A 46,728-nucleotide genomic window follows, 5' to 3' on the forward strand; every position below is an offset into this window, starting at 1 on the left:
TATTACGCTTTCCTCTTTCAGAGTCAACCCTCATTTTCAGGTTTTTCTCTTCAACCGAACTGGCTGTTTGCGTGAAGTGATTCACATCCGCCGTGTCGATGGAGGCGCATTATAGGGATCCCATTTTTTAGCACAAGTATTTTTTGGATCTTTTTTGCTGAATGCTTGTTTTTCACCCCTTTCGCTATATTGCCGTCAATATTTCCTGCATCACATCCCGGAAAAAGAAGAAACCAACATTGAATTCTCTTTTCTATATAGAAAGAAAATAACGAATGCCCGTTTTCTACTACATATATAAGAAGGGATGGCGGCGGGAGCGCCCGGCCCCCCCCTACTACCTTTGAATTACGTACCTCATCAGGCGATAATACCCGTACAAATAGTGATTCCAGGACTGCGATGAGACACCCTCTGCAACGAACGGCTATACGCAAACGCCCGATGAAACTCGGCACAACCGTGATCCTCATGGTCAGCGCTGTCCTCTTTTCTGTGCTGCTCGTCGTTCATTTGATTTACTTCTCGCAAATCAGCAACACGACACGTGATGCATTAGCAGACAAAGCGCTTGCGGTAGCGCGAACGTTGGCAAACTCTCCTGAGATCCGCGAAGGGCTCAAGAAAAAGCCTGAGGACAGCGGTATCCAGGCAATTGCTCAGGCAGTAAATAAGCGCAACGATTTTTTGTTTATCGTCGTCACGGATATGAAAAGCATTCGTTATTCGCACCCTGAAGCACAACGCATCGGCCAACCGTTTAAAGGCGACGACATCCTGTTGGCGTTACAGGGCAAAGAGAACGTTGCCATTAATCGCGGCTTTCTGGCTAAAGCGCTACGCGTTTTCACCCCCATTTATGACGAACATCACCAGCAGATTGGGGTTGTGTCGATTGGTCTCGAGCTAAGCAGGGTCACTGAACAGATCAATAACAGCCGCGGCAGTATCTTTTGGTCCATCTTATTTGGCGTGCTGGTTGGGTTACTCGGTACCTGGGTATTGGTGAAGGTTCTCAAACGCATCCTGTTTGGTCTGGAGCCCTATGAAATATCCAACCTGTTCGAACAGCGCCAGGCGATGTTGCACTCTATAAAGGAGGGGGTCATTGCCGTTGATGATAGTGGTGAGGTCACGCTAATAAACCAGGCCGCTCAGGAGCTGCTGGATTACCGTAAGTCGCAGGATGATGCCCAGCTTTCCACGCTCAGCCATGCGTGGTCTCAGGTAGTTGATCTTTCGCAGGTGCTACGTGATGGAACGCCACGCCGTGATGAGGAGATCACGGTGAAGGACCGGCTGCTTTTAATCAACACCGTTCCAGTACTCAGCAATGGCAAAATCATCGGGGCAATTTCAACGTTCAGAGACAAGACCGAAGTCCGTAAACTCATGCAACGTCTGGATGGTATGGTCAACTATGCCGATGCACTTCGTGAACGATCCCACGAATTCATGAACAAGTTACACGTGATTCTGGGATTATTGCACCTGAAAAGTTATAAGCAGTTGGAAAATTACATCATTAAGACGGCCAACAATTATCAGGAAGAGATTGGCTCACTGTTAGGCAAAATAAAATCACCGGTGATCGCAGGCTTTTTACTCAGTAAGATTAATCGCACATCTGATTCAGGTCATAGCCTGATCATTAGTAATGAAAGCCAGTTGCCGGAAAACAGTAATGAAGATCAGGTGGCGGTGTTGATCACCGTACTGGGTAATTTGATTGAGAACGCCCTGGAGGCGCTAGGTCAAGAACCGGGGGGTGAGATCAGCGTATCCTTACATTATCGACACGGCTGGTTGCATTGCGAAGTGAATGACGATGGTCCGGGGATCGCCCCCGAACACATCGACCACATCTTTGAGAAGGGCGTCTCGTCAAAAGGAACCGAGCGAGGCGTCGGTTTAGCACTTGTGAAACAGCAGGTTGAAAACGTTGGCGGTAATATTTCCGTCGAATCCGAACCTGGGGTCTTCACCCAATTTTTTGTACAGTTACCGTGGAATGGTGAGAGGGCCAGCAGATGATCAATGTCTTAATTGTCGATGACGATGCAATGGTAGCGGAGTTGAACCGCCGTTATGTCGCGCAGCTGTCTGGTTTTCATTGCTGCGGAACGGCCTCTACTCTCGAAAAAGCCAAAGAGATCATCTTTCATGGCGAACATCATATTGACCTGATTCTACTGGATATTTATATGCAGAAAGAAAACGGTCTGGACCTGTTGCCCATTCTGCACAGCGAAGGCTGTAAATGTGATGTCATCGTCATCTCCTCCGCCGCCGATGCGACAACCATCAAAGACTCACTCCACTACGGTGTCGTTGACTATCTGATCAAACCGTTTCAGGCCTCACGCTTTGAAGAAGCCTTAACCAACTGGCTGCAGAAGAAAACGGATATGGAGAAGCACCAGTACTATGAACAGTCAGAGCTTGATCAGCTGATTCATGGTAGCGCGTCCAGCGAGCAGGAAACGCGGCGCTTACCCAAAGGGCTGACACCACAAACGTTACGTACACTGTGCCAGTGGATTGATGAGCACCAGGATCAGGAGTTCTCCACGGATGAACTGGCGAACGAGGTCAATATCTCCCGGGTCTCGTGCCGTAAATACCTTATCTGGCTCGTCAATTGTCATATCTTATTTACCAGTATCCACTATGGTGTTACTGGCCGACCGGTTTACCGCTACCGCGTTCAGGCTGAGCATTACTCATTACTGAAACAATACTGCCAATAAAATTCTCCCAGGGATTATTCGTTATATAAAAGTAACAATTATTAAAATAATGAAAAATCCCTTTTCACCCCTCAAAAACAGATAAATAGTGAATTTGCGTTAGATCAAATATATTTGTATCAGACATGTTAAATTTATTATTTTGTTATCGATAAATATCACACTGTTTTTAATTTCAAAATCGCTAACAAAAGTTAATTAAGTATTAACTAACTCACAGAGTGTGTATTTTTACTCCTAAAGGATTAGTCTGAATTTAATCAGACATAAAAATCTAAGCTGGTAGCAATGGAGACCATGCTACGTACTATGGACACCGTACATTTTTGTGAGCAAATAAACGTATCCGTACGCCAGACTCATTACCACATGACATGGCGTGACCGCGATCACATAAAGAATACTCTCACCTGGTATACCGGTGTTTCACGTAATAGCGGACAACGTAGAACCGACGGTCAGCACCCGGAAAACCGGTGTAAGCCAGCCAAACTACAGCGTCAGCCGCAGCGCTTCATAACCAGCTCTACTTCCCATCGCCTGAGGATCCTCTCCTCTGATCAATGCCATAGAAAAAAGCTAAATATTTCCAAAAATTTATAAAAACATTCTGGCCAGATATTTAAACATTAATCGCAAATACGGACATATCGAATACTGACCATTTTTTGATGCTTATTCCGGCAAAAAAGAATGTGCCACAGATCCATTTTTCAAAAAATTGACTGGGTTTTTCGCGAGGGTAAATAAAATGTTATTTAGTATACAACTTCTCATAATATTAATATGTTTGTTTTATGGCGCCAGAAAGGGCGGTATCGCGCTGGGTTTGTTAGGCGGTATCGGCCTGGTTATTCTGGTTTTCGTGTTCCATCTCCAGCCGGGTAAACCCCCTGTTGATGTAATGCTGGTTATTATTGCCGTGGTGGCCGCATCTGCAACCTTGCAAGCCTCCGGCGGTCTTGACGTTATGCTGCAAATTGCTGAAAAGCTGCTGCGTCGTAACCCAAAATACGTTTCTATCGTAGCACCGTTTGTTACCTGTACCCTGACTATCCTGTGCGGTACCGGCCACGTGGTGTACACCATTCTGCCAATCATTTATGACGTCGCCATTAAGAACAATATTCGCCCGGAACGCCCAATGGCGGCGAGTTCTATCGGTGCACAGATGGGGATTATCGCCAGTCCGGTTTCCGTAGCCGTTGTCTCGCTGGTTGCGATGCTGGGTAACGTGACATTTGAAGGCAAGCACCTCGAATTCCTCGACCTGCTCGGCATCACCATTCCATCGACCCTGCTGGGTATCCTGGCTATCGGTATTTTCAGCTGGTTCCGTGGTAAAGATCTGGATAAAGACGAAGAGTTCCAGAAGTTTATTTCCGTACCTGAAAACCATCACTATGTGTATGGCGACACGGCAACACTGTTAGACAAAAAACTGCCGAAAAGTAACTGGCTGGCAATGTGGATCTTCCTCGCTGCCATCGCCGTTGTTGCCGTGCTCGGTGCGGTATCTGAACTGCGCCCTTCTTTTGGTGGCAAACCGCTGTCAATGGTACTGGTTATCCAGATGTTCATGCTGCTGACTGGCGCATTGATTATCATCTTAACCAAAACGAATCCCGCATCTATCTCAAAAAATGAAGTCTTCCGTTCAGGTATGATCGCGATTGTTGCGGTGTACGGTATTGCCTGGATGGCAGAAACCATGTTCGGTGCGCATATGTCTGAAATTCAGGGCGTACTGGGCGAGATGGTGAAAGAATATCCGTGGGCCTATGCGGTTGTCCTGCTGTTAGTCTCCAAGTTTGTAAACTCTCAGGCTGCAGCGCTGGCGGCTATCGTTCCGGTCGCACTGGCTATCGGGGTTGATCCAGCGTACATCGTTGCTTCTGCTCCGGCATGTTACGGTTACTACATTCTGCCGACCTACCCGAGCGATCTGGCTGCTATTCAGTTTGACCGTTCAGGTACCACCCACATTGGCCGTTTCGTTATCAACCACAGCTTCATTCTGCCTGGTTTGATCGGCGTAAGCGTATCCTGTGTCTTTGGTTGGGTCTTCGCCGCAATGTACGGTTTCCTGTAAGCACACTTCGCGTGCCGCCCGCTATGGTGCGGCACGCCACCTTTAAGACGCAGAGAATTTTTAAATTCCTGATAAAAATGAAAAGGCTGGAAGCAAATGTCAAAAGTTGAATTCACTTACCAGGCGGCTTTCCCACTGGGGGAAGACAAAACTGAGTACTACCTGCTGACATCCGATCATGTCAGCGTCGGCGAGTTTGAAGGCGAGTCAATCCTGAAAGTAGCACCTGAAGCACTTACGCTACTGGCCCAGCAAGCCTTCCACGATGCCTCCTTCATGCTTCGCCCTGAACACCAACAGCAAGTCGCCTCCATACTCCATGATCCTGAAGCCAGCGAAAACGATAAATACGTTGCGCTGCAATTCCTGAGAAACTCCGAAATTGCCGCCAAAGGCGTATTGCCAACCTGCCAGGATACCGGCACGGCCATTATCATGGGTAAAAAAGGCCAACGCGTCTGGACCGGCGGCGGTGACGAAGCGGCGCTCTCCAGAGGCGTATTTAATACCTATATTGAAGATAACCTGCGCTACTCGCAAAACGCGGCGCTGGATATGTACAAAGAAGTGAATACCGGCACTAACCTGCCTGCGCAAATCGACCTGTACAGCGTGGACGGCGACGAATATAAATTCTTGTGCGTGGCAAAAGGCGGCGGTTCTGCCAACAAAACCTATCTGTATCAGGAAACGAAAGCACTGCTGACTCCCGGCAAACTGAAAAACTTCCTGGTTGAGAAAATGCGTACGCTGGGGACTGCAGCTTGCCCGCCGTACCATATCGCATTTGTGATTGGTGGTACGTCAGCAGAAAGTACCCTCAAAACGGTGAAACTGGCCAGCACACACTACTATGATGCGTTGCCGACTGAAGGTAACGCTCACGGTCAGGCATTCCGCGATCTGCAACTGGAACAGGAACTGCTGATCGAGGCCCAGAAACTCGGCCTCGGCGCCCAGTTTGGCGGGAAATATTTTGCTCACGACATCCGCGTGATTCGACTTCCTCGCCACGGCGCATCCTGCCCGGTAGGCATGGGCGTTTCCTGCTCCGCAGACCGGAATATTAAGGCCAAGATTAACCGCGAAGGTATCTGGATTGAAAAACTGGAACATAACCCAGGCCAGTACATTCCGGAATCTCTGCGCCAGGCCGGCGAAGGCGAAGTGGTTAAAGTTGACCTTAACCGTCCGATGAAAGAGATCCTTGCCCAGCTTTCTCAGTACCCGGTATCCACCCGTCTGTCGCTGAGCGGTACAATCATTGTGGGTCGCGACATCGCCCACGCGAAGCTGAAAGAACGTATCGAGTCCGGCGAAGGTCTGCCGCAGTACGTGAAAGATCACCCGATCTACTACGCAGGCCCGGCGAAAACGCCGGCGGGTTACCCGTCCGGTTCTTTGGGTCCAACCACTGCGGGTCGTATGGACTCCTATGTTGACCTGCTGCAGTCCCATGGCGGCAGCATGATCATGTTGGCGAAAGGTAACCGCAGCCAGCAAGTGACCGACGCCTGCCATAAACACGGCGGCTTCTACTTAGGTAGCATCGGTGGTCCGGCAGCTGTACTGGCGCAGCAGAGCATTAAGCATCTGGAATGCGTGGAATACCCGGAGCTGGGAATGGAAGCTATCTGGAAAATCGAAGTTGAAGATTTCCCTGCCTTCATTCTGGTCGATGACAAAGGCAACGATTTCTTCCAGCAAATCGTGAGCAAACAATGCGCTAACTGCGCGAAGTAACCTATTCGGCCCGGCACTGGACTGACACCAAATTTTTGGGGCCAGCCCAGTGATCCCCCCGGGCCAACTTTATCCCCCCATTAACTGGCGTTGAATTTTCGCCGTTCACAGTGAATAGTAATATTTTCCATTACTTGTGAATTCGCCATGCTCCGCACACTGAATCCTGTAATACTGAACACTGGCGCTATAGTGCTGGCGCTGATCCTTATCTACACCGGCTTCTGCGCCACCGAGAAATTGACCTGGCTGATGGAAGTGGCGCCGGTCATTATTGTTGTGCCATTGCTGCTCGCCACCATGAAGCGTTACCCGCTGACTCCCATGCTCTACACGCTGATCTTCTTTCATGCCATCATTTTGATGGTTGGCGGCATGTATACCTATGCCAAAGTCCCCATTGGTTTTGAAGTGCAGGCGTGGCTGGATCTCAGTCGCAACCCCTATGACAAACTGGGTCATTTTTTCCAGGGTCTGGTGCCAGCGCTGACGGCAAGAGAGATTTTAGTCCGCGGCAATATTGTCCACGGCCGCAAGATGTTAGCGTTTTTAGTCTGCTGCGTAGCACTGGCAATCAGCGCCACCTATGAGCTCATTGAATGGTGGGCGGCACTGGCGATGGGGCAAGGCGCGGATGACTTCCTGGGTACGCAGGGCGATCCATGGGATACCCAGTCAGATATGTTCTGCGCCCTGCTCGGCGCGCTCACGACGGTGCTTGTACTGGCGCGAGTTCACTGTGCACAGCTGCGTCGTTACGGGCTGGTAAGCGCCAACTAAATATACCGACTGCCGGATGTCGATAACGTTCATCTGGCAGACGCAAGATGAACGTTATTGATGCAACCAGGCCGGCAGCCACTCGCCGTGCGCGTCAATCAGATCATCCACCAACGCATAAATCTCCTCAATCCCTAATACCGCAGCGGTATGCGGATCCATCATCGCCGCGTGATAAACACGATCGCGATTCTCCGTCAGAATAGCTTCCGTCAGCAGGGTTTGAACATTGATATTCGTTTGCATCATCGCCGCCAGATGAGACGGGAGCGTACCCACTTTTGTCGGCTGAATACCATTGGCATCAACCAAACAAGCCACCTCGACACAGCAGCCCTGCGGCAGGTTATCGATCAGGCTGTCGTTACGAACATTGCCATACACCACGCTGGGTTCTCCGGTCCAGATAGCGTTCATGATTGTGCTGGCATATTCCCGTGACGGTTTGATATCAATGCGCGCCGTCGTTTTGTACTCTTCCAGCTCTTTATGCCAGTTCGCCAGCTGCTCGACACAGCGCTTCGGATATTCATCCAACGGAATCTTATAGCGCTCAATCAGATCTTCACGGCCCGGTTTGATAAACCACGGCGTGTATTCAGCAAAGTGTTCCGACGACTCGGTGACGAAATACCCCAATTTCTTGCACATTTCATAACGCACAATGTTCTGGCAGCGAGTATTGCCGTGGATATTCGGTTTCGGGACCTGGCCTGTTGCATAAGCTGCCAGCAGTTCCTGATAGAGATCGACATAGGTCCCATCAGCCGTTTTACGCTCCAGTTGCAGATAAAATGCCATATGGTTGATCCCGGCGCTGCGATAGCGCAAAGAAGTGGGGTCAATATCCAAATCACGGGCCAGCTCCTCCGCCGTTCCCTGCACCGAATGACACAGCCCAACCTGTTTAATATGCGGATAGCGCGCATACATTGCCCAGGTGTTCATCGCCATCGGATTAACATAATTAAGCAGGGTGGCATGCGGGCAGACGTCGGTCATATCCTCGCAAATCTGCCATAAATGAGGAATAGTACGCAGCGCGCGCATAATACCGCCAGGCCCCAACGTGTCGGCAATCGTTTGTTCCAGACCGTGGCGTTTACACACGGAAAAATCGGTCACGGTACACGGCTCGTAACCGCCAATCTGGAAAGCGACTATCACAAAATCGGCATCCTGCAATGCCGCTTTTTGATCGGTATAGCAAGTGATCTGGCCGCAAGCACCAGCCGAGTCCATCAGCTTACGCACCACAATATGCGACTCTTCCAGGCGGGCGGCATCGATATCCATTAAAGCAATATGCGCGGATTTCAGCGCATCGCGGTGAAAGACATCTCCGAGAATATTCTTCACGAAAATCGTCGATCCCGCGCCGATAAAAGTAATTTTGGGTGCAGACATCATGACTCTCCAGAACGTGGGGTGATGACGTCATGGTGGCATGAGGACGCACGAAAAACGTCCGGCTTCTGCACCGAGTACTCCCAAAAACTCAGTTCGCCTTTTCGTTTCGACGAAAACTGAGTTTCTGGGACAATTTTTGCCGAAAAGCAGAGTATTCGGGTTCAAAAAAGCACACTACCCGATAATGGTGGCCTGATTTGCGCGCCGATTCGCAGTCTTATCTGCTGAAAAATGGCATGATTCTGAACAATCAGGAACTGGAGCTACCATGACCACGCCGCCAATCTCAGCGCTTCCCCCCGATCCGCACATGTGCAACAGCGATGAAAAACAAACCCGTAGCCCGCTGTCGCTGTACTCGGAATATCAACGTCTCGATATCGAACTGCGTGCACCGCACGCCATGACCACCAGCCACTGGCACGGACAGGTGGAGGTCAACGTACCGTTCGACGGTGATGTGGAATACCTGATCAATAACGAAGTGGTGCAGATAAAACAGGGCCATATCACCCTGTTTTGGGCCTGTACGCCGCACCAGTTAATACGACCTGGCGCCTGCCAGAACATGGCTATCTTTAATTTACCCATGCACCTGTTTCTCTCCTGGCCGCTGGACCGTGAGCTGATCAACCACGTCACTCATGGCATGGTCATCAAATCACAAGCCTCTCAGCAGTTGAGCACCTTTGAAGTTCAGCGCTGGCAACAGGAGCTGAGCAGCCCGAACGAACAAATTCGCCAGCTTGCCATCGATGAAATTAGCCTGATGCTCAAGCGGTTTAGCCTCTCCGGCTGGCAGCCAATCCTGGTCAATAAAACCGCGGGCACGCACAAAAACAGCATTTCACGTCACGCGCAGTTTTACGTGAGTCAAATGCTCAGTTTTATTGCCGACCACTACGATCAGGCGCTCACCATCAACGATGTTGCGGAGCACGTGAAGCTCAACCCCAACTATGCGATGGGAATTTTCCAGCGCGTGATGCAACTCACCATGAAGCAGTACATCACCGCGATGCGTATCAACCACGTTCGCGCATTGCTGAGCGATACCGATAAAACCATTCTCGACGTTGCGTTGACCGCCGGTTTTCGCTCCAGCAGTCGTTTTTACGATACTTTCAGCAAATTTGTCGGCATGTCACCACAGCAGTACCGCAAACTGAGCCAGCAACATCGACAATCGATGGCCGGATAAGCGCCGGATGGCACAAACACATGCCTACTGACAGCACATCCCATTCGGCAATATCAGTATCAGCCAAAAAAATAATTCCCCTGTCGATAAACAGTGCCGAAAAACTGCCTCCGATAAATATTAATTATTTGTTTATAAAGGAATAAAGACAAAATAAGCTCATTTTTCAACCACTTTACAGCCCAATTAGTCAGGATAATACTTGCCTGCGTCACATTCATACGGTGTGTCTGCAATCCATACATTGCAACCTCTCCACTACCGGGTAAAAGATGATGAAAGTATTAATTGTTGAAAGTGAGTTTCTGCATCAGGACACCTGGGTTGGTAGCGCTGTCGAGCGTCTGGCTGATGCCTTAAGTCGCCAAAATGTTACCGTCATTAAGTCCACCTCATTCGACGATGGTTATGCCATTCTCGCGGCAAATGAAGCCATTGATTGCCTGATGTTCAGCTATCAAATGGAACAACAAGATGAACACCTGAATGTCAGGCAATTGATCGGCAAGCTCCACGAACGCCAGCAAAACGTCCCCGTTTTCCTGCTGGGCGATCGGGAAAAAGCCACTGCATCGCTGGATCGCGATCTGCTGGAGCTTGTCGATGAATTCGCCTGGATTCTCGAAGATACCGCTGACTTTATCGCCGGGCGCGCCGTTGCTGCGATGACCCGTTACCGCCAACAGCTGTTACCACCGCTGTTCAGCGCGCTGATGAAATACAGTGACATCCACGAATATTCCTGGGCAGCTCCAGGTCACCAGGGCGGCGTGGGATTTACTAAAACGCCAGCTGGTCGTTTCTATCATGACTACTACGGTGAAAATCTATTCCGTAGCGACATGGGTATTGAACGCGCGTCACTGGGTTCGCTGCTTGACCATACTGGCGCGTTTGGTGAAAGCGAAAAATATGCCGCGCGTGTCTTCGGCGCTGACCGCTCATGGTCCGTGGTGGTCGGTACTTCTGGCTCTAACCGCACCATCATGCAGGCATGCATGACTGATAACGATGTGGTAGTGCTGGACCGTAACTGCCATAAATCCATTGAACAAGGGCTCATTCTGACCGGGGCAAAACCGGTGTACATGGTGCCAAGCCGCAACCGCTACGGCATTATCGGGCCTATCTACCCGCAGGAAATGCGACCTGAAACATTGCAGAAAAAAATCAGCGAAAGCCCGCTGACGAAAGACAAAACCGGACAGAAACCGTCCTATAGCGTTGTGACCAACTGCACCTATGACGGCGTCTGCTACAACGCAAAAGAGGCGCAGGATCTGTTAGCCCAGACCAGCGATCGCATTCATTTCGATGAAGCCTGGTACGGCTATGCGCGTTTCAACCCGATTTATGCCGATCACTACGCTATGCGTGGTGCGCCAGGCGACCATAGCGGCCCAACCGTTTTTGCCACCCACTCGACCCATAAGTTGCTGAATGCGCTCTCTCAGGCATCTTACATTCACGTCCGTGAAGGTCGTGGCGCGGTAAATTTCTCCCGCTTTAACCAGGCGTACATGATGCACGCCACCACGTCTCCGCTGTATGCCATCTGTGCATCAAACGACGTGGCCGTTTCCATGATGGACGGTAACAGTGGCCTGTCGCTGACTCAGGAAGTGATCGACGAAGCGGTCGATTTCCGTCAGGCGATGGCACGGTTGTACAAAGAATTCGCGGCTGAGGGCGACTGGTTCTTCAAACCGTGGAACAAAGAGGTGGTTACCGATCCGCAAACCGGAAAAACCTATGACTTTGCGGATGCCCCTACTCAACTCCTGACGACCGACCAAAACTGCTGGGTAATGCGTCCCGGTGAATCCTGGCATGGGTTTAAAGACCTGCCAGATAACTGGAGCATGCTGGACCCCATTAAAGTCAGTATTCTGGCGCCAGGTATGGGTGATGATGGTGAACTGGAACAGACCGGTGTTCCGGCGGCGCTGGTTACCGCCTGGCTTGGCCGCCACGGCATCGTACCGACCCGTACCACCGACTTCCAGATTATGTTCTTGTTCTCTATGGGGATCACCCGTGGTAAATGGGGCACGTTGATTAACACACTGTGTTCCTTCAAACACCACTACGATGCCAATACCCCGCTCTCACAGGTGATGCCGGAACTGGTAGAGGAACATCCTGACACTTACGCAAACATGGGTATTCACGATCTGGGCGACACCATGTTCGCCTGGCTGAAAGAAAATAACCCAGGTAGCCGACTCAATGCGGCCTACTCCGGCCTGCCTGTTGCTGAAATGACCCCGCGTGAAGCCTATAACGCGATAGTCAGCGATAACGTTGAGATGGTGGCTATTGAAAATCTGCCGGGCCGTATCGCAGCCAACTCCGTTATTCCTTACCCACCGGGAATTCCAATGCTGCTGTCCGGGGAAAACTTTGGCGATGCCAACAGCCCGCAGATTAGTTATCTACGTTCGTTGCAATCCTGGGATCATCATTTCCCTGGCTTTGAACATGAAACCGAAGGAACGGAAATTATTGACGGTGTGTATCACGTCATGTGCGTGAAAGCCTAATGTCGCTTTTTAGATAGTCTATTTTTTATAAGGTTGACGTGTGATGGTTGAGTAATTCCTGAGTATTGCTGCAAAACAATAACATTGTCATACCTTTTGCGCGGGACCACCCCGCGCTTTTTTTATACGCAAATAGTACGTTGCCACTTGCGTAAAAAATTATGTACATGCCAAGAATCCCTACAGATATTGTAATTACTAAAAATCACGCTATTTTATCGCTTGTCTTGATTCATCATACAATTTTTTTTAGCCGCGATTACTCAGCAGGTCCTGAGTTACGGTATTTGATGTTCATATTCCGGGAGTTTGGGTATGAGGCTTTGCAGCAAAGAAGCTTGTGTTGTTGTATTAACGGAGAAAGATGTTTGGTTAAGGATTAACGGTAAAGAAGCCATCAGTTTAAAAGCTAACCACATGGCTCTGGTGGCGTGTGATAATAATATTATCGACTTCTCTTCACTTAATAACGCACTGGTCGTACATATCAGTCGCGATGTCATTAAAGACTATCTACGATTTTTAAATAAAGATCTTTCACAGATCCCTCTCTGGCAACGTAGCGCCAACCCCGTGATGACCGCCGTCTGCCTGACGCCGGATGTCTTTCGGGTTGCCGCTCAACACAGCGTGATGGAAACGCAAAACGAAGGCGAAAATGAGCGTACCCGCTCGCTACTGTTCACCGTATTATCACGTTTTCTCGACAGCAAAAAGTTTATCTCCCTGCTGATGCATATGTTACGCAATCGCATCAGCGACAGCGTTTACCACATCATTGAGAGCGATATTCATAAAGACTGGAATTTAAGCATGGTCGCCAGTTGCTTATGTCTGAGTCCCAGTTTGTTAAAGAAAAAGCTCAAAAATGAAAACACAAGTTACAGTCAAATAATAACCACGTGTCGTATGCGTTATGCTGTTAACCAATTAATGATGGACGGGAAAAACATTTCACAGGTATCTCAGCTGTGCGGATATAACAGTACTTCATACTTTATCTCCGTATTCAAAGAATTCTATGGAATGACACCACTGCATTATGTCAGTCAACATCGGGAACCCTCCGCTGCCTGATTTTTGATCATTTAGCGATGAGCCATAATAATATCAGCATTGGCGATACCCCTGTTCCGCCATCATAAAATAGTCTTCTGAAGAGGTATGATGTGACGTCATTTATCCTTATCAGGAGTTAAAAAATATGTCGACGGATGCTGATGCTCACAAAGTGGGCTTAATCCCCGTCACCCTTATGGTGTCGGGGAATATTATGGGTTCCGGTGTATTCCTGCTACCCGCAAACCTGGCGTCAACTGGCGGGATTGCAATCTACGGATGGTTGGTCACTATTATCGGTGCTCTGGCACTGTCGATGGTGTACGCCAAAATGTCGTCCTTAGACTCCAGTCCCGGTGGTTCTTACGCTTATGCACGCCGCTGCTTTGGTCCCTTTTTAGGCTACCAGACTAACGTCCTGTACTGGTTGGCCTGCTGGATTGGTAACATCGCCATGGTCGTTATTGGCGTGGGTTACCTGAGCTATTTCTTCCCAATTTTAAAAGATCCGCTGGTCCTGACGCTCACCTGTGTCGTTGTACTGTGGATCTTCGTCTTGCTGAATATTGTCGGTCCAAAAATGATCACTCGCGTGCAGGCCGTTGCGACGGTACTGGCGCTGGTACCGATCGTCGGGATTGCCGTCTTCGGCTGGTTCTGGTTCCGCGGTGAAACCTATATGGCAGCCTGGAACGTCAGCGGAATGAATACCTTCGGCGCCATCCAAAGCACCTTAAACGTCACCTTATGGTCGTTCATTGGGGTTGAAAGCGCCTCCGTTGCCGCCGGTGTGGTTAAAAACCCGAAACGTAACGTCCCTATCGCCACCATTGGCGGGGTGCTGATTGCCGCCGTCTGCTACGTTCTCTCAACCACGGCGATTATGGGGATGATCCCTAACGCTGCGCTGCGTGTGTCAGCCTCACCGTTTGGTGACGCTGCACGAATGGCACTGGGTGATACCGCTGGGGCCATTGTCTCCTTCTGTGCCGCGGCTGGGTGCCTTGGCTCACTGGGCGGCTGGACGCTGCTTGCCGGCCAGACCGCAAAAGCGGCAGCCGATGACGGCTTGTTCCCACCGATTTTTGCCCGCGTGAACAAAGCGGGAACACCGGTTGCCGGATTAATTATCGTCGGCATCCTGATGACCCTCTTCCAGTTCAGCAGTATGTCGCCAAACGCCGCAAAAGAATTTGGTCTGGTCTCTTCCGTCTCAGTCATCTTCACGCTGGTGCCTTATCTGTACACCTGTGCCGCTTTGCTGCTGCTGGGCCACGGTCACTTTGGTAAAGCGCGTCCGATGTACTTACTGGTGACCTTCGTGGCATTTGTCTACTGCATCTGGGCTGTGGTCGGTTCTGGCGCCAAAGAAGTGATGTGGTCATTCGTGATGTTGATGGTCATCACCGCACTGTATGCGCTCAATTACAACCGGATCCATAAAAACCCGTATCCTCTGGATGCCCCGACCAACAATAATTAATGCCTGTAAAAGTCGTTGCCCGATGACATAAGCGCATCGGGCCTACGCATCACACACCCCACCAGTACCTGCTAACATTAAGAACTTAATGTTGGCTTAATTTTACTTTGAGAGGATCCGCTCCACTTAGTCGATGGAACCCCCTTAATGTTAAAGCTCCTGTTTAAAAGACCGACTCTCGGGCAAATCAGCTGGCTATTGCTGATCTCATTTTATCTTGCGACCTTCCTGAACATCGCGTTCTATAAACAGGTGCTGCAAGACCTTCCGCTGGATTCCCTGCGCAACATCCTGGTGTTCTTATCGATGCCGGTTGTCGCGTTCAGCGTTATGAATATCGTGCTCACGCTGGCCTCTTTCCTGTGGCTTAACCGCCTGGTCGCGTGCATTTTCATTCTGGTCGGGGCGTCCGCCCAGTATTTCATCATGACCTACGGCATCATCATCGACCGCTCGATGATCGCCAACATGATGGATACCACACCGGCTGAAACCTTCGCCCTCATGACGCCGCAAATGCTCCTGACGCTGGGACTGAGCGGCATTCTGGCCGCCATCGTTGCCTGCTGGGTAAGAATCAAACCCATTACGCCTGCGCTGCGCAGCGTGTTGTATCGCGCTGCGAATATCCTGATATCGGCACTGCTTATCGTGCTGGTCGCCGCCTTCTTCTATAAAGATTACGCGTCGCTGTTTCGGAATAACAAAGAGCTGGTTAAGTCCCTCAGCCCGTCCAACAGCATCGTGGCAACGTCATCCTGGTATTCACACCAGAGGCTGGCCAACCTGCCGCTGGTACGTATTGGCGAAGATGCGCACCGTAATCCAGAAATGGTGAAAGGAAAACGTAAGAACCTCACTATTGTGGTGCTCGGTGAAACGTCACGCGGCGACAACTTCTCTCTGTCAGGTTATTCACGTCAGACCAATCCGTTGCTGGAAAAAGATGATGTCGTTTATTTCCCGCGTACAACGTCCTGCGGTACGGCGACAGCCGTTTCCGTACCCTGCATGTTCTCCAACATGCCACGAGCGCACTACGATGAAGAGCTGGCTCACCACCAGGAAGGCGTACTCGATATCATCCAGCGGGCGGGAATTAACGTTCTGTGGAATGATAACGACGGCGGCTGTAAAGGCGCCTGTGACCGCGTACCGCATCAGGATATGACTGCGCTGAACCTACCAGGACAGTGTATTAACGGTGAATGTTACGATGAAGTCCTGTTCCACGGGCTGGAAGAGTACATTGATAACCTGAAGGGCGACGGCGTGATCGTGCTGCACACCATCGGCAGCCATGGCCCAACCTATTACAACCGTTATCCGCCACAGTTTAAGAAATTTACCCCAACCTGCGATACCAACGAAATTCAAACCTGTTCGCAGCAGCAACTGGTGAATACCTACGATAATACCATCCTGTACATTGACTATATTGTTGATAAAGCGATCAATATACTGAAAGCGCATCAGGACAATTTCACCACCAGCCTGGTTTATCTTTCCGATCACGGTGAATCCTTAGGAGAAAACGGCGTCTACTTGCACGGTCTGCCGTATTCGATTGCACCAGACACACAAAAACATGTGCCGATGCTGTTGTGGCTTTCAGAGGACTATCAGCAACGCTACCAGGTTTCTCAAACATGTTTGCAGAAACGGGCCAGCTCAGAAGATTTCTCACAGGATAATCTGTTCTCAACCCTGCTGGGATTAACGGGCGTACAAACCAAGTATTACCAGTCAGCAGATGATATTCTGCACCCATGCAAGGGAGGCTAACCGAATGAAAATTCTGATTGTTGAAGACGATACGCTGTTACTACAGGGGCTGATACTTGCCGCACAAACGGAAGGCTACGCCTGCGATGGCGTGTCAACGGCCCGTGCCGCCGAGCATTGCCTGGAAACGGGGCACTACAGTCTTGTCGTTCTGGATTTAGGTTTACCGGATGAGGATGGCCTGCATTTTCTGACCCGTATCAGGCAGAAAAAATATACCGTTCCGGTGCTGATCCTGACCGCCCGCGACACCGTGAAAGACCGCATCACCGGGCTGGATGTCGGCGCGGATGACTATCTGGTCAAACCGTTCGCGCTGGAAGAACTACATGCCCGCATTCGGGCGCTGTTGCGCCGGCACAACAATCAGGGTGAAAGTGAGATTATCATTGGTAACCTGACATTGAATATCGGCCGCCGCCAGGTGTGGATGGATGGACAAGAAATTGTCTTAACGCCAAAAGAGTACGCGCTATTGTCGCGGCTGATGCTCAAAGCGGGGAGCCCGGTACACCGGGAAATTCTGTATAACGACATCTACAGCTGGGATAACGAGCCGTCGACCAATACGCTGGAAGTCCACATCCACAACCTGCGCGATAAAGTGGGAAAATCACGCATTCGCACGGTTCGAGGTTTTGGCTACATGCTGGCCGCTACTGAGGAAAGCTAAGTGAATTTGATGCGTTTTCTAAAACAACCGCTCCCGCTTCGCCAGCGTTTAATGCTGACGATCGGCCTGATTCTGCTGGTCTTCCAGCTGATTAGCACCTTCTGGTTGTGGCACGAAAGCACCGAGCAAATACAGCTGTTCGAACAGGCGTTACGCGAAAACCGTAACAACGATCGCCATATCATGCATGAGATCCGGGAGGCTATCGCCAGCCTGATCGTCCCCGGCATTTTTATGGTCAGCCTGACGCTCATTATTTGCTATCAGGCGGTGCGGCGCATTACCCGTCCTCTTGCCGATCTCCAACAGGAATTAGAAACTCGCACAGCGGATAATCTGGCTCCCATTAATATCCGTAGCTCCACCCTTGAGATACAGGCGGTAGTGACGGCGCTCAATCATCTGGTCACGCGGCTAACAACCACTATCGACAACGAGCGTCTGTTTACTGCTGACGTTGCCCATGAGCTACGAACGCCACTATCCGGCGTTCGTCTGCATCTGGAATTGCTCTCAAAAACCCACAATGTTGACGTTACGGCGCTCATCACCCGTCTTGACCAAATGATGGACAGCGTGTCGCAGCTGTTGCAACTCGCCCGTGTGGGTCAGTCGTTTTCGGCCGGGAATTACCAGCATGTCAAACTGCTGGAGGACGTCATACTGCCCTCCTACGATGAGCTCAGCACCATGCTGGACCAGCGGCAACAAACGTTGCTCCTACCGGCAAGCGCAGAGGATGTCATGGTACGCGGCGACGCCACGCTGTTGCGGATGTTGTTGCGAAATCTGGTAGAAAACGCCCACCGTTACAGCCCGGAAGGTACCAACATTACGATTAACCTTAACGCGGAACAAAATGCAATTCTGGCCGTTGAGGATGAAGGACCAGGCATTGATGAAAGTAAATGCGGGGAGTTAAGCAAAGCGTTTGTACGCATGGACAGCCGTTTCGGCGGCATTGGGCTGGGATTGAGTATTGTCAGTCGAATTACCCAACTTCATCGCGGGCAGTTCTTTTTACAAAACCGCCCAGGTGCCAGTGGTACTCGCGCCTGGGTGGTGCTGGAGAAAGATCAGTAAGAGCTCACCCACACGTACAAAAAGCTGCTCACAATCAGTACGCTGCATACGGTGGTCAAACTTTCATAAATACGGGTTTTCATGACACTCTCCTCCGATAATCTGGAGGAGAGTTTGCCTTACGGAGATTAAGCCAACCTTAAGGCCACGCACCGGATGGCGGCCGAGGCCTTATCCGGCCTACAAAGTACAATGCTATCCGTAGGCCTGATAAACGTAGTGCCATCAGGCAATCACACGATTACTCATCAATACGCGGATGCTGCTGGACCAGGCGCGAACGTTTAACCTGTAGATCAGCAATTTCCTGATCGATGTCTTCGATTTTCTGCTCAATGTTATCGTAGTGCTCGCCGAGAATTTCTTTCGCTTCCTGAATATCCGAAGCCGCAGGCGTAGCCCCTTTCAGCGGCTGATTGGCGGTCTCTTTCATGGTCACGCCGGTAATTAAACCAATCACCGCAATCACCATCAGATAGTAAGCAGGCATCATCAGATTCTGCGAACTTTCCACCAGCCAGGCGGCTAACGTCGGCGTCAGACCGGCGATCAATACCGAGATATTAAACGCGGCGGCCAGCGCACTGTAGCGAATATGCGTCGGGAACATCGCCGGTAACGTTGACGCCATCACCCCGGTAAAACAGTTGAGGATCACCGCCAGCATCAGCAACCCGGCGAAAATCAGGCCGATGACGTTACTGTTAATCAGAATAAATGCCGGAATCGCCAGCACAAACAACGCAATACTGCCCATGATCACAAACGGACGACGCCCGAAGCGGTCGCTGAGCAAACCCATAATTGGCTGCACAAACAGCATACCAATCATGATGGCGATAATAATCAGCACGCCGTGGTCTTCAGAGTAATGCAGGTTATGCGACAGATAACTCGGCATATAGGTGAGCAGCATGTAGTAGGTGACGTTGGTGGCAATCACCAGACCAACACATGCCAGCAGGCTACGCCAGTGTTTAGTCGCAATTTCTTTAAACGAAATCTTCGGTCCTTCCTGCAGACCCTGACGATCGCCCTGCTCCAGCTTGTCGACATGCTGCTGAAACGCAGGTGTTTCTTCCAGAGCATGACGCAGATACAGACCAATCAGCCCTAATGGTAGCGCCAGGAAGAACGGAATACGCCAACCCCATTCAAGGAAGTTGTCTTCACCGACGACGGTCGAGATCAAGACGACTACACCGGCACCCAGCACAAACCCGGCAATAGAGCCGAAGTCCAGCCAACTGCCCATAAATCCACGCTTACGGTCCGGGGAATACTCTGCGACAAAAATCGACGCGCCGGTATACTCCCCACCGACCGAAAAGCCCTGTGCCATCTTACACAGCAACAGCAGGATCGGTGCCCAGATACCAATAGACGCATACGAAGGGATCAACCCAATACAGAAGGTACTGATCGACATAATCACAATCGTGATAGCCAGGATCTTTTGGCGACCGTATTTATCGCCGAGCATACCGAAGAACAATCCGCCAAGCGGTCGAATCAGAAAGGGAACGGAGAAGGTAGCGAGTGCAGCAACCATCTGCACGCTGGGGTCAGCCCCCGGGAAGAACACTTTACCTAATGCGTAAGCAACAAACCCATAAACACCAAAATCAAACCACTCCATTGCATTACCGAGTGACGCGGCGGTAATGGCTTTTCGCAGTTTTCCGTCATCAATAATGGTGACGTCGCGAAGCGTAATTGGCTTTATTTTTTTCCTTTTTAGCATACCAGTCCTCATAGACTTAGCCCTGTCGCGCTACAGATCGAGTCTCCCAACGCCGTAGCGCCAAGGTCATCGCCGAGCGGGGATTGCACAGGCGCAATCCCTGTAACAAGCGTAGCAGGTTTACTTACACTGACTGAAAATGAGCAGTACAACCGAACCTGTTGACGCCTGATTGGGCGGTTAATGACCTCTTTACCCTAACAGCGTTTAAATGTGTGATCAACTTCACACATAGTTTTTCATTTCGTCAACCTGCGTAAATCAGGTCATTCTGAGTCAACTTTTTTACATGTCATGCTTGCGATTTACTGACAATTAAATACAAGAATAAATCTTCTGGCTCCATCAACAATCACCGCAGTCACTATTATTCTGCTAGCAAAAAAACCACCTAATCCCTTCACAAAAAGATCACAGGTTTTTTAATAATCATAGCGCCGGAGAGATTTTGCTCGGAATATGTGATGAAGATAACTAAAACATCGTTTTATTTTGATTGAATCAATGTTCCTGTGAATGCAAACTAATTCCAGACGCAATATCCCTGGGAGCAGTAGCACGCTCAACGTATGCCGCGTTAGATTTTATAAAACAAAGAGATAGCCGTTTTCTCTGTTAAAACCCAAAAGTAACCTTTTGAATTTAAATAATTTTTATCTTCTTGCGCGTTTATAACCTGCGACAAGACATGAGGACGTTTATGAAAATTAAAGCCACGATTGAACGCATCCCCGGCGGAATGATGTTGATTCCTCTGTTATTAGGCGCAGTGTTAAATACGTTAGCTCCCGATACGGGCGCGTATTTCGGTTCGTTTACCAAAGGGATGATCAGCGGAACAGTTCCGATTCTGGCAGTGTGGTTTTTTTGTATCGGTGCATCAATTGATTTGCGAGCAACCGGTACGGTATTACGCAAGTCAGGTACATTGGTATTAACCAAAATAGCCGTAGCCTGGGCAGTGGCCATGATTGCCGCTTCATTTATTCCTGATACTGGCATTCAAACCGGGTTCTTTGCAGGTCTTTCCGTACTGGCAATTGTCTCAGCAATGGACATGACCAACGGGGGTTTATACGCCAGCCTGATGAATCAGTACGGTACGAAAGAAGAGTCTGGCGCCTTTGTGTTGATGTCGCTGGAGTCCGGTCCGTTAATGACCATGGTCATTCTGGGCTCTGCCGGCCTGGCCTCCTTTGAGCCACACCATTTCATCGGCGCGGTCCTGCCGTTCCTGATTGGCTTTACACTGGGCAACCTGGATCACGACCTGCGAGCCTTCTTTAGCAAAGCGACACCGGTACTGATTCCGTTCTTCGGCTTTGCTCTGGGTAACACCATTAACCTGAGCGTCATCGTTGATACCGGTCTGCTGGGTATCCTGCTGGGTGTGGCCGTCATCGTTATCACCGGTATCCCGCTGATTATTGCTGACCGCGTCATTGGTGGTGGGAACGGTACGGCAGGCGTCGCCGCCTCTTCTGCAGCTGGCGCTGCAGTGGCGAACCCAGTGATTATCGCCCAGATTAACCCGGCATTTGAACCGGTTGCCGCTTCGGCAACGGCTCTGGTCGCTGCCAGCGTGATAGTGACTGCGATTCTGGTGCCAATTATCACGGCGCTGTACGCCAAACGCTTTAACAAGGAACGCGTCGCCAACAGTACAGCAGCCACCCCGGCCGACTCTTTGCACCACTAAGTCTGGCTACACATCACTCGCCGTCCCTTCTCAGTGATTCAGAGGGGACGGTGCAAAAATCTCCTCAACCATCGCATCAACCAGTCGCTTTGCCGAACACAGTCTCGGCATCCCCAACGCCACATTCTGCCAACGCTGCGTCACCGACCAGCTCACCGGATGGCGCTGTGCATCGCACCAGTCACCCAGCCAACTCAGCAGATCGTTATGTTCGCTCGCCCCCCCAACGGCAGGTGAACTCAGCCATTGATGGTAATAATGGCGCGTAGTAGGTGCCGCATTCACGCTGTGTGCCAGTGTCTGGGCAGCCATCGTGCGTAAATTGTCTTTTAGCATCGACACAACATCGGCATTCGCCAGCCGACAGGCATCACCAAAGGCGCCCCAGCGCAGTTCCTCCAGCGCAACAAAGCAGCGCCCGGGTAATGACCAGCCGTCATACGCCCCAGCCCGCCAGCGAGTAAAAATCTGTTCACTGTGTTCGCCTGCCTGCACGGTCAGCCCACGTTGCGTCAGCGCTTTTTCTTTATATGCGCTACGTTGGGCAAACCCGTCAGCCAGTGAAATTAATTGCTGCATCACGCCGGGAGTTGATTGTCCGCGTGGTTGTTCAGTTTGTTGTAAAAATACCAGTCGCTCGGCAATACGTACCAGCGCCAGGTGGCCAGGATCGATAGTGCCCGCCAGCTTTTCCACCAGCTTAAGGCGCATCACCAGGTGTTCGCTGGAAACCCCCGCCATCACCCACGCGCGCAGCTGCGTCTGGGATAATACTTCCTGCGTCAGACGCGCACGCAACCGCTGCTGCTGCTGCAGAAAACCGCCGGAACGTTTGGTTTCATCTCCCTGAACCAGATCGACCATAAACTTCGGGTAGACGCACTCCAGCGTCCGCCCTGGGCCTTCCAGTAACACGTTAGTCATGTATGCTCGGTTGCAAAAAGGGTGTGGATATCGTCACGCAGCAAGCGGGAATCTTCATAAATCCATGCCGCCGTCGTAATACGATGCTGCAATTGTTCATTCATTGCGTTCACCGCCGATTCATTTTGCTGGCGCAGGGTCAGACTCTCGCGCAGGCTCGCCTGCAATTGTGTCAGACACAGTGAAAAATCAGCAAAAAACGTGGCCATGCCTGCCGTAACGGAAATATCGACCTGAGCAACTAAAGCTTTACGAATTTGTTGGCAAAACTGAGTGACATAATGGACAAGGTTCTTGTGCAACGCGCCCATATCAATGAGGTAACGCGTTTTTGTTTCGACGTAATCATTCCATCCCCAGTTTGGCTGATTCAACCAACGTGAGAATGTGTCACGCACAACACCGCCGGTGGAGGGGGCATTATCCGCAGGGATATCCTGTTCAATAGCCTCGTTAAACAACTGACGCGTATTGAAATTAAACATCGACGCATGAAAGGCTGGAAAACGGATCCGCGCCCGAAATCCGGCATGGTTCAAATCCTCTTTCACCCGTTGTTCAATAGGCCGCATAGCGTCATTCAGCGCCCGGGATAACGTCGATTCAAGCGCCTCAAAACGCAGCGCCAGGTCCCGGCTGATACTCTCCTGCGCCGCCAGCAGGACCACCTCACAGGAGGAGCGAATTTTATCTAACACAATTTTCGCTTGTCCCTCGTCATGCAACACCAGCATATCACCGGCCATTTCCGCCGCCGCAATGGCAGCGCCCATGCCATGTTGTGACATCATCAACACGTTTTCTTTAACAAAGAACGTATTAATACCGCACAGAATCTCGGTCTGCTGCTGATTGAGATAGCCGGCAGCAGCCTCCAGCGCCAGCTCAACCTCGTGACTGACCTCGTCGCCCACCCGCGCCTGGCTTCTCTGCAACTGTTGCATGTCATCTTCAATATGCGCGATGTTCATCTGCAACTGCTCATAGGCGACGGTTAAGCCGTGGGCGCGAAACTCCAGATATTCGTGTGCGCTTTGCGAATAGTTCAATAGCTTGTGCGATGCCGAGCGCAGCGCATACAGTGAGGCATTGGCGTAGGCTGCATGGATCACTTTCTGAATCGGTTGTTCAAACAGTGAGTCTTCCCAAAGCAGATCGGCGGCATGGCGAATATGCTCTTTATCCTCAAGATCGGTGGAACGCCAGCGCCTGCCGAGTGCCGCTTCGGCAAAGTCCTGGACCCAGCGCTGCTCCTGATGATCCGGCAAGCGCCCATTATTCACGAGTTCATGGCGCGCCCTGTTGGCCAGATATCCCCACATTGAGGAGACCGGATAAATACGTTCAGGCGTAATACCGCCTTGCATCAACGTGCCGGAAATTAACGCCCGCACCTGCTCTTCATCATCGCTGTTGCGGTCTTTCTGATCGAATTTGTTAACCAGCGCATACAGCGGTACTGACTTTCCAACCGCCATAATGGCCTGACGGACTTCCTCATCCGAAATCGACTTCAGTTGGGTATAATCCATCACCGCCAGTACCGCTGAAGCCCGGGCCAGCTGTTCATTGAGCATTTGCTGTAAGTGTGGCTGCCCGGCCTCATTCGGCCCGGGAGTATCCAGCAGCGTCAATTGTCCCGGATAACTTGCCAGCCCGGCCAGATGCACGAACTCAACCTCAATAACCGGAATATGCTCAATTGCAGCATAGGCGGTAAACGGAAAATCCACCTCCAGCGCTTTAGATAAACGCACCAGATCGTTCAGGCTCTTGAGAAAATGGAAAATTGGTTGTGCGCCAAGATAATACCGTTCAAATGCCACGCCATTTTCAATATGTTGAAGCAGGGCATTCATATCCTTATCTATTTCCAGCGTCTGAGCCAGACGCTGACGGTCGCATTCCCGCACGCGCTGCTGTAATACTTTCATTAAGGCGTCAATTGGCGCGACATGCGAAAAATGCAGCACCGGCTCTTTCTGTCCCGGCGTATGGCGGATAAGGGTCGGTAACGCCGTCATCGGGCGATTACGATTAGGTAAAACCTCGGTTCCGACAATCGCGTTAATCGTCGTCGATTTTCCCGCCTTCATCGTACCGACGATCGCCAGAACCATTTCCAGACGGGTAATCTTTCGCAGTTCATTGTTGAGCGTTGCCTGCTGGACATCCATGCCACGCGCGCTGAAATGCAGGGGCTGAACAACCTGTCCGCTATGCTCTCCTTTTTTCAACATGACATCATTCGCCGAGGTCATTGGCAATTTCTGCAATTGCCTGAGATGTTCAAGAGAGAGCATCAGTAAGCGTTCAGCTTCCTGACTTAATTCATAAATTGTCTGTGTGTACATGGAAAATCTTTCCTTAACGCAAATAGCATTACTTTTATTTAGCCAAATCGTTTTATTTATAGATCTTCGGCTTTTATAATTACGTGTGGAAATAATTAAAATTAAAACAACCAGCTGATATTATTAAAATAAAATTTATCGTATGACTGCTGGCCTGATGCCTCTCACTTACTATATTAAGTAAGAAAGATAAACAGAGTAGTTCAGTTTTAAAAAATGCCAGCTTAATTCCCCTACCAAAATTAAGGGGGTCACAAAGTATTCACTCACAATGACTTAGCTAGTCTGTAAGCCATGCTACCTATGAATATCGGGTGTTTCGCCTCACCTTATCTTAAATAACTAAACGTAGCAATTTCCCTTAAAAAATATTCCTTCTGGTTTTCATAGACGTGAAAGCAACCTGACGCCACAACAGATAGTTAGGCATAATTGGCCTGTAGCCCCGACAAAAGCAGGGATTTTATGTATAATTGCGGCCTTTTTCGGCAATCTGCCAATTTTGGGCGCTTTTGCCCCTGCTGACTTTTGAGGAAATCCACATGTCATTACCACACTGCCCACAATGCAACTCCGAATACACTTACGAAGATAACGGCATGTTCATCTGCCCGGAATGCGCTCACGAATGGAACGACGCTGAACCCGCTCAGGACAGCGACGAACTGATCGTTAAAGATGCTAACGGCAACCTGCTCGCCGATGGCGACAGCGTTACCGTAGTAAAAGATCTGAAGGTAAAAGGTAGCTCTTCCATGCTGAAGATCGGTACCAAAGTGAAGAATATCCGCCTGGTTGAAGGCGACCACAACATCGATTGTAAAATTGATGGCTTTGGCCCAATGAAGCTGAAATCTGAGTTTGTGAAAAAGAACTGATTTCACTTGCCTGATGGCGCTGCGCTTATCAGGCCTGTACCAGCTCATTTGTCAGGCGGGAAGCCCATACTTCCCGCCTGGTTTATTTTTGCACACGGCATCTACACTTAACTGGCTTCTTTTACCTGAGGTAAAAATTATGCCGTTAAGTCCCTATATCTCCTTTGCAGGCAACTGCGCTGACGCTATCGCCTACTATCAAAAAACGTTAGGCGCTGAGCTACTCTACAAAATCAACTTCGGTGAAATGCCCAAATCCGCGCAGGACAGCGAAGAAGGTTGCCCTTCCGGAATGAAATTCCCCGATACCGCCATTGCTCATGCCAACCTGCGCGTGGCAGGCAGCGACATCATGATGAGCGATAGCGCCCCCGACGGAAAAGCCCACTACTCTGGCTTTACGCTGGTACTCGACACGCAAAATGTCGATGAAGGGAAGCGCTGGTTTGATAACCTGGCCGCACAAGGACAAATCGAAATGGACTGGCAGGAGACCTTCTGGGCACATGGTTTCGGTAAAGTGACCGACCAGTACGGCGTGCCGTGGATGATCAACGTCGTCAAGCAACAGCAACCCCCTACCGAGTGATGTAACGGGAGGCTCGTCCTCCCGGATTGTCATCAAATATCGCTCAACTCTTCATCGCCAAGTAACCTTCCTTTAACGAAAACGTCACATTAATCCGCCACGATGGGGCCACTTTTTTAGGGAGGCCGCATCATGCAAACGGTTATTCGCGTCGAGAAACTCTCCAAATCCTTCAATCAACATCAGGCGCTTAATGCGGTTGATCTGAATATCTGTGCCGGTGAGATGGTGGCTCTGCTTGGGCCATCTGGCTCCGGCAAATCCACCCTTTTACGTCATCTAAGCGGTTTGATCACCGGTGATAAATCACCGGGCAGTCACGTCGAGCTATTAGGCCGTACCGTTCAACGTGAAGGCCGACTGGCGCGCGACATCCGCAAAAGCCGTGCCCACACTGGCTACATCTTCCAGCAGTTCAATCTGGTGAACCGGCTGAGCGTACTGGAGAACGTGCTGATTGGCGCGCTCGGCAGCACGCCATTCTGGCGCACCTGTTTTAGCTGGTTTACGCCAGAGCAGAAACAACGCGCATTACAGGCGCTGACCCGCGTGGGTATGGCGCACTTGGCTTATCAGCGCGTTTCCACGCTCTCCGGCGGGCAACAACAGCGCGTCGCGATCGCCCGCGCATTGATGCAACAGGCAAAAGTGATCCTCGCCGATGAACCGATTGCCTCGCTGGACCCGGAATCGGCGCGCATCGTGATGGATACCCTGCGCGACATTAACCAGACCGACGGTATTACCGTGGTCGTCACGCTGCATCAGGTGGATTACGCCCTGCGCTACTGCGAACGCATTGTCGCGCTGCGCCAGGGGAACGTCTTCTTTGACGGCAGCAGCCAGCATTTTGATAACGATCGTTTTGACCATCTCTACCGCAGCATGAACCGCGTCGAACAGAACGCGCAGGCTGCTTAACGTCCCCACAATGAGGAATGGAAATGAGTTATAAAGCCGTTGCCGCGCTGGCCTTCACCAGCATGTTCAGCATCAGCACCTTGTTAAGCCCGGCACATGCCGAAGAGCAAGAAAAAGCGCTGAACTTTGGCATTATTTCGACTGAATCACAGCAAAACCTGAAGCCGCAGTGGGAACCGTTCCTGAAAGATATGGAAAAATCACTGGGCGTAAAAGTGAACGCCTTCTTTGCGCCGGACTACGCCGGGATAATCCAGGGAATGCGCTTTAACAAAGTCGATATCGCCTGGTACGGCAACCTCTCCGCAATGGAAGCGGTGGATCGCGCCAACGGACAGGTGTTTGCCCAGACCGTCGCTGCCGATGGCTCTCCGGGGTACTGGAGCGTACTGATCGTTAACAAGGACAGCCCGATCAACAACCTGAACGATCTGATCGCCAAACGTAAGGATCTGACCTTCGGCAACGGCGATCCTAACTCCACTTCAGGCTACCTCGTCCCCGGTTACTACGTCTTCGCCAAAAACAACATCTCCGCCAGCGACTTCAAACGCACCGTCAATGCCGGACACGAAACCAACGCGCTGGCCGTCGCCAACAAACAGGTGGATGTGGCTACCAACAACACCGAAAACCTCGACAAGCTGAAAACTTCTGCGCCGGACAAGCTGAAAGAGCTGAAGGTTATCTGGAAGTCACCGCTGATCCCAGGCGATCCGATTGTCTGGCGTAAGAACCTCTCTGAAGCCACCAAGGACAAGGTGTACGACTTCTTTATGAATTACGGCAAAACGCCGGAGCAGAAAACCGTCCTGGAACGCCTGGGCTGGGCACCGTTCCGCGCCTCCAGCGATCTGCAACTGGTGCCGATTCGCCAACTGGCGCTGTTTAAAGAGATGCAGGGCGTGAAGGACAACAAAGGGCTGAACGAGGAAGAGAAAACCAGCAAAACCTCGGCGCTGAAAGCACAGCTTGATGATCTCGACCGTCTGACCGCCGCGCTGGGCGCCATGACCAGCGTCACCAAAGCGGTGCAGTAACCCTGATGCCCGGTGGCGCTTCGCTTACCGGGCCTACAGGACATCGTAGGCCGGATAAGGCGCAAGCGCCACCATCCGGCAATAACCGACGCACGGAGCTAAACATGCAAACCATCACCGTCGCCCCACCCAAGCGTAGCTGGTTCTCGCTGCTGAGCTGGGCCATTCTGCTCGCCGTGCTGGTGGTCTCGTGGAAAGGGGCCGAAATGGCCCCGCTCACGCTGATCCAGGATTCCGGCAATATGGCAACCTTCGCCGCCGACTTCTTCCCGCCGGACTTCAGCCAGTGGCAGGACTATCTCGGCGAAATGGCCGTCACCCTACAAATCGCCGTCTGGGGGACTGCCCTCGCCGTTGTGCTATCGATTCCCTTCGGTTTGATGTGCGCCGATAACCTCGTGCCGTGGTGGATTTACCAGCCGATGCGTCGCCTGATGGATGCCTGTCGCGCCATCAACGAAATGGTCTTCGCCATGCTGTTTGTGGTCGCCGTTGGTTTGGGTCCGTTTGCCGGGGTGATGGCGCTGTTTATCCATACCACCGGGGTGCTCTCCAAGCTGCTTTCCGAAGCAGTAGAAGCCATTGAACCCGGTCCGGTAGAAGGCATTCGCGCCACCGGAGCCAACAAGATTGAAGAGATTCTGTACGGCGTTCTGCCACAGGTCATGCCGCTGCTTATCTCCTACTCGCTGTATCGCTTTGAGTCCAACGTTCGTTCGGCCACGGTGGTCGGGATGGTGGGAGCCGGTGGTATCGGCGTGACCTTATGGGAAGCAATTCGCGGCTTCCAGTTCCAGCAAACCTGCGCCCTGATGGTGTTAATCATCGTCACAGTCAGTCTGCTGGATTTCCTCTCCCAGCGTTTGCGTAAGCACTTTATCTGATTAGCGAGGCATTGATTGCTATGCACTTGTCTACACATCCGACCAGTTATCCAACGCGTTATCAGGAAATTGCCGCGAGACTTGAGCAGGAGCTTCGTCAACATTATCGCTGCGGTGATTACCTGCCCGCCGAGCATCAACTGGCCGCGCGCTACGAGGTAAACCGCCACACCCTGCGCCGCGCCATTGACCAGTTGGTTGAGCGCGGTTGGGTTCAACGTCGTCAGGGCGTGGGCGTGCTGGTGCTGATGCGCCCGTTCGACTATCCGCTGAATGCCCAGGCACGCTTCAGCCAGAACCTGCTGGACCAGGGCAGCCACCCCACCAGCGAAAAACTGCTGGCGGTGCTGCGTCCGGCCTCCAGCCACATTGCTGAAGCGCTGAGCATTAACGAGGGCAATAACGTGATTCACCTGCGCACCCTGCGCCGGGTCAACGGCATCGCCCTGTGCCAAATCGACCACTATTTTTCCGACCTCACTCTCTGGCCGCTGTTGCAGGGCTTTAACCACGGCTCACTGCACGACTACCTGCGCGAACAGTCGGGCCTGACGCTGCTACGCACGCAAACGCGTATCAGCGCCCGCCGCGCACAGGCCAAAGAGAGCAAGGTGCTGGAAATCCCCAATATGGCGCCGCTGCTGTGCGTGCGCACCCTGAACCACCGTGAAGGCGAAGAACAGGCCGCGGAATATTCCGTCAGCCTGACCCGCGCCGACATGATCGAATTCACCATGGAGCACTGAATGCATTTCGATACCGCCACTCGCCAGCGTTGGATGCGCGCGCTGGCTTACAGCAAGGCCGATGCCCTGAATGCGCGCATCAACGCGCTCAAACTGACGCCGGACTATGAGCTTATCCGCGCCCCGGAAAGCGGACTGATGCAGATCCAGGCCCGCATGGGCGGCACCGGTAATCGCTTCTTTGCCGGCGACACCACGCTTACCCGCGCAGTGGTACGCCTGAAGAGCGGCACGCTGGGCTACAGCTACCTGCTGGGTCGCAATAAACAACACGCCGAGCAGTGCGCGGTAATTGACGCATTGCTGCAGGAACAGACGCCTTTCCAGAACCTGATGGAAACCTTAATTGCCCCGCTGGAAGCGGAACGCGATGCGCTGATTAGCGCACGCCGTGCCGAAGTCAACGCCAGCCGGGTCGACTTCTTCACGCTGGTACGCGGAGATAACGCATGACCTTACAAACCGCCTTTAATTTACCCGTTCAGGATGCTCAGCAGAGCTTTCGTCGTCTGCTGAAGGCCATGAGCGAACCGGGCGTAATCGTCGCCCTGCATCAACTGAAACACGGCTGGCAGCCGCTGGGTCTGGCCACCACCAGCGTGCTGCTGACCCTGGTCGATGGCGACACGCCGGTCTGGCTGGCGCCATCGATAGATAACGATATCGCCCGGCAGAATCTGCGTTTTCACACCAACGCGCCGCTGGTGGAGCAGCCGCAACAGGCAGCCTTTGCCGTCGCCGACGAGCGCATCAGCAGCGAACAGCTTAACGCCCTCTCCGCCGGTTCCGCCGTCGCGCCAGAGAGCAGCGCCACGCTGATTGTGCAGATCTCTGGCTTAAGCGGCGGACGCATGCTGCGTCTGACCGGCGCGGGCATCGCCGAAGAGCGCATGATCGCGCCACAACTGCCGGAATGCCTGATTCACGAACTTACCGAGCGCCCGCATCCGTTCCCGCTGGGGGTCGATCTGATCCTCACCTGCGGCGAACGTCTGCTGGCTATTCCGCGAACCACCCATGTGGAGGTGTGCTGATGTACGTCGCCGTCAAAGGGGGCGAAAAGGCGATAGCCAACGCCCATGCCCTGCAGGAAAGTCGACGCCGGGGCGATGAGAGCATTGCTGAACTGAGCGTGGCGCAAATCGAACAACAGATGAACCTGGCCGTCGACCGGGTGATGACCGAAGGCGGCATTGCCGACCGCGAGCTGGCGGCACTGGCGCTGAAGCAGGCCAGCGGCGATAACGTCGAAGCCATCTTTTTGCTCCGCGCCTACCGCACCACGCTGGCAAAGGTGGCGGTCAGTGAACCGATTAACAGCGCAGAAATGCGCCTTGAGCGCCGAATTTCTGCGGTCTATAAGGACATTCCCGGCGGACAGCTGTTAGGCCCCACCTACGATTACACCCATCGCCTGTTGGATTTTACCCTGCTGGCCAATGGTGAAACGCCACCGCTGCGCAGCGCGGAAAATACGCAGGGCGCCTCTCCGCACGTCTTTTCTCTGCTGGCAAATCAAGGACTGGCAAAACGTGAAGAGGATGATGGCGCGACACCCGACGACATCACCCGCACACCGCCGGTGTACCCCTGTTCACGTGCTTCACGTCTGCAACAGCTGATGCGCGGTGACGAGGGCTACCTGCTGGCGCTGGCCTACTCCACCCAGCGCGGCTACGGGCGCAACCACCCGTTTGCCGCCGAAATCCGCAGCGGCTATGTGGCACTGGAAACCGTGCCGGAAGAGCTGGGATTTGCAGTGAACGTCGGCGAACTGCTGATGACCGAATGCGAAATGGTCAACGGCTTTGTCGCGCCAGAAAACGAATCCCCCCATTTTACCCGCGGCTACGGACTGGTGTTCGGTATGAGCGAACGTAAAGCGATGGCGATGGCGCTGGTAGACCGCGCCCTACAGGCAGCCGACTACGATGAAACGGTCACGGGACCGGCGCAGGACGAAGAGTTCGTGCTGGCGCATGCGGATAACGTCGAGGCGGCGGGTTTTGTTTCGCACCTCAAACTTCCCCATTACGTCGATTTCCAGGCCGAACTGGAACTGCTTAAACGCCTGCAACAGGAGGCCGACCGTGACCACTAACCTCTCCGGCTACAACTTTGCGTATCTTGATGAGCAGACCAAACGCATGATCCGTCGCGCCATTCTGAAAGCGGTGGCCATCCCCGGCTATCAGGTGCCGTTTGGCGGACGTGAAATGCCGATGCCCTACGGCTGGGGTACGGGCGGCATTCAGCTTACCGCCAGCGTGATTGGCGAACCGGACGTACTGAAGGTGATTGACCAGGGCGCGGATGACACCACCAACGCCGTGTCGATCCGTAATTTCTTCAAGCGTGTGACCGGGGTGAACACCACCGAGCGCACGGAAGACGCGACCTTGATCCAGACCCGCCACCGCATCCCGGAAACGCCGCTGGTGGAAGATCAGATAATCATCTTCCAGGTGCCGATCCCTGAGCCGCTGCGCTTTATCGAACCGCGCGAAACGGAAACCCGCACCATGCACGCGCTGGAAGAGTACGGCATCATGCAGGTGAAACTGTATGAAGATATCGCCCGCTTCGGCCATATCGCCACCACCTACGCCTATCCGGTGAAGGTTAACGACCGCTACGTCATGGACCCGTCGCCCATCCCGAAATTTGACAACCCGAAGATGGACATGATGCCAGCCCTGCAATTGTTCGGCGCAGGCCGCGAAAAACGTATCTATGCCGTACCACCGTATACGCGGGTGGAAAGCCTCGATTTCGACGATCACCCATTTACCGTGCAGAGCTGGGATGAACCTTGCGCCATCTGCGGATCAACCCATAGCTATCTCGACGAAGTGGTGCTCGATGACAGCGGCAAACGCATGTTTGTCTGCTCCGACACCGACTACTGCCGCCAACAGAGCGAGGCCCTCAGCAAATGACGCAACCGCTGCTTTCAGTCAACAACCTGACCCATCTTTACGCGCCGGGCAAAGGCTTCAGCGATGTCTCTTTTGACCTGTGGCCTGGCGAAGTGCTGGGTATCGTTGGGGAATCCGGTTCCGGTAAAACTACGCTGCTGAAATCGATCTCTTCACGGCTGACGCCACAAAACGGTGAGATTTTGTATCAGAACCGTTCGCTGTATGGCATGAACGAAGCCGACCGTCGCCGCCTGCTGCGCACGGAATGGGGCGTGGTGCACCAGCATCCGCTGGACGGTCTGCGCCGTCAGGTCTCCGCAGGCGGCAATATTGGTGAACGCCTGATGGCCACCGGGGCTCGCCACTACGGCGACATCCGCGCCACCGCCCAGCGCTGGCTGGAAGAGGTAGAGATCCCCGCCTCGCGTATCGACGACCTGCCGACCACCTTTTCCGGCGGCATGCAGCAGCGTTTGCAGATCGCCCGTAACCTCGTCACCCACCCCAAACTGGTGTTTATGGACGAACCCACCGGCGGGCTGGACGTTTCCGTACAGGCCAAACTGCTGGACCTGCTGCGCGGCCTGGTGGTGGAACTGGATCTGGCTGTGGTGATTGTCACCCACGATCTGGGCGTTGCGCGCCTGCTGGCCGACCGTTTGCTGGTGATGAAACAGGGCCAGGTGGTGGAAAGTGGGTTAACCGATCGCGTGCTCGACGATCCGCATCATCCGTATACCCAGTTGCTGGTGTCGTCGGTGTTGCAGAACTGATTTTTTGTTTTGCCGGATGGCGGCTGCGCCTTATCCGGCCTACGGAGCGGCATTGGTTGCGCCTGATAAGCGCAGCGCCATCAGGCAATCGAACGCACAAATGTTTAAAGAGGCTAAAAATGAACGCGATCCGCGTTGAAAATGTCAGTAAAACCTTCGTGCTCCACCAGCAAAACGGCGTGCGTCTGCCGGTGCTGCAAAACGCGACTCTGGACGTTAAAAACGGCGAATGCGTGGTGCTGCACGGTCACTCGGGCAGCGGCAAATCCACGTTGCTGCGTTCGCTGTACGCCAACTACCTGCCGGATGAAGGACACATCCACATCCGCCACAGCGATGAATGGGTCGATCTGGTGCAGGCCCCGGCGCGTAAAGTGCTGGAGGTCCGTCGTTCAACTATCGGTTGGGTAAGTCAGTTCCTGCGCGTGATCCCACGGATTTCCGCGCTGGATGTGGTGATGCAACCACTGCTGGATCTCGGCGTATCCCGTGAGGAATGTGCAGCCAAAGCCGCGAACCTACTTACCCGCCTGAATGTTCCTGAGCGCTTGTGGCATCTCGCGCCATCAACCTTTTCCGGCGGCGAACAGCAGCGCGTCAACATCGCCCGTGGGTTTATTGTCGATTATCCCATTCTGCTGCTCGATGAGCCTACCGCCTCGCTGGACGCCAAAAACAGCGCCGCCGTGGTGGCGCTGATTGAAGAAGCAAAAGCCCGCGGCGCGGCAATTGTCGGCATTTTTCACGATCAAACCGTGCGCGACCGCGTCGCGGATCGTCTGCACCTGATGGGAACAACAGCATGATTATCAACAATGTAAAGCTGGTGCTGGAAGATGAGGTGGTGCAAGGATCGCTGGAAATTGCAGGTGGGGTTATTCGCACTTTTGCCGAAAGTCAAAGCCAGCTGCCTGAAGCGCTGGACGGTGAAGGCGGCTGGCTGCTGCCGGGGCTTATCGAGCTGCATACCGATAACCTCGACAAGTTTTTCACCCCGCGCCCGAAGGTAGACTGGCCTGCCCACTCGGCAATGAGCAGCCACGATGCTTTAATGGTTGCCAGCGGTATTACCACCGTGCTGGACGCGGTGGCGATTGGCGATGTGCGCGACGGTGGCGACCGTCTGGAAAACCTGGAAAAAATGATCAATGCGGTGGAAGAGACGCAAAAGCGCGGGGTCAACCGTGCCGAACACCGTCTGCATCTGCGCTGCGAGCTGCCGCACCACACCACCCTGCCGCTATTTGAAAAGCTGGTCGGTCGTGAGCCGGTAACGCTGGTGTCGCTGATGGATCACTCACCGGGTCAGCGTCAGTTCGCCAATCGCGAGAAGTACCGCGAGTATTATCAGGGCAAGTATTCGCTGACCGACGAGCAGATGGCCCGCTATGAAGAAGAGCAACTCGCCCTGGCGGCTCGCTGGTCACAACCCAACCGCACCGCCATCGCACAGATGTGTCGTGAACGGCAGATTGCACTGGCGAGCCACGATGACGCCACCCACGATCATGTCCTTGAATCGCATCAACTAGGCAGCGTGATCGCCGAATTTCCCACGACGTTCGAAGCCGCCGAAGCCTCGCGCCAGCATGGCATGAACGTGCTGATGGGCGCGCCGAATATCGTGCGCGGCGGTTCGCACTCCGGCAACGTAGCAGCCCATAAGCTGGCCGAACTGGGGTTACTGGATATCCTCTCTTCCGATTACTACCCCGCCAGTCTGCTCGACGCAGCATTTCGTGTCGCAGATGACGATACCAACCGTTTTACGCTGCCACAGGCGATTCGTCTGGTGACCCGTAATCCCGCACGGGCGTTGAATCTTGACGACCGTGGCGTGGTTGCCGAAGGAAAACGCGCAGATCTGGTGCTGGCGCACCGCAAAGGCGGCAACATCCATATCGACCACGTCTGGCGTCAGGGCAAAAGGGTATTCTGACTATGGGTAAACTGATCTGGCTGATGGGGCCATCCGGCTCCGGAAAGGACAGTCTGCTGGCGGAACTCCGCCAACAGGAACCGGCACAATTGCTGGTGGCACATCGCTACATCACCCGGGCGGCCAACGCCGGGAATGAAAACCACATCGCCCTCAGCGAACAAGAGTTTTTTACCCGTGCCGGGCAAAACCTGCTGGCGCTAAGCTGGCATGCCAACGGTTTGTACTACGGCGTCGGCGTGGAAATTGACCTCTGGCTGCATGCGGGTTTTGATGTGGTGGTCAACGGTTCACGCGCCCATCTGCCGCAGGCGCAATCACGCTATGGCACGGCTTTAACGCCTATCTGCTTACAGGTTTCTCCGGCGATTTTACGCCAACGTCTGCAGGCACGCGGACGGGAAAGCGAAACGGAAATCGCTGCCCGCCTTGAACGCGCGGCCCGCTACGCGCCTTACGACTGCCACGTCCTGAATAACGATGGAAGTTTGCTACAGTCAGTCGATACACTGCTCACCCTGATGGGACGCAAGGAGAAGAAACATGTCTGTCTGTGAATTACGCCGCGCTACGCTGTATGACACCGATGCGGTTTACGCGCTGGTCTGCGAACTGAAGCAGGGTAAATTCGACCACCAGGCCTTTAGCACCGGGTATATAGCAAATCTGCAAGACCCCAATATGCACTACCAACTGGCGCTGCTTGACGGACAGGTTATCGGATTGATCGGTCTGCATTTGCAGTTTCACCTGCACCACGCTAACTGGATTGGTGAGATTCAGGAACTGGTGGTGATGCCACAGGCTCGGGGGTTGAAGGTAGGCAGCCAGTTGCTGGCCTGGGCCGAAGCCACCGCGCGCGAAGCGGGGGCGGAAATGACCGAGCTTTCCACCAGCACGCAGCGCCTTGATGCGCATCGTTTTTACCGCCGAGAAGGTTATACGCAGAGCCATTTTCGCTTTACCAAGCCGTTGTAGGGGGATGCGATGAGTCTGACCATTACGCTTACAGGAACCGGCGGCGCACAGTTGGTACCGGCTTTTGGCTGCAACTGTGCCGCTTGCCAGCGAGCACGTTTACAGACGCAATACCGCCGACGCCCCTGCAGTGGCGTGGTCAAATTCAACGACGCGGTGACGCTCCTGGATGCAGGGATCCCCCATCTGATGGACGACTGGCCGGCAGGCAGTTTCCAGCAGTTCCTGCTCACTCACTATCATATGGATCATGTACAGGGACTGTTTCCGCTGCGCTGGGGAGTGGGAAAAACAATCCCGGTGTACGGCCCACCGGATGAACAGGGCTGCGACGATCTGTTTAAGCACCCCGGCATTCTGGATTTTAGCCAGACCGTCGCGCCGTTTGTGGTGTTCGATTTACAGGGATTGCAGGTGACCCCTTTACCGCTCAACCACTCTAAGCTGACGTTCGGCTATCTGCTGGAAACCGCGCACAGCCGCGTGGCATGGCTCTCGGATACCGCCGGGCTTCCCGACAAGACGCTGAAGTTTCTGCACAATAACCAGCCGCAAGTGATTATCATCGACTGCAGCCACGCCCCACGCGCCGAGCCGCCACGCAATCACAGCGATGTAAATACCGTCATCGCCCTAAACGAGGTTATCCGCTGCCCGCGGGTGATCCTGACGCACATCAGTCATCAGTTCGACCTGTGGATGATGGAAAATCCACTTCCCGCAGGGATTGAGGCTGGATATGACGGAATGGAGATTGTGCTGGAGTAATTTCCCGGACAATAAGACTTGTTAACAGGTCTCTTAAATCCTATATTAAGACCAGTTAAATGGTCTTTAGGAGCGATTATGCCGCATATTATTTTAAGCGATACCACCGCGAGTGTGAGTGAGCTAAAAAAGAACCCGATGGCGACGGTTAGCGCAGGAGATGGGTTTCCGGTCGCAATTCTGAACCGTAACCAGCCCGCTTTTTATTGCGTGCCAGCAGAGCTTTACGAAAAAATGCTCGATGCGCTGGACGATCAACAGCTGGTTAAATTAGTCCATGAACGTAGCCAACAACCCCTGGTGGATGTGGATCTGGACAGCTACTTATGAGTTATACGGTAAAGTTCAGGGAAGATGCGCTGAAAGAATGGCAAAAACTTGATAAAGCCATTCAGCAGCAATTTGCCAAAAAACTAAAGAAATGCTGTGAAAATCCGCATATTCCTTCAGCAAAGCTCAGGGGAATAAAAGATTGCTACAAAATCAAACTACGAACATCAGGGTTTCGTCTTGTTTATCAAGTCATTGACGACACCCTGGTCATCGCGGTCGTTGCCGTCGGTAAACGCGAGCGTAGTGAAGTCTATAACCTTGCCAGCGAAAGATTGCGCTAACGATCGTAGTCCTCTTCCATTCTGCGTTCTTCGTCTTCTAACTGTCGACGTTCCTGATCGAGCTGCCGCTGGCGGTCGTCTAACTGACGACGGCGGTCTTCGAACTGGCGACGACGATTGTCGTACTGCCTACGGCGATCGTCACTCATCTGACGCTGCCAGCCATCATCACGTGAGTCGTCATAATCCCGATTGTTATCCGGATTATAGGCATCGCTGACGGCACGTTGAATATTGCCAATGGCGTCATCAATAATGTCTGCATGCGCCGAAATCGTCGTCAACATCAACAAACTGAATAAAAAGAGCGTCGGGGAGCGTTTCATAAAACCAGCCTCATAAAGAAACTGACCCCACGGTAATCAAAGTGCTTTGACGCGAGTAGCGGAGGAATCTCAATTACATGCGCGTCGCAGCGCCTGGGCCAGTTCCCCTCGGGTAAACGGTTTACGCAATAGCGCCACATCCGGCAACGCCGGATTATGCGCCGGGCGTAAATCCTGGCCGCTAATCAGCAGAATATTCAGTTGGGGATAATGCTTCAGGGCATGATTGACCACATCCGCACCACTCAATCCGCCAGGCAACATTAAGTCACTGACAAGAATATCAATCTCTGCTGAAGCCGCCAGCATATGCATTGCCTGTTCGCCGTTAGCGGCTTCGAGCGTCAGGTAGCCCAAAAGGTGTAATTGTTCGCACAACGTCTGACGCACATCGGCCTCATCTTCAAGCACCAGAATCAGCTTCTCGCCGCGGGTCGCAGGATGCTCTGCTATCGGTTCAACCGGAACTTGCACAGGCACAACGGCACGAGGAAGCTGTAATCTGACGGTGGTTCCCTGCCCCGGCGCGCTTTCGATCTCTACGCGACCGCCAGATTGACGCACAAAGCCGTACACCATTGATAATCCCAGCCCGCTGCCGCTACCGGTTTGTTTGGTCGTGAAGAACGGTTCGAAGACCTGCGCTTTCACCTCCTGCGACATGCCGCTACCCTGGTCGGCAACCTCCAGCATCACCATATCCTGCTTACGCCCATCGCTGCGCGTAACCCGCTGATTCCAGGTACGGATTTTAATCGTGCCCGTCTGCCCGTCCATGGCATCACGGGCGTTCATCACCAGATTGATAATGGCGTTTTCCAACTGGCTGACGTCAATCCACGCCGGCCAGGCAGGTGACTGGGCTTCAATCTCCAGCGTCAATGTGGCGGGTAGCGAATGACGCATCAACTCGCCCAGGTTTTCCAGCAACGTTTTCAGCTCTACCGCGTGCGGATGCAAAGACTGTTTGCGCGAAAAGGCCAGCAGCCGCTGGGTCAGCAGCGCCCCGCGTTCAGCCGCTTTTAGCGCCCGATGAATCCGCGGCGCATCGGGCGAATCTGGGTTCACCAGATCCAGGCTGCCGATAATCACCGCCAGCAGGTTATTGAAATCATGCGCTAATCCACCCGTAAGTTGCCCCACCGCTTTCAGCTTTTGGCTATGTAGCAGCGCTTCTTCCAGCCCCTGACGCTCGGTGCGGTCGATTTCCATCTGGCTGGTTTTTTCTTTTAGCAATCGGGTGGTGTGCTCCAGCGACGCCGTATTACGAGCAAAGACGCTAAAGGCACGCGCCAGTTCTCCCAGCTCGTCGCGGCGTTGCAGAGCCGGGACGCTGACATCCGATTCACCGTGCGCCAGCCGGGTCATCGCCCGTGAAATGGCCGTCAGGTTGGAACCGAGATTACGGTAGATATACCACCCGGCAAAACCGGTGATCACCACCGCCAGCAGCGCAAAGACCAGAATAAACAACGCGCCGGATTGCAATTCCTGATGGCTTTGCGCCACCCGCTGTTCGGAGATTAACGCCACCTGCGAGGCATACTGATTGATATCACTGTTGAGGATGGCGACCAGCGCTTTGATATGAAACATATACCAGTTGATCGCCAGATCGCTTTGTTCCAGTGCGGCAGAAAGCGGCTCCAGCTTATGCAGTTCCTGATTGAAATCATTGAGAATACGGCTAATCAGCAGATTACTGGCTTGCAGAGGCAGCGAGGGCATCACGCCATCCAGTTGTTTGACCACCGATCGTGGCGTAGGTGTTTCAATGGCGGCGATAATTAAGCGATCCATCTGATCCAGCAGCGCGTCATCCTGTGCGTCAGTCAACTTTTGCAGATGGCGTAAGTAGCTTTGATTCTGATACAGCGAACTGAGTAGCGCGTTACGCTCCAGATGCCGCCGCTGCCCGCGCTGCAACATACCTTCCACACTGCTTTGCAGCTCATTGCTGCGTTGAATAATACGCTCAACCAGCCCCGGCTCCTGCTGTGCCAGCGGCGCAGCGGCCAGTTGTTCCAGCGAATGCTTCAGCGCCCGTTGCGTCTCCTGCAGACGTTCCGCTTCACCTTTGTATTCCAGTGCCCCCACCACCTGAGAGAGCCGCACCGCCGCCGTTGCTACATTTGCTGTATCGCGCGCCAGGTTCATGCTGCCGGTCATGTCATCAACGGTTTGCTGTTGCACCTGCTCCTGAATCTGACTGGCATGCTGAAAACCCAGCACCGCCACGCCGCTGACCATCAACGTGACCGCCACCACCAGCAGGTTGAAAAACAGTAATCGCCCGCGCGCGCTGGCGAAAAAGTGACGTCCTGGTTGCGGCATATCACGCTCCATGAAGAAAAATCGCAATATGACAAATATGAACGGCTTCTGACATTTTGCATTTACATTCCTGTGATGGACTGCTGATATCGGCCACCCCGCAGGAGATCCGCGATGAGCAGGACACCGGTTCTGGAAATGCGCAACATTGCCAAAGCGTTTGGCAAATTTTACGCGCTGAAAGGGGTCGATTTAACGGTCTGGCCGGGTGAGATCCATGCTCTGATGGGCGAGAACGGCGCGGGGAAAAGCACCCTGATGAAGATCCTCGCGGGGGCGTATACCGCCACCAGCGGCGAGATCCTGATTGACGGACAACCTTTTCATATTCGTGGGCCAAAGGATGCATTAAGTGCAGGCATTACTCTGATTTATCAGGAGATGCAGCTCGCGCCAAACCTGACGGTAGCGGAAAATATCTTTCTTGGCAGCGAGCTATCGCGCGGTGGTCTGGTCCAGCGCAAAGAGATGGTGATGCAGTCGCAGAAGGTTATCGACCGACTCGGTGCCCAGTTTAAGGCCAGCGACCGGGTAATGACGCTGACCATCGCCGAACAGCAGCAGGTCGAAATCGCCCGCGCCCTGCACCGTAACAGCCGCATCCTGGTGATGGATGAACCCACCGCCGCCCTCTCCTCACGTGAAACACACCGCCTGTTTGAACTGATCATGCGTCTACGCGATGAAGGAATGGCGATTATCTATATCAGCCACCGCATGGCGGAAGTCTATGAACTCTCCGATCGCGTCAGCGTCCTGCGCGATGGGCAGTATGTCGGTAGCCTGACCCGCGACAAGCTTAATGCTGCGGAACTGGTGCGCATGATGGTGGGTCGCCCGTTGAGCGATCTGTTCAACAAAGAGCGCGATATTCCCTTAGGCAAAGCGCGCCTCAATGTTCATCACCTGACTGATGGCAACAAAGTGCAACCGTGCAGCTTGCTGGTGCGCTCCGGGGAGATCGTCGGCCTTGCGGGTCTGGTGGGAGCCGGACGTTCTGAACTGGCGCAACTGATTTTTGGCGTACGTAAAGCCATCGGCGGCATGATTGAAGTCGACGGCGAACCGGTGGTGATCCACTCCCCGCGTGAAGCGATTGACCACGGTATTGGCTTTCTGACCGAGAACCGCAAAGAACAGGGGTTATTTTTAGAACTGGCGGCCGCGGAGAACATCACCATGGCGACGCTGGAACGTGACGCCAACTGGGGCATGCTCGATCGCAAAAAAGCGCAGGCCATTTCCGATGATGCGATTCAATTACTCAACATCCGCGTGCCGCATGCTCAGGTACGGGCGGGTGGGCTGTCCGGCGGTAATCAACAAAAATTGCTGATTTCACGCTGGGTCGCGATCGGCCCGCGCATTTTGATCCTCGATGAACCCACGCGCGGCGTAGACGTCGGCGCCAAAAGCGAGATCTACCGGATCATGAACGATATGGCGCGCAAAGGCGTGGCGATCCTGATGATCTCCAGTGAATTGCCGGAAGTGGTCGGCATGAGCGATCGGGTATATGTCATGCGGGAAGGCAGTATTGCCGGCGAGCTGGACGGGAAAAGCATTACCCAGGAAAACATTATGACGCTGGCAACCGGCGTGAACGACTCCCATCATCAGGCGGTGCCCCATGAATAATCCAACCCCTTCCCAGCAGGTGGCGAAATCCGCCTCCGCGAAAAGAATGCTGATGAGCGATCTGATGCAAACGGTCGGCATCTTACCTATTCTGATCCTGATTGTGGCGGTGTTTGGCTTTATCGCGCCAAACTTTTTTACTGAGAGCAACCTGCTGAATATTACCCGCCAGGCGTCGATCAATATCGTGCTGGCGGCTGGCATGACTTTCATCATCCTGACCGGCGGGATCGATCTCTCCGTCGGTTCAATTCTCGGCACCACCGCCGTTGCGGCCATGGTCGTTTCTCTTATTCCTGAGTTTGCCATGCTGTCGATTCCGGCGGCGCTGATACTCGGCCTGGTGCTGGGGCTGTTTAATGGCGCACTGGTCGCCTTCGCCGGGCTGCCGCCGTTTATCGTCACGCTTGGAACGTATACCGCGTTACGCGGCGCGGCGTACCTGCTGGCGGATGGCACGACGGTTATCAACTCCAACATCAGCTTTGAGTGGATCGGCAACAACTATCTCGGCCCGGTACCGTGGCTGGTGGTGATTGCACTGGCGGTAGTGGTGGTGTGCTGGTTCATTCTGCGCCGCACCACGCTGGGCGTTCATATCTACGCGGTCGGCGGCAACATGCAGGCCGCACGTTTAACCGGGATCAAAGTCTGGCTGGTGCTGTTGTTCGTCTACGGCATGAGCGGTTTGCTCTCGGGTCTTGGCGGGGTGATGAGCGCCTCGCGGCTGTACAGCGCCAACGGCAACTTAGGCATGGGCTACGAGCTGGACGCCATCGCGGCGGTGATCCTCGGCGGCACCAGCTTTGTTGGCGGGATCGGCACCATTACCGGCACGCTGGTAGGGGCGCTGATTATCGCCACGCTTAATAACGGCATGACGCTGATGGGCGTCTCCTATTTCTGGCAACTGGTGATCAAAGGGGCGGTGATCATCATAGCGGTGCTGATCGACAAATACCGAACCCGACACCATCAAAGTGCATAGACAAGCTTACTGGCCTACATATTCGTAAGCCTGATAAGCGCAGCGCCATCAGGCGTATAACAACAATACCCTACGTGAGGAAACGAGTATGCGTTTGAAGCCATTAGTGACCGCGCTCTGTGCTGGCGCACTGCTTGCTGCAGCTCCGTTTGTGCAGGCAAAAGAACTGAAATCGATCGGCGTTACGGTGGGCGATCTGGCCAACCCGTTCTTCGTACAAATCACCAAAGGTGCAGAGCTGGAAGCACGCAAACTGGCCGGTGATAACGTCAAAGTGACGCTGGTCTCCAGCGGCTACGATCTGGGGCAACAGGTGTCGCAAATCGACAACTTTATTGCCGCCAAAGTCGATATGATCATTCTTAACGCGGCGGATTCCAAAGGCATCGGTCCGGCGGTAAAACGCGCGAAAGACGCGGGGATCGTGGTGGTCGCCGTTGACGTGGCGGCCGAAGGGGCTGATGCAACCATCACCTCCGATAACACCCAGGCGGGTGAAATGGCTTGTAAATACATTACCGACCGCCTGAAAGGCAAAGGCAACGTCGTCATCATCAACGGGCCGCCGGTTTCCGCCGTCCAGAATCGCGTGGAAGGCTGCCAAACCGAGTTCAAACGCCACCCGGACATCAAGGTGCTGTCGCATAACCAAAACGCCAAAGGCAGTCGCGAAGGCGGGCTGGAGATCATGACCGCGTTGCTGGCGGCGAATCCGAAGATCGACGGCGTATTCGCCATTAACGATCCGACTGCGATCGGTGCCGATCTGGCGGCAAAACAGGCGCAGCGTAGCGAATTCTTTATTGTCGGCGTAGATGGATCGCCGGACGGCGAAGAAGCGCTGAAGCGCGAAAACTCATTATTTGTGGCGACTCCGGCACAAGATCCGCAGGTGATGGCTGCCAAAGCGGTCGAAATCGGCTATGACATATTGCAGGGGAAACCCGCGCCGAAAGAACCCGTGCTGATCCCGGTGACGATGATCGATAAAAACAACGTCGGTAGCTATAAGGGTTGGACGGTGAAATAAATCCTGAACCGACTGATGCTCTCCTGACACATAGAGAGTAAAAGAAACAAGAGCGCCCGCCAGGGCGCTTACCTCATAAAAACTGGAAGTAATAAATATCCATTTCCTCCTCTATATTATGACTCAATATAAAAGAAAAAAACATAATCGCCGTGTAAATAATCGGTATACCAATAACTAAAGGAATAAGCGTATACCATGGGTGATTTTGGAACATTTCCATTGGCACGAGACATATATATCCTAAACCCCATAAAATAATGGCGCACAATTTTATGACTCTCCAATAATCATGGAAATCCAGCTTCTCAAGTGCCGGACAAGATCCTGGATGTTTAGCCGCTATTATGCCGGATTGAATAGTATCTGCGGATGTACTGGCGAATAACTGATGGCCTTGACCATATTTTGCAGCATCCGCAGCCAATGCCAAGACAACCCAGCGCTGAACCTCCGTGCTTTGCCCAGTGACGGCCTCCAGTTCATATCGACTATCGGCTAAAATACTCGTTTTTGCGTTTTCTACCCCACTAAACAATACGAATTTTGATTGCTTATCCAGTAAGTTGAACCACAATTTTTTAATTTTACTAACATCCACCTGCTGTGCAGAAAGATATATATTTACGATTTCATCAAGGTAATAAGGCGTACTGTCCATCATGCGTAATAAATATAAAGGCGTGTCTTTATCTTCAAGCAAACTTGTATTGGTAAAAATAAAAGCATTAGCACTTTCGAAAAAGTCAGAATTATTTTCATCATGCAATTCAACTGCAATAAGCAGGTGGTTTTCAGACATATTTAAATCAACCCAGTCATTAATTAAGAAATAATCAGGGCATTCGTGAAGAATATTAATTTTCCCGACTTTATCGTTGGGGATGTCCAGGCTTGCCAGTACCGCCTTGAAACTATTGCCGATAGTGTCATCCGCCCCTTTAACGTACAGCCAGGTATTAAAAGGCCGATAATCCCTGATAAGAGAATTTTTGAGGGGCTCTATCAACTGCCTTAGCACTTTATCAACTCTGGTGTCATCCATTGAGTCAACTTCAATATCAATGCGTAGCGGCGTTGCCGAACCTGCTGGCGCTTCACCCTCTAGTTTCTGAATTTTTAATGCCAGTTCAGGCACCGGGAGAATGGATGAATAGTCTAAAAGCGGCAATGCCCGTATTGCCCAGTTTTTCCACTGATTCATACCATACTGCTCAAGATAACCCGCATAGTAACATGGAAAAGATATAAGGCCGTAAGTGATTACCATCACACACCAGATGGCTAACACTATTAGCGATGGGATACCTATTGCATTCCATATCAGATCATCAGGAACCTTCTTGTCCTGCAACCAGCTGAATATATTGTATGTTATAAAAAACAGAAAGACAGCACAGCTAATGATCAGCATAATATTCAGCGGGAATTTTTCTGGTTCTTCATAGGGATTCTTGTTTGGTATCTTCCATTTCCTCATTTGCTTGTCCCCGCCGTGGGCAGTGTGGTTTTTATTGCACAACCGCATGCGGCTCTACAACCATCCACAACAACGCCTTTGCCGTCCATTGTCCAGGTTGGCTCAAAATCAAGTATTGGGAAGGTGCCTTTGTGCAGAATACAAACCACAGTATCCCCCATTAAGGCGACAGCAATTCCCATAAACTTGCTACCAGAAGCTTTATTGACATATCCGCCATTTTCCAGCGGATCGTTTAGCCTGATTACACCTTTCATATTATTTCCCCGCATCCATATCGCAGTACATCCGGGTCCAGCCCTTATAGCCCACCACCTCCGGTTCTTTGTCCGGCAGGTTTTGATAGTTAGCCTTATAACCTTCCGTTAAATGGGCTAAGGATGCTTTCATAAATACCACCGTTCCCCACGCAGCACCTGGAAACTCAGGACTGGTATGGCCGTCCACATACTCGCCACCGGATTTATGCTTGCCTGGCCTGTAGAGATAATAGGTGTCATCAAAGTATTGATAATCTATACCCGGACCACCCGGCGCCAGACGCGGGTCGTCAAAAGG

At 52.6% G+C, this 46,728-nt stretch carries 43 protein-coding genes and 1 pseudogene; 34 read left to right on the forward strand and 10 right to left on the reverse strand.

Features of this window, described 5'->3' with window-relative positions; all coding sequences use genetic code 11:
* Positions 1-402: 402 nt before the first annotated feature.
* The 5 genes from FDX19_RS11945 to FDX19_RS11965 all read left to right on the forward strand — a co-directional run bounded on the left by FDX19_RS11945 (position 403) and on the right by FDX19_RS11965 (position 7,365).
* The gene (locus tag FDX19_RS11945; protein ID WP_137382870.1) at positions 403-2,034 is read left to right on the forward strand and encodes a sensor histidine kinase; all 1,632 of its coding nucleotides are present in this window, start codon (positions 403-405) and stop codon (positions 2,032-2,034) included.
* A complete protein-coding gene (dcuR, locus tag FDX19_RS11950) occupies positions 2,031-2,750 on the forward strand; it encodes a two-component system response regulator DcuR (RefSeq protein WP_137382871.1) in 720 nt (239 codons plus the stop codon). The genes FDX19_RS11945 and dcuR overlap by 4 nt, the downstream gene beginning before the upstream one ends.
* Positions 2,751-3,501: 751 nt before the next feature.
* The gene (gene dcuB / locus FDX19_RS11955; RefSeq protein WP_137382872.1) at positions 3,502-4,842 is read left to right on the forward strand and encodes an anaerobic C4-dicarboxylate transporter DcuB; all 1,341 of its coding nucleotides are present in this window, start codon (positions 3,502-3,504) and stop codon (positions 4,840-4,842) included.
* 96 nt (positions 4,843-4,938) lie between these two features.
* Entirely contained in the window at positions 4,939-6,585 is a 1,647-nt protein-coding gene (fumA, locus tag FDX19_RS11960) for a class I fumarate hydratase FumA (RefSeq protein WP_137382873.1), read from the forward strand.
* Positions 6,586-6,732: 147 nt separating this feature from the next.
* Positions 6,733-7,365, forward strand: coding sequence for a DUF2238 domain-containing protein (locus tag FDX19_RS11965; RefSeq protein WP_137382874.1), 633 nt, complete (start codon positions 6,733-6,735; stop codon positions 7,363-7,365).
* Positions 7,366-7,419: 54 nt separating this feature from the next.
* Here the strand turns inward: FDX19_RS11965 and FDX19_RS11970 are convergent, their stop codons facing one another.
* Positions 7,420-8,775, reverse strand: coding sequence for an alpha-glucosidase/alpha-galactosidase (locus FDX19_RS11970; protein ID WP_137382875.1), 1,356 nt, complete (start codon positions 8,773-8,775; stop codon positions 7,420-7,422).
* A 268-nt stretch (positions 8,776-9,043) separates the two neighbouring features.
* Between FDX19_RS11970 and melR the strand changes: the two genes are divergently transcribed.
* The 7 genes from melR (at position 9,044) to pmrB (ending at position 18,602) form a co-directional block, all read left to right on the forward strand.
* The gene (gene melR / locus FDX19_RS11975; protein WP_137382876.1) at positions 9,044-9,976 is read left to right on the forward strand and encodes a transcriptional regulator MelR; all 933 of its coding nucleotides are present in this window, start codon (positions 9,044-9,046) and stop codon (positions 9,974-9,976) included.
* 275 nt (positions 9,977-10,251) lie between these two features.
* Complete coding sequence (adiA, locus tag FDX19_RS11980) at positions 10,252-12,519, forward strand: arginine decarboxylase (protein WP_137382901.1); 2,268 nt, start codon at positions 10,252-10,254, stop codon at positions 12,517-12,519.
* A 315-nt stretch (positions 12,520-12,834) separates the two neighbouring features.
* Complete coding sequence (locus FDX19_RS11985; protein ID WP_137382902.1) at positions 12,835-13,596, forward strand: AraC family transcriptional regulator; 762 nt, start codon at positions 12,835-12,837, stop codon at positions 13,594-13,596.
* A 127-nt stretch (positions 13,597-13,723) separates the two neighbouring features.
* A complete protein-coding gene (adiC, locus tag FDX19_RS11990) occupies positions 13,724-15,061 on the forward strand; it encodes an arginine/agmatine antiporter (RefSeq protein WP_137382877.1) in 1,338 nt (445 codons plus the stop codon).
* A gap of 147 nt (positions 15,062-15,208) precedes the next feature.
* Positions 15,209-16,846, forward strand: a complete 1,638-nt coding sequence (gene eptA / locus FDX19_RS11995; protein ID WP_137382878.1) for a phosphoethanolamine transferase EptA — start codon at positions 15,209-15,211, stop codon at positions 16,844-16,846.
* 4 nt (positions 16,847-16,850) lie between these two features.
* Positions 16,851-17,519 carry a two-component system response regulator PmrA gene (gene pmrA, locus FDX19_RS12000; RefSeq protein WP_048213870.1) on the forward strand — a complete coding sequence of 223 codons (669 nt, stop codon included), beginning with the start codon at positions 16,851-16,853 and terminating at the stop codon, positions 17,517-17,519.
* The gene (gene pmrB / locus FDX19_RS12005; RefSeq protein ID WP_212734711.1) at positions 17,520-18,602 is read left to right on the forward strand and encodes a two-component system sensor histidine kinase PmrB; all 1,083 of its coding nucleotides are present in this window, start codon (positions 17,520-17,522) and stop codon (positions 18,600-18,602) included. It abuts the gene before it with no gap.
* Here pmrB and pmrR read toward each other — a convergent pair.
* Positions 18,596-18,685, reverse strand: coding sequence for an LpxT activity modulator PmrR (pmrR, locus tag FDX19_RS12010; RefSeq protein ID WP_003826741.1), 90 nt, complete (start codon positions 18,683-18,685; stop codon positions 18,596-18,598). The two genes, pmrB and pmrR, sit on opposite strands and share 7 nt — an antisense overlap.
* Positions 18,686-18,843: 158 nt before the next feature.
* Entirely contained in the window at positions 18,844-20,346 is a 1,503-nt protein-coding gene (gene proP, locus FDX19_RS12015; protein ID WP_137382879.1) for a glycine betaine/L-proline transporter ProP, read from the reverse strand.
* Between the two features lie 700 nt (positions 20,347-21,046).
* Between proP and kdgT the strand changes: the two genes are divergently transcribed.
* On the forward strand, positions 21,047-22,045 hold the full coding sequence (kdgT, locus tag FDX19_RS12020) for a 2-keto-3-deoxygluconate transporter (protein WP_137382880.1): 999 nt from the start codon (positions 21,047-21,049) through the stop codon (positions 22,043-22,045).
* A 30-nt stretch (positions 22,046-22,075) separates the two neighbouring features.
* Here the strand turns inward: kdgT and FDX19_RS12025 are convergent, their stop codons facing one another.
* On the reverse strand, positions 22,076-22,969 hold the full coding sequence (locus FDX19_RS12025) for a diguanylate cyclase regulator RdcB family protein (RefSeq protein WP_137382881.1): 894 nt from the start codon (positions 22,967-22,969) through the stop codon (positions 22,076-22,078).
* Positions 22,966-25,323, reverse strand: a complete 2,358-nt coding sequence (gene crfC / locus FDX19_RS12030) for a clamp-binding protein CrfC (RefSeq protein ID WP_137382882.1) — start codon at positions 25,321-25,323, stop codon at positions 22,966-22,968. Before crfC ends, FDX19_RS12025 begins: the two co-directional genes overlap by 4 nt.
* A 542-nt stretch (positions 25,324-25,865) precedes the next feature.
* Between crfC and FDX19_RS12035 the strand changes: the two genes are divergently transcribed.
* The 18 genes from FDX19_RS12035 (at position 25,866) to FDX19_RS12120 (ending at position 38,374) form a co-directional block, all read left to right on the forward strand.
* Entirely contained in the window at positions 25,866-26,201 is a 336-nt protein-coding gene (locus tag FDX19_RS12035; protein WP_003031835.1) for a zinc ribbon domain-containing protein YjdM, read from the forward strand.
* 139 nt (positions 26,202-26,340) lie between these two features.
* Entirely contained in the window at positions 26,341-26,790 is a 450-nt protein-coding gene (gene yjdN / locus FDX19_RS12040) for a VOC family metalloprotein YjdN (protein WP_137382883.1), read from the forward strand.
* Between the two features lie 132 nt (positions 26,791-26,922).
* Positions 26,923-27,711: a phosphonate ABC transporter ATP-binding protein gene (gene phnC / locus FDX19_RS12045; RefSeq protein ID WP_137382884.1), complete on the forward strand. Its 789-nt coding sequence runs from the start codon at positions 26,923-26,925 to the stop codon at positions 27,709-27,711.
* A gap of 23 nt (positions 27,712-27,734) precedes the next feature.
* Positions 27,735-28,751 (forward strand): phosphonate ABC transporter substrate-binding protein, encoded by a 1,017-nt coding sequence (phnD, locus tag FDX19_RS12050; RefSeq protein ID WP_137382885.1) that lies wholly within the window; start codon positions 27,735-27,737, stop codon positions 28,749-28,751.
* 104 nt (positions 28,752-28,855) lie between these two features.
* Complete coding sequence (phnE, locus tag FDX19_RS12055; RefSeq protein ID WP_016155398.1) at positions 28,856-29,635, forward strand: phosphonate ABC transporter, permease protein PhnE; 780 nt, start codon at positions 28,856-28,858, stop codon at positions 29,633-29,635.
* Between the two features lie 20 nt (positions 29,636-29,655).
* Complete coding sequence (phnF, locus tag FDX19_RS12060) at positions 29,656-30,381, forward strand: phosphonate metabolism transcriptional regulator PhnF (RefSeq protein ID WP_137382886.1); 726 nt, start codon at positions 29,656-29,658, stop codon at positions 30,379-30,381.
* A complete protein-coding gene (phnG, locus tag FDX19_RS12065; protein ID WP_137382887.1) occupies positions 30,382-30,834 on the forward strand; it encodes a phosphonate C-P lyase system protein PhnG in 453 nt (150 codons plus the stop codon).
* The gene (gene phnH / locus FDX19_RS12070) at positions 30,831-31,415 is read left to right on the forward strand and encodes a phosphonate C-P lyase system protein PhnH (RefSeq protein ID WP_137382888.1); all 585 of its coding nucleotides are present in this window, start codon (positions 30,831-30,833) and stop codon (positions 31,413-31,415) included. The genes phnG and phnH overlap by 4 nt, the downstream gene beginning before the upstream one ends.
* The gene (locus FDX19_RS12075) at positions 31,415-32,482 is read left to right on the forward strand and encodes a carbon-phosphorus lyase complex subunit PhnI (RefSeq protein ID WP_137382889.1); all 1,068 of its coding nucleotides are present in this window, start codon (positions 31,415-31,417) and stop codon (positions 32,480-32,482) included. Before phnH ends, FDX19_RS12075 begins: the two co-directional genes overlap by 1 nt.
* Before the next feature lie 46 nt (positions 32,483-32,528).
* On the forward strand, positions 32,529-33,320 hold the full coding sequence (gene phnJ / locus FDX19_RS12080) for an alpha-D-ribose 1-methylphosphonate 5-phosphate C-P-lyase PhnJ (protein WP_224774781.1): 792 nt from the start codon (positions 32,529-32,531) through the stop codon (positions 33,318-33,320).
* Positions 33,317-34,075 (forward strand): phosphonate C-P lyase system protein PhnK, encoded by a 759-nt coding sequence (gene phnK, locus FDX19_RS12085; protein ID WP_003826710.1) that lies wholly within the window; start codon positions 33,317-33,319, stop codon positions 34,073-34,075. Before phnJ ends, phnK begins: the two co-directional genes overlap by 4 nt.
* Positions 34,076-34,194: 119 nt before the next feature.
* Positions 34,195-34,881 carry a phosphonate C-P lyase system protein PhnL gene (gene phnL / locus FDX19_RS12090; RefSeq protein ID WP_137382890.1) on the forward strand — a complete coding sequence of 229 codons (687 nt, stop codon included), beginning with the start codon at positions 34,195-34,197 and terminating at the stop codon, positions 34,879-34,881.
* A complete protein-coding gene (phnM, locus tag FDX19_RS12095) occupies positions 34,878-36,014 on the forward strand; it encodes an alpha-D-ribose 1-methylphosphonate 5-triphosphate diphosphatase (RefSeq protein WP_137382891.1) in 1,137 nt (378 codons plus the stop codon). The genes phnL and phnM overlap by 4 nt, the downstream gene beginning before the upstream one ends.
* A 2-nt stretch (positions 36,015-36,016) precedes the next feature.
* Entirely contained in the window at positions 36,017-36,571 is a 555-nt protein-coding gene (gene phnN, locus FDX19_RS12100) for a ribose 1,5-bisphosphokinase (protein WP_137382892.1), read from the forward strand.
* Positions 36,558-36,992, forward strand: a complete 435-nt coding sequence (phnO, locus tag FDX19_RS12105; protein ID WP_137382893.1) for an aminoalkylphosphonate N-acetyltransferase — start codon at positions 36,558-36,560, stop codon at positions 36,990-36,992. The genes phnN and phnO overlap by 14 nt, the downstream gene beginning before the upstream one ends.
* 9 nt (positions 36,993-37,001) lie before the next feature.
* A complete protein-coding gene (phnP, locus tag FDX19_RS12110) occupies positions 37,002-37,760 on the forward strand; it encodes a phosphonate metabolism protein PhnP (protein WP_137382894.1) in 759 nt (252 codons plus the stop codon).
* Positions 37,761-37,838: 78 nt separating this feature from the next.
* On the forward strand, positions 37,839-38,090 hold the full coding sequence (locus FDX19_RS12115; RefSeq protein WP_006688247.1) for a type II toxin-antitoxin system Phd/YefM family antitoxin: 252 nt from the start codon (positions 37,839-37,841) through the stop codon (positions 38,088-38,090).
* The gene (locus tag FDX19_RS12120; protein ID WP_137382895.1) at positions 38,087-38,374 is read left to right on the forward strand and encodes a type II toxin-antitoxin system RelE/ParE family toxin; all 288 of its coding nucleotides are present in this window, start codon (positions 38,087-38,089) and stop codon (positions 38,372-38,374) included. The genes FDX19_RS12115 and FDX19_RS12120 overlap by 4 nt, the downstream gene beginning before the upstream one ends.
* Here the strand turns inward: FDX19_RS12120 and yjdP are convergent.
* The gene (gene yjdP / locus FDX19_RS12125) at positions 38,371-38,700 is read right to left on the reverse strand and encodes a DDRRRQL repeat protein YjdP (RefSeq protein WP_137382896.1); all 330 of its coding nucleotides are present in this window, start codon (positions 38,698-38,700) and stop codon (positions 38,371-38,373) included. The genes FDX19_RS12120 and yjdP overlap by 4 nt on opposite strands.
* Positions 38,701-38,769: 69 nt before the next feature.
* Positions 38,770-41,034, reverse strand: coding sequence for a hybrid sensor histidine kinase/response regulator (locus FDX19_RS12130; protein WP_137382897.1), 2,265 nt, complete (start codon positions 41,032-41,034; stop codon positions 38,770-38,772).
* Positions 41,035-41,148: 114 nt separating this feature from the next.
* Here FDX19_RS12130 and FDX19_RS12140 point away from each other — a divergent pair, with 114 nt between their 5' ends.
* The 3 genes from FDX19_RS12140 to FDX19_RS12150 all read left to right on the forward strand — a co-directional run bounded on the left by FDX19_RS12140 (position 41,149) and on the right by FDX19_RS12150 (position 44,690).
* Positions 41,149-42,672, forward strand: coding sequence for a sugar ABC transporter ATP-binding protein (locus FDX19_RS12140; protein ID WP_137382898.1), 1,524 nt, complete (start codon positions 41,149-41,151; stop codon positions 42,670-42,672).
* Positions 42,665-43,660, forward strand: coding sequence for a ribose ABC transporter permease (locus FDX19_RS12145; protein ID WP_137382899.1), 996 nt, complete (start codon positions 42,665-42,667; stop codon positions 43,658-43,660). The genes FDX19_RS12140 and FDX19_RS12145 overlap by 8 nt, the downstream gene beginning before the upstream one ends.
* A gap of 88 nt (positions 43,661-43,748) precedes the next feature.
* Positions 43,749-44,690: an ABC transporter substrate-binding protein gene (locus FDX19_RS12150; RefSeq protein ID WP_101742853.1), complete on the forward strand. Its 942-nt coding sequence runs from the start codon at positions 43,749-43,751 to the stop codon at positions 44,688-44,690.
* 73 nt (positions 44,691-44,763) lie between these two features.
* Here the strand turns inward: FDX19_RS12150 and FDX19_RS12155 are convergent, their stop codons facing one another.
* The 3 genes and pseudogenes from FDX19_RS12155 to FDX19_RS12165 form a co-directional block, all read right to left on the reverse strand.
* A complete protein-coding gene (locus tag FDX19_RS12155; RefSeq protein WP_137382900.1) occupies positions 44,764-46,170 on the reverse strand; it encodes a hypothetical protein in 1,407 nt (468 codons plus the stop codon).
* Complete coding sequence (locus FDX19_RS12160) at positions 46,167-46,427, reverse strand: PAAR domain-containing protein (protein ID WP_043018109.1); 261 nt, start codon at positions 46,425-46,427, stop codon at positions 46,167-46,169. Before FDX19_RS12160 ends, FDX19_RS12155 begins: the two co-directional genes overlap by 4 nt.
* 1 nt (position 46,428) lies before the next feature.
* Positions 46,429-46,728, reverse strand: a pseudogene (locus tag FDX19_RS12165) (hypothetical protein); the annotation flags it as partial.

Origin of the sequence: Citrobacter sp. wls619 (assembly GCF_005281345.1) — a bacterium.
Taxonomy (GTDB): Bacteria; Pseudomonadota; Gammaproteobacteria; order Enterobacterales; family Enterobacteriaceae; genus Citrobacter.

Bases quoted from the DNA above. Each gene is read 5' to 3' on its own strand.
- phnJ (WP_224774781.1), top strand. From the start codon at position 32,529: ATGATCCGTCGCGCCATTCTGAAAGCGGTGGCCATCCCCGGCTATCAG.
- FDX19_RS12025 (WP_137382881.1), bottom strand. From the start codon at position 22,969: ATGACTAACGTGTTACTGGAAGGCCCAGGGCGGACGCTGGAGTGCGTC.
- kdgT (WP_137382880.1), top strand. From the start codon at position 21,047: ATGAAAATTAAAGCCACGATTGAACGCATCCCCGGCGGAATGATGTTG.
- FDX19_RS11970 (WP_137382875.1), bottom strand. From the start codon at position 8,775: ATGATGTCTGCACCCAAAATTACTTTTATCGGCGCGGGATCGACGATT.
- phnC (WP_137382884.1), top strand. From the start codon at position 26,923: ATGCAAACGGTTATTCGCGTCGAGAAACTCTCCAAATCCTTCAATCAA.
- FDX19_RS12155 (WP_137382900.1), bottom strand. From the start codon at position 46,170: ATGAGGAAATGGAAGATACCAAACAAGAATCCCTATGAAGAACCAGAA.
- fumA (WP_137382873.1), top strand. From the start codon at position 4,939: ATGTCAAAAGTTGAATTCACTTACCAGGCGGCTTTCCCACTGGGGGAA.
- crfC (WP_137382882.1), bottom strand. From the start codon at position 25,323: ATGTACACACAGACAATTTATGAATTAAGTCAGGAAGCTGAACGCTTA.
- phnP (WP_137382894.1), top strand. From the start codon at position 37,002: ATGAGTCTGACCATTACGCTTACAGGAACCGGCGGCGCACAGTTGGTA.
- phnM (WP_137382891.1), top strand. From the start codon at position 34,878: ATGATTATCAACAATGTAAAGCTGGTGCTGGAAGATGAGGTGGTGCAA.
- dcuR (WP_137382871.1), top strand. From the start codon at position 2,031: ATGATCAATGTCTTAATTGTCGATGACGATGCAATGGTAGCGGAGTTG.
- phnL (WP_137382890.1), top strand. From the start codon at position 34,195: ATGAACGCGATCCGCGTTGAAAATGTCAGTAAAACCTTCGTGCTCCAC.
- FDX19_RS12140 (WP_137382898.1), top strand. From the start codon at position 41,149: ATGAGCAGGACACCGGTTCTGGAAATGCGCAACATTGCCAAAGCGTTT.
- dcuB (WP_137382872.1), top strand. From the start codon at position 3,502: ATGTTATTTAGTATACAACTTCTCATAATATTAATATGTTTGTTTTAT.
- melR (WP_137382876.1), top strand. From the start codon at position 9,044: ATGACCACGCCGCCAATCTCAGCGCTTCCCCCCGATCCGCACATGTGC.
- phnD (WP_137382885.1), top strand. From the start codon at position 27,735: ATGAGTTATAAAGCCGTTGCCGCGCTGGCCTTCACCAGCATGTTCAGC.
- eptA (WP_137382878.1), top strand. From the start codon at position 15,209: ATGTTAAAGCTCCTGTTTAAAAGACCGACTCTCGGGCAAATCAGCTGG.
- pmrR (WP_003826741.1), bottom strand. From the start codon at position 18,685: ATGAAAACCCGTATTTATGAAAGTTTGACCACCGTATGCAGCGTACTG.
- phnK (WP_003826710.1), top strand. From the start codon at position 33,317: ATGACGCAACCGCTGCTTTCAGTCAACAACCTGACCCATCTTTACGCG.
- FDX19_RS12145 (WP_137382899.1), top strand. From the start codon at position 42,665: ATGAATAATCCAACCCCTTCCCAGCAGGTGGCGAAATCCGCCTCCGCG.
- FDX19_RS12075 (WP_137382889.1), top strand. From the start codon at position 31,415: ATGTACGTCGCCGTCAAAGGGGGCGAAAAGGCGATAGCCAACGCCCAT.
- FDX19_RS11945 (WP_137382870.1), top strand. From the start codon at position 403: ATGAGACACCCTCTGCAACGAACGGCTATACGCAAACGCCCGATGAAA.
- yjdN (WP_137382883.1), top strand. From the start codon at position 26,341: ATGCCGTTAAGTCCCTATATCTCCTTTGCAGGCAACTGCGCTGACGCT.
- adiA (WP_137382901.1), top strand. From the start codon at position 10,252: ATGAAAGTATTAATTGTTGAAAGTGAGTTTCTGCATCAGGACACCTGG.
- FDX19_RS12160 (WP_043018109.1), bottom strand. From the start codon at position 46,427: ATGAAAGGTGTAATCAGGCTAAACGATCCGCTGGAAAATGGCGGATAT.
- pmrA (WP_048213870.1), top strand. From the start codon at position 16,851: ATGAAAATTCTGATTGTTGAAGACGATACGCTGTTACTACAGGGGCTG.
- FDX19_RS12035 (WP_003031835.1), top strand. From the start codon at position 25,866: ATGTCATTACCACACTGCCCACAATGCAACTCCGAATACACTTACGAA.
- phnF (WP_137382886.1), top strand. From the start codon at position 29,656: ATGCACTTGTCTACACATCCGACCAGTTATCCAACGCGTTATCAGGAA.
- FDX19_RS12150 (WP_101742853.1), top strand. From the start codon at position 43,749: ATGCGTTTGAAGCCATTAGTGACCGCGCTCTGTGCTGGCGCACTGCTT.
- FDX19_RS12115 (WP_006688247.1), top strand. From the start codon at position 37,839: ATGCCGCATATTATTTTAAGCGATACCACCGCGAGTGTGAGTGAGCTA.
- FDX19_RS12130 (WP_137382897.1), bottom strand. From the start codon at position 41,034: ATGCCGCAACCAGGACGTCACTTTTTCGCCAGCGCGCGCGGGCGATTA.
- phnO (WP_137382893.1), top strand. From the start codon at position 36,558: ATGTCTGTCTGTGAATTACGCCGCGCTACGCTGTATGACACCGATGCG.
- phnE (WP_016155398.1), top strand. From the start codon at position 28,856: ATGCAAACCATCACCGTCGCCCCACCCAAGCGTAGCTGGTTCTCGCTG.
- FDX19_RS11965 (WP_137382874.1), top strand. From the start codon at position 6,733: ATGCTCCGCACACTGAATCCTGTAATACTGAACACTGGCGCTATAGTG.
- phnH (WP_137382888.1), top strand. From the start codon at position 30,831: ATGACCTTACAAACCGCCTTTAATTTACCCGTTCAGGATGCTCAGCAG.
- FDX19_RS11985 (WP_137382902.1), top strand. From the start codon at position 12,835: ATGAGGCTTTGCAGCAAAGAAGCTTGTGTTGTTGTATTAACGGAGAAA.
- proP (WP_137382879.1), bottom strand. From the start codon at position 20,346: ATGCTAAAAAGGAAAAAAATAAAGCCAATTACGCTTCGCGACGTCACC.
- yjdP (WP_137382896.1), bottom strand. From the start codon at position 38,700: ATGAAACGCTCCCCGACGCTCTTTTTATTCAGTTTGTTGATGTTGACG.
- adiC (WP_137382877.1), top strand. From the start codon at position 13,724: ATGTCGACGGATGCTGATGCTCACAAAGTGGGCTTAATCCCCGTCACC.
- phnG (WP_137382887.1), top strand. From the start codon at position 30,382: ATGCATTTCGATACCGCCACTCGCCAGCGTTGGATGCGCGCGCTGGCT.
- FDX19_RS12120 (WP_137382895.1), top strand. From the start codon at position 38,087: ATGAGTTATACGGTAAAGTTCAGGGAAGATGCGCTGAAAGAATGGCAA.
- phnN (WP_137382892.1), top strand. From the start codon at position 36,017: ATGGGTAAACTGATCTGGCTGATGGGGCCATCCGGCTCCGGAAAGGAC.